The sequence below is a fragment of the Algoriphagus sediminis genome, from assembly GCF_030403435.1.
GTDB lineage: Bacteria > Bacteroidota > Bacteroidia > Cytophagales > Cyclobacteriaceae > Algoriphagus > Algoriphagus sediminis.
Genome location: NZ_JAUEPH010000008.1, coordinates 115,343 through 173,013, shown reverse-complemented (window position 1 = coordinate 173,013; position 57,671 = coordinate 115,343). Strand labels below are relative to the sequence as shown.

Here is a 57,671-nt window from a genome sequence, read left to right as displayed (position 1 = left end):
TTTTGAACTTGGCCAATCCTTCTATTTCCTTTTTGAATATAATCGGATCGAGGACAACACCATTTCCCACAATATTTAGAATATTCGATCGGAAGATTCCGGATGGAATCTGGTGCAATACATGCTTTATGCCATCAAATTCAAGCGTGTGCCCTGCATTTGGACCACCTTGAAACCTTGCTACTAATTCGTATTCAGGAGCAAGAACATCCACAATTTTTCCTTTTCCTTCATCTCCCCATTGGAGACCCAAAAGCACGTCCATCTTCATTTGCTGAGAGATCTATAATATGATACTGACTTTTTGAAGCGTGAAATTTGCGAGAAGCCCAAAGAAAACCAAGAGAAACACAGGAATTATTTATTCCTTACTAGGTTGACATTGTAATAATACATCACTTCCTCCACAGGTTGTTCTTTGGCTCTGAAAAACAATCCGTACTTCGTGTTGAAATAAGTGGTCGATAAATCCAGATTGACTTCTGACAAACTTAGCTCACTTATCTTTTTGAAATTTGAATCAAAAAGCTCCAAGAAAAGAGCCGCGTTTTCTTCTCCTTTTACAGATCGGACATAAACATTCATGTCTTTAATGAAACTAATTGACCCAAATCGAACTTGGTTGTTCCAAGCTTCTTGCCAATCCCATAATAACTCACCAGAATCAACCTCCTCTCTGTAATTCTCGGGTCTTCTTTTTTGAGATGGAAAAAACTTGGATTCGAAGGTATAGGTATTCTGTAGCCCAGAATTTAAATTATAAACCAAAATATCATTAAAACTGGGATAACTTACCACGAGATTATCACCAATTACGCTTAGCTGAGGTTCTTCTCCACCTCCTAGGATCAAGCCTTTATACCTTACTTTGAACCTGGCATTATAAAAACGAGAAGAATCTAAGGCAACTGGCAAAATGAACATGGAGTCTCTTTCCACACTATATCCAATTACCTTGATTCTATTTTCAAAATCATAATCAAAATATCCAGTATTATCTTTTTTATCCAAACCAGTGAATTCCCTGGATGCCCCTGAAATTGCTATCGACGGGTATTTCAAATCTCCAAAAACCCCATATTCTTGTAAAAATTTACGAGACACCTCCTTTGTCTGAACATTTTGCCTGAAAAACTTCTGGCTATTAATGAACATATTAATTTTTGGAGTGCTGAAATAAGTAAATACTGTTCCTACACCATACGGACCCTCGGTTTCCATGATTTCACCGTCCTTAGACCAAGCTGAATCAGCTGAAATAAAAATACTATCTAATGAATGGGCAATTTCATTATAAATCGTCCCTTTGCTTTTGGCAGAGTCTAAGAAAACTATGTAGTATCCCTCTGTGGTAAGACCACCTTGTCCTATAATAAACTCTTTTCTATCAGAAACTTCCAGCACATACTCCTGCTTTGAATAATCATTTTCAGAACATGAAAAAATTCCAATTATTAAGAATAGTGAAAAATTACATCTTCTTTTTGAACTCATCCACAGAGTCATAAACCGTAAAAATATTATTGAGTTTAGTGATAATTAGTAGTTTTTTGACATGCTCAGAAGGTGCAGTGAGATACATTTCACCACCTACATTTCTCATTTTAGTGAGCATAGTGATCAACAGTCCGATTCCGCTTGAACTAATGTAGCGAACCTCGCTCAGGTCCACCACAAAGGTACGTGCGCCTGACTCCACGGCATCACTAACCTCTTCCACTAATTTAGGTCCTAGACGATCACCGATTAAATCCCCTTTTAAAGAAAGGTAGTTAGCAAACTCATCTTTTGAGGTAGTATATGTTAAATCCATCTTTATTAATTGGAGTTAGCTAAGGCTCTATTTTCGCAATTTTCTTTTTGACAATTTCCAAATAAAATCAAAGAGTGATGCATTACCTTGAAATTGAGGATGTCGCCTACGGTATTTTGAATGTTCTGAATTCTGGGATCACAAAACTCAAGCACTTTATTGCACTCCGTGCAAATCAAATGATCATGCTGCTTGTAACCATAGGATTTTTCAAATTGAGCCAAGTTTTTACCGAACTGATGTTTGGTCACCAGGTCACACTCCTCTAATAAATCCAGCGTGTTATAAACCGTAGCTCGACTCACCCGGTAGTTTTTATTCTTCATGCTTATATACAAACCTTCCACATCAAAGTGACCAGACCTGCTATAAATCTCTTCTAGAATCGCATATCTCTCCGGAGTTTTTCTCAGCTTTTGATTTTCCAGATACGCCGTGAAGATGGTTTTGACTTCTTCGAAATTATCAGTCATCGAGGACATTAATTTTTATTTCAAATATAACTGCCGAAACGGAGAAATGATTCAACATGTTAATCAAATCTAGTTACCTGAAAGATTCCTTCGACTTTCTCAAGGTCTTGAATAAGCTTATCAAGGTGGCTTGTACTATTCACATAAAGTTTGATAGTACCTTCGAAAACACCTGCATCCGAATCAACAGTGATAGATCTCATATTTACTTTTAATTCATTTGAGATGACTTTTGTGACATCGTTTATCAAGCCTACCCGATCCGTTCCTACGATTCGCAACCCAGCTAAGAAAGCAATTTCTTTTTGACTGGTCCACCTGGCTTTGATCACCCTATTTCCATGATTGGACAATAGTTCTACAGCGTTGGGGCAAGAAGTTCGATGGATTTTTATCCCCTCATTAACTGTCACGAAACCAAATACATCATCCCCAGGGATAGGATTACAACACTTTGCAAGGATGTAATCCACAACATCCATATCCTCACCGATGAGCAGTTGATCATGATCGGGTCCCTTCACGCTTTTTATTTCCTTAGTGAAAGTTGATTCATCCTTCACTCGCTCTTGAATGGACTTCTGCTTCTTTTTTTGCTTTTCAAGAAAATCTTTAAATGAACGAATCGTGGTTGGGTCAATTATTCCTCTTCCAACTCTATAGTAAAATTCATTTGCTGTTTTCAATTCGTAGAAGGCGCGTAGTTTTTCCACCGTCTCTGAATTGAACGTCATTTTCATTTGTTTGAGTTTTCTTCGAACGATTTCCTTCCCATCCAGAATTGAGCTTTTCTTTTCTTCTCTTAGCGCATCTTTAATCTTTGCTTTAGCCCGGGAAGTCACCACTATGTTCAGCCAGTCTTCATTCGGCTTTTGCTTTCCTGATGTCAAAATTTCTACCTGGTCTCCATTTTTCAGAACATGTGAAATGGGGACGAGCTTTTGATTGACCTTTGCACCAATGCAGCTTGCGCCCACCTCCGTATGTATCTCAAAGGCAAAATCCAAAGCAGTGGCTCCATGTGGTAAAACTTTCAGGTCTCCCTTAGGGGTAAAAACAAAAACCTCCTCCCTGAAAAGATTTCCACGGAAATCATCCATGAACTCAATAGCATTGGCTTCATTGCTCTCCAAAAGTCCCCGCACCTGAGTGATCCAATCATCAAGACCTGATGGGGACTTACTTTCTTTCTCCTTGTATTTCCAATGTGCTGCGTATCCACGTTCAGCGATTTCATCCATTCTTTTAGTTCGGATCTGTACTTCCACCCACTGACCAGAATTACTCATGACGGTGGTATGAAGTGATTCGTAACCATTCGAACGAGGGGTACTGATCCAATCCCTTAGTCTATCAGGATTGGGCTGGTAGAAATCCGTCACTATGGAATAAACCTGCCAGCAATCTGCTTTTTCATTTTCGAAATCACTATTTAGAATTATCCGCACAGCAAAAAGGTCGTAAACCTCATCAAATGGAATGCCCTGCTTTTTCATCTTGCTGTAAATAGAATAGACAGATTTGGGGCGGCCCTTTATGGTATAATCGAAACCCTGACGATCTAATTCCTCATCTATAGGCTGAATAAATTTTCGAATAAATCGATTCCTCAGAGATCTGGATTGCTGGATTTTATTAACAATGTCCTGATAAGTATCTGCATCGGTATACTTTAAGTACAAATCTTCAAGCTCAGACTTAATGGCATAAAGACCTAGCCTATGTGCAAGCGGGGCGTATAGGTACATGGTTTCTGATGCGATCTTCAATTGCTTATGCCGTGGCATGCTCTGAAGAGTTCTCATATTATTTAACCTATCCGCCAGTTTGATTAGAATCACCCTCACATCATCTGAAAGCGTGAGCAACATCTTTCGGAAGTTTTCTGCCTGTTGAGAACTTCCATAATCAAATACTCCCGATATTTTAGTCAAGCCATCTATGATGGTCATCACTTTGTGCCCGAAGTCTCTTTCAATATCCTCCAGCTCCCAATCGGTATCTTCCACTACATCGTGGAGTAAGGCAGAAACGATAGATGTGGTCCCTAACCCAATTTCTTCAACACAGATCAATGCTACTTCAAGAGGGTGGTAGATGTATGGTTCACCGGACTTTCTACGCATATCCTTGTGAGCTTCCAAGGAAACGTTAAAAGCCTTTTTTATTTCCTTCGCGTCACCAGGTTTTAAAAAGGGCTTGGCTTGTCTCAAGAGCCTGCGGTAGCGCTTGAGGATCTGTTTTCTTTCCTCTTCTGTGTCCACTTGAATCATAACCTGAAATTTAAAGATTTTTCTCGCCAAAAATTATTTCCAAAACATGAATATTTTTTTTTAGACCCATTGCAAATTTATTTTTACTGTTTACCTTTGCACGCACAATTCAGCGAGGGAAAAACGTTTTTCTCTAGAATTTAATGCGGATGTGGCGAAATTGGTAGACGCACTAGACTTAGGATCTAGCGCCGCGAGGCATGGGGGTTCGAGTCCCTCCATCCGCACTGATACAGAACCCTCAATCTCTGCCTTCTTTTAGGATAGCGATTGGGGGTTTTTAGTTCAAGGTCATCTAAATAACTATTGCTTTGGAAATTACATTAGACAAAAAGTCAGCAAATCAAGGATTAGTAAGAATCAGCCTAAAGGAAGAAGATTACCAAGATAAGGTAACTGCCAAGCTTAAGGATTATGCTAAACAAGCAAACATTAAAGGGTTTCGTCCTGGCAAAGCCCCTCTAGGAATGATCAGAAACCTTTATGGCACATCCGTGATGGTGGAAGAGATCAACTCCATTTTGGGAGAAAAGCTGAATAATTACTTAAAGGAGCAAGATTTCAAAATCCTTGGAGATCCTATTCCAGACGAGTCAAAGCAACAGGACATCGACTGGAAAACTCAAAAGGAATTTGATTTTGACTATAAGATTGGTTTCGTTGAAAATATCGAAGTACCTCTTGATAGTAAGATCAAAGCCAATAATTTTAAAATAAAGGTGGACGATGCTGAGGTTAAGGAGACGGTCGAAAACCTTCTTTCTCAACAAGGAGAAAGCAGTAACCCAGAGGTCTCTGAAGAAGGTGATAATCTTTATGGTGATTTGGCCAAAGCGGATGGTACATGGTCTAAAACTTTGACTTTCCCAATTGATAAACTCACCAAAAAACTTGGAAGTAAATTCATCGGAGTTTCAAAAGATGCGGTGATTGAGTTTCCTTCTAAAGATGTCAAGAAGGCACAATGGGATGAGGCATTTGGTTTAACGGATGAGGAGAAAGAGCATGTAGATGGAGACTTAACTTTCACTGTTAAAAACATCAATCGAACAGCTAAGGCCGAACTTAATCAAACATTTTTTGATAAGATCTTTGGTCCTGACCAGGTGAAAAACGAAGAGGAGTTTATGACCAAAGTAAAAGAGACTCTTCAAGCGAATTATGATAAGGAATCTAAAGTTTACACTGAGGAGGAGCTTAAGAAGGCTTTGGTAGAAAAAGCTAAAATCGAACTGCCTGAAGAATTCCTTAAAGAATGGTTGCTCAAGGCAAACCAAGGTAAGGTTAGCGCAGAAGATGTGGAAAAAGAATATCCTGCTTATGCAAGACAGCTTACATGGTCACTTATTTCAAATCATCTGGCTACTGCTAATGATATCAAAGCTGAGCATGAAGATGTCATCGAAAAGACCAAGGCAATGGTAAGAGAACAATTCGCAGCATCAGGCTTAGGTTCTCAAATGGAAGATAGCATGGATATGTTTGTGGACAACTACCTTAAAGGTGAGGAAGGGCAAAATTACATGAACATGTTGACTTCAGTACAGAATGATAAAGTACTGGCCATGGTTATGGAAAAGCTCAAGCTAAAAGACAAGGAAATAACTGTAGAGGAGTTCAAGAAACTTTTAGAGGAGTAAGTCAGTTATAAATCATATTAAAAGTCCTTTTTTAAGGGCTTTTTTTATTTTTGTCTACCACAACATTTAAATCATGATAAATAAAGAAGAATTTAGAAAATATGCCATTCACAATCAGGGGGTGAGTGGGACTGCATTCGATCAGTATACCCAGCATATTGAAAATATGACCCGATCGGTCATTGAGGAAAGACCTCAGAATTTCAGAGAGATCGATGTATTCTCCAGGCTAATCATGGATAGAATCATTTTCCTTGGTACTGGAGTGGACGATCATATTGCAAATATCATAGTAGCTCAGCTCTTATTTTTGGAATCTGTGGATTCCAAAAAAGATGTATTGCTTTATATCAATAGCCCCGGGGGTTCTGTAACCGCTGGCTTGGGTATCTATGATACAATGCAGTATATAGGCCCAGACGTGGCTACAATCTGTACTGGAATTGCCGCTTCCATGGGAGCAGTCCTATTGGCAGGCGGAGCCAAGGACAAGCGTAGTGCACTCCAACATTCCCGTGTAATGATCCACCAGCCATCAGGCGGAATGCAAGGTAAAAGTACTGATATGGAAATTTCTCTTAAATTGATCATGTCAATGAGAGAAGAACTGTATCAAATTTTAGCGGATCATACAGGAAAAACTTTCGAACAAATAGAAAAGGACTCTGATAGAGATTACTGGCTCAAAGCCCCTGAGGCAAAAGAGTATGGTCTTATCGACGAAGTTCTGATCAGAAAATAACAGCATGGCATCTGAAATAACATGTTCCTTCTGTGGCAGGAAGAAAAGTGAAGTGGATTTAATGGTTTCCGGTATTTCTGCCCACATCTGTAATCACTGCATCGAGCAGGCCCATACCATTCTAGGTGAGGATGAGAAGACTAAAAAAGGAACCAAAAAACCTAAGTTTCGTCTTAAAAAACCCAAAGAAATCACTGAGTATCTGGGCCAGTATGTGATTGGACAGGATGAGGCTAAAAAAGTTCTCTCTGTGGCCGTATATAATCACTACAAAAGATTACTGCAAGCTGAAGGAAATGATGATGTTAAGATTGAAAAATCTAATATCATTATGGTGGGAGATACAGGTACAGGAAAAACTTACTTGGCTAAGACTCTTGCCAAAACCCTTGAGGTCCCATTCTGCATTGCTGATGCTACGGTACTCACTGAAGCTGGCTATGTGGGGGAAGATGTAGAAAGTATACTAACCCGACTTCTCCAAGCAGCAGACTATGATGTGGAGGCCGCTGAAAGGGGGATTGTATACATTGATGAGTTGGATAAAATCGCCCGTAAATCCGATAATCCATCTATCACTCGCGATGTAAGTGGTGAAGGCGTTCAGCAGGCTATGCTCAAGCTTCTAGAAGGAACCGTGGTCAATGTTCCTCCACAAGGTGGAAGGAAGCATCCAGATCAAAAAATGATTGCGGTGAATACTGAAAACATCCTTTTCATCTGCGGAGGTGCTTTTGATGGAATTGCCCGACATATTGGAAAGCGCTTGAATACCCAACCGATGGGATTCAATAATTCAGGAGGTGCAGCCATGGCAGATCGTGAAAACCTTCTTCAATACGTGACCGCCCAAGATTTGAAAGCCTTTGGTTTGATTCCTGAGTTAATTGGAAGATTACCGGTTTTGACCTATTTGGATCCATTAAGTAAGGACACCTTGAAGCAAATCCTTACCGAACCAAAAAATGCCTTGGTGAAGCAATACACGAAATTATTGGCAATGGAAAATGTGGAACTGGCATTCAAACCCAGTGGCATTGATTTCATCGTGGAAAAGGCTGTGGAGTTTAATCTTGGAGCAAGAGGCCTACGATCAATTTGTGAAGCTATTATCACAGATGCCATGTATGAGCTTCCCTCTAACGAATCCATCAAGAAACTGGTAATCGATGAGAAATACGCCAGAGAAAAATTTGATAAATCGAAGTTTAAGAGACTACAGGTAGCTTAATTTAATCCCTGGCAAATGCCGGGGATTATTTTTTTAAACTCTCAATAACTCTTTCGGCCACGGTTTCTGAAGCACTTTTAGAACCTAACTCATCCATCACCTGATCATATCCCTGTAGCATAAGTCCCTTGTACACCTGATTGGTAAGAATTTGATTAAGTTCTGCCTTCAAATTAGCTACTGAAAAGTCATCCTGAATCAATTCCTTCACGACCTCCTTATCAGCAATGAGATTTACAAGTGAGATATAATCTACCTTGATTAACCTTTTTCCGATAGCATAAGAAACTGGACTGGTGTGATAAACTACAACCTGCGGAACACGAAAAATCGCCGTTTCAAGAGTTGCCGTGCCAGAGGTCACTACAGCAGCAATCGCATGATGAAGCAAATCATAGGTTTGATCAAACACCACTTTCAGTCCTGCCTCTTTTGCATCATCATAAATGCTTGAATTCAAGGAGCTGACCCCAGCAATCACAAATTGAATATTTTGGAATTGCCTGGAAACCTCAATCATTTTATTGAGCATTTTATTTACCTCCTGTTTTCTGCTTCCTGGAAGCAAAGCGACAATAGGATCGAAATTCAGATCATTCTTCTGAAAGAAAAACTCATGAGGCGTAAAGGTTTTTATTTCGTCCAGCAAAGGATTACCCACATACTCTACCTCCATGTCGAACCGCTTAAAAAATTCACTTTCAAAGGGTAGGATAGAATAAATCCGATTTGTGGTAGCTTTTAATTTAAGAGCTCTTTTCTGATTCCATGCCCAAACTTTAGGAGGAATGTAATAGTGAACAGGAATTCCGAGATCCGTAGCAAATCGGGCAATTTTCATATTAAAACCGCCATAATCTACCAAGACTATCAAATCAGGTCTGTAGGTTTGGATATCCTCTTTAACCTTTGATAGATATCCGAGTACTTTTCGGAATCCAAAAAGTACTTCCAAAAACCCCATCACAGCTACTTCTGAGTAGTCAACATATAGATCTACTCCAGCTGAAGCGGAAAGCTCTCCACCCATTCCCCTGAATTCGGTATCTGGGGCTTTTTTCTTAATAGATTTTACCAGATTAGAGGCATGAAGGTCACCTGATCGCTCACCGCAAATAATATAGATTTTTGTTTTCTCCAAAAGAAGGCTTTCTGTAAAGATGATATTTTTTAGCTAAAAAAATCCAAAAAGATATCCTCTCCTACTCTTCGCCAAAATACTCAACAAAGTTCCTTTCAGTCTCAAAAAGTTGAAGCTTATATAGGTGACCATCAGGAACGATTTTGTCTACTTTAGGCTTTAAAATCTTCCAAAATTCCATCACAAGAATTTCACAGCTAGCCATTTTGCCCTTCATGAAATCTACATCTAAATTGAGGTTTTTGTGGTCCACCTTTTCGATAATCTCCCTTTTGATGAGATTGCTCAAGGCTTTCAAATCCACCACAAACCCAGTCTCAGCATCAGGCCTTCCCTTGACCGTCACAATCAATTCAAAGTTGTGACCATGCCAATTGACATTGGCGCAAGGTCCAAAAACCTCAAAATTCTTCTCATCCGACCATGCTGGGTTCCAAAGCTTATGTGCAGCATTGAAATGCTCTTTTCTACAAACGTATACCATCACCTTCTCAAATTCTCGGCAAATTTAGGGAAAAGTACCAAAACAGTGGAATCCCTAAAAACAAAAAAAGGCTCCTGAAAATCAGGAGCCTGTTTCAATGATTTTCATCAATTAAGCTTCATTCAGCTTCTGAAAGAAAATGACCAAATGATCCTCTCGTGAAAGATTAAGGTTGTTTTCCTTCACTATTTTTTTTGCAGTGGATTGATCCTTTTCCGCTAAAGCTTTGATAATACTTTTTGTTCTGCCCCTGACGGACTCAGGTTCATTTGAGGAACTGAGCACATAGAATTTCTCTTCAAATACGAACATCTTTCCTGGGGTAGGTGCATAACTATTTTTCGGAGGAGTTACCAATTCTGTGTCAAAAGTTCTCACCATAGAGTATTTATCTCCTTCGGCGATGACGTTAACAAAATCATCTGGCTCTACACCACTGATTTCATCAAAACCTTTCTTGAATAGTAGTTTTGTCAAGAGCCCTCCCTCACTATTTGCTATGATAATCGATGGACGCTCCAGAAGCATATATTCGACGTAATCCTTATCGAGGAAAATTTTGTTTCCTGCCTCATTGATTACCTCAAACTCGTTTTCATAAATATTAAACTTGTAGGCTACGTTTTCTTTCAACCCTCCATTTGTGGTGGAAACGTCAGCTCTAGCCCAATCATCAAATAGATAAGGCGAACCCTCTACCCCATCATAACCGGATAGTCTGGCTGGCGCTCCATTTAGAGGTATGTTTGATATCTGAGCAAATGACGCCTGCGCAAATAACAAACTGAAAATGAATATTAACTTTCTCATTTTACTGCTTAATTACTTTTTTGTGTAAGGTTAAATTGTTGGTATTAATTCTTAGTACATACAGTCCATTCTGACCAGGAAGGTTCATTTTGACATTCATTTCTTGAGAAACTTTAGATTTTTCCTCTAAAACAAGAACTCTTCCCGAAAGATCTACAAGCTGGAATGTAATCGGACCTGTATAGTTATTTGTGATATTGATATTCAGTATATCGTCAGATGGAATTGGACCTACAAATACCCCAAATCTCGCTAATTCTGGCTCGTCTTCTTCTATGGCCGAAACCACGATTGGATCAGAAACCCGGTTACATGCTCCATCAAAAATAGCTACTTGGTAAGAACCATCTCCTGGAGCTTCATAAGATCTTGAGGTAGCACCAGGGATCAGCTGACCATTCGCATACCACTGATATCCCTCTCCTGGCTGCTGTGAGGTCAATACTAGCCCATTTGCAACAATGTTTGGCTTATTGATATCACTGCTAGTAATTTGAATATCCTGCTCAAACATGGTAAAACCATCTGGGTTTGAAACTTTTAAAGAAACCGTATAAGTACCTACTTCATCGAAAACAAAGATGGGCTCTGCCAAGCTTGAGGTTCCTAAACCTCCAAAATCCCATTCATATTCATCAATTGCACCTTCACTCAGGTTTTCAAAGGTAACGGCAGCACCCACACAAGCATATTGGAATGCAAAGTTAGAGAACAGAACATCATCACAGTCCTCAGTGAGCCAGCCTTCCGCATTTGAAAGTGTAACATCAATACCCAAGTTGACTATCGCATCACCAATTAAATTCACATTAGTGATATCAATGTCCTCGAAGCAATACTTTCTATAAACGTTATGAATAATCGCACCAGCCTGCGTCGAATTAATCAAAACCCTATCGTCCGTAGCCACTGAAACAGAAATGAAACCCGTAACGGTCATTTCTCCTTCGGCTCCAAGGTTTAAGTTAGCTCCTTCTAAAAGGGTGAGATTATCTACGTCGATTTCGGGAACTCCTAACCTCACTTCTGATTCCTGGATTGATAAACTATTGATACCATCAGAATTTAAGCCTAGAGTTCCGGATGAGGCGATCAATAAATCAAAGTCAGTAGAGGCCTGATTATTCACCAATCCACTCTCACCAATAAATTCTATCGTAATATTATCATCCATACTTGCTCCGGAAGCCACATTTACGTTTCCACTGAATTCAATATGATTCACTTGTCCAGTAAGGTTTCCACCACTTCCAATAGAAAGATCTCCCATTCTAATCCGATCTACTATATCTATATCCAGTGTTGCAATCTCAATAATCACATTATCCAATTCCCCAGCTGAGATAATTTTCCAAATACCAGACTGGAATCGAAGGTCTACATCTGTAAATGAAGCATTACCTAATTCTACCAGGCTTTCTATAGAACCATCCCCACTGAAAAGGATATTTCCATTTTCGATTTCGGTTACTGCATTACTCACACGGAAACCGTTAGATACCAGTATATTATTTCCATTCAGGTCAAACCTCACCTGCTCATTTCCGAAGAAATTCACACTGAAGGCTTCTGCGTCATCAGCAAAATTCACATCCATAGTTCCTGAATCCGCACCTTCAAAAACAACACGCGTTCCATTTCCGGGAACTTTGTTTGCGGAAGAACCTCCAAGTGAGTTGGACCAGTTTTGAGGATCGTTCCAATCATCCCCATCCTCTCCAATCCAGTAAAGAGTCTCATCCGAGCCATTAACTACCCCAGCAGTAAACACGAGTCCGAATTGCTGAACATCAAACCTGAGTTCATTTTTATGAGATATAACCAATCGGTATTTCTGTGGACTTGGATTATTGATTTCAATTTTCTCCACATTATCCCGGAAATTGTCTTCAGTATTTATCCCCCTGGCCGAAGCTTGTAGTGATGGGTCCAGGGTCCAAGGGAAAAATTCAGTCCCGTCTTCTCCAATAATTCTCATGTCGAGATCATTGACCAACATTAAATCAGTGGGATCAAGGCCTGTACCCGCTGGAGAGCCTTCGGGATCAGTCCAGGCAATAGTGGCCTTTATTGGATTAACTCCATCAGAAACGAATTCAAATTCGTAGGTCTCACCATCCCCCAGAATTTCTTCACGAACAAACTGTGACACACCGTCTTGATTGATAAGGATTTTGGCCCCGGCTTCCACATCCAGCAGGCCCCATCCATACATGTAATCAGGTCCTGGAGCCGGTCCAGCCTCTTTTGTGGTATGAATAGCAAGAGCTTTCAAAGTAGATGAGAGCATAAATCTTCCGGTGTTTCTTTGGCTGTAAAGTTGCTGCAAAAGGAAAAGAGATCCGGTTACATTTGGTGCTGCCATAGAAGTACCGCTTTGGCTGGCATATGAATCCGAGCCATTACTTGCAATAGAAGCACTGAATACATTCACTCCCATAGCCACCATGTCTGGCTTTACCCTTCCATCATCCGTTGGACCCCAGGAAGAAAAGGAGCTCATAACTACAGATTGAGGGCTTTGGTAATCCAAAACACTTTCCACTGCTCCAACGGTAATCCCGTTCTTAGAAACGGCTCTTGGTCCTAAAATATCTGAAGGTCCATCTGGTGGTCGTGTACCATCTCCAGATTCACCTCGATCATTGCCTGCGGCAAAAACAGGCAAGTAGTATGGTCTTGAGAAAGCTACCTGATCGACAGCCGCTGACTGTGAAGAATAAAAACCAAACCTCCAGTCTTCTTCCTCACTTATTGAGGGATTACCCAACCAGTTTCCTGATTCCCAACCAACACCCACAGAGTACGAGTGATTTGATAACAGCATTCCATTGGGCTTACTATCTGGCTCGTAGGCGTTAGCCACCATTTTGGAAACATCAGCATCCCAGTTAAACGACCAGCCTGTAGCATCATAAGCCATACCTCTGGCGGCGGCATTAATACCCGCCCCTAAAACTGTTCCTGAGACGTGAGTCGAATGAGTACTTAGAGTTTCTGTAGAACCATCTACTTGGGTAAGTCTGCCTTCGTATTCTACATGATCTACTTTAGGCCTAGTCTGGTCAAAAATACCTACCGTTAGCCCAGCGCCTGTAAGGTCAAGTCCAAGATCACCTCCTGGTTGTAAAGAAGCTGCCCCTGTAGTAATAGCCGCATCCACGTTGTCCGTAAAATTAATAACCGGCCAACCTGTTTCATCTAAAAACTGAATTCGAGAAAAAATTCCATTTTCATCAATATATCCTCCCTGGGTATTTAAAAAGTCAAATTTGCTCTCGTCAATGGTATTCGGAGAGTAAGTAAATTTAATAAGGGAAGACCTTAAATTTCTTTCTGTTTGCTCTCTAGCATCCTCGAGCATTTTCATCTTCACCTCCTCAGATTGGCCAAAGGCCGTAAAAGAAGATAAGAGCAAAATCAGGGTGTAAATTTTTCTCATAAACAAATTCAATTATACATCAGAAACGTCACTCTCAACACAGATGTTTTTGAGAATATTATTTTTGGGTTTATAAACTGCTAAAATAATTCACCACTCAATTACTTGGAAGCGGAAATAAAAAAAGGAGGGCGAACGCCCTCCTTTTTTTGAAATATTAAGAATTAGTTCTTAACAAGGGTGGTAACAGCATCGATGTTATTACCCTCATCTCTCCAATAGAATGTAAGAGTTCCAGTTGCTTCATCCCATGAACCCTCTGTTGGAGTCGCTTCTCCAGTTGGTGGAACGATATTGAAATTAGTCTGACGTGGAGCAACATATGAAATTACGTTACAATTGTCAGCAATAATCAATTCCTGAGTAGTTGAGAAACCAAATCTTGGGTAAAGACCCGTAGACATGTCAGAAACAACATACTGACCTGCAGTCTCCAAAGGAGTTACAGTAACTGTAGCTACATCTGTTCCAAATCTACTTACAGTGGTACCAGACCAAGTATCTGCAGCCGTTGAAATCTCAGAAGGACAAACCACTCTGATTCTAAGGGTAACAGAACCATAATTAGAAGATACTTCAGCACCTGTGGCACTAGTGATATTCAATACCAAGTCAGGAGTCTCAGATGGATCAATATTTCCAGTCAGAATTGTAACTGGAAAGTTTGCAACCCAATCACCACCATTAATGGTGGTAGAAGTAGCAGAAAGATTATAGTGTACACCTTCTACTGCAGTAGATGATGGATCTACTTCTACATTTACAGTGATCGCACCGTTTCCATCAGTAGAAACCCTATTTACTTCTAGTTCAAAGACATCAGTCTGATCTTCAGATGCTCTTACACCTGTAAACTGAGTACCATTTGGTAATCTACCATCGGCCCATTCTACCAAGTTTCCTTCGAAGAATACCTCCGTTCCCGGATCATCAAAACATGCAGTGGCAGTCACAGCAAGGACTGCTAATGCGATTAAGCTATATAACTTTTTCATTTTAGTCATCTGTTTTTTAGTTGTAACCAGGATTATCGACTAGCAACTCATTCAGAATCAATTCACCTTGTGGTAGAGGTGCAAGAATTCGATAATCAGTGTAAGGAACAGTTTCAAAGTTGTTATGCTTTGTAATATCCATTCCATTTCTCTTCAGATCAAACCATCTATGTCCTTCTACCGCAAATTCAACTCTTCTTTCATTCATGATTAGATCAAATAGAGCTGACCCAGACCCTACTGCAGGTCCCAAACCTCTCTTAGATCTCAATGCGGTCAAATCTGCACGAGCTCCAGCTTCGTCACCAGTCTTATATCTGGCTTCTGCTCTAATCAAATACAATTCAGGGGCACGGATAATTGGAAGGTTTTCCAAGAAATCACCTTTAGCACCTAACCACTTGTTTGATCGGTAAACTACACCATCAGCTCCAGATCTTGTAGTCTCTGTCCATGTATCTCTTCTAACATCACCTTCTTCATAGGCATCAAGAAGCTCATCAGAAGCAGTAGCAATAAACTGAGCAGAAGCAAAAGCATCTGCCATTAAAGTACACATGGAGTTGTTCACACCATCAACTGTAGACCAGTCGACAGATCTGATTTCAATCTCAAATAATGATTCTGGATTTGGGAAAGTAGAAAATCCACTTACATAAGAACCAGCGTCAACTAGGCCAGTTCCATCATCTCCAAGACCGAAAGTAGCCATAGCTTGAGTAGCCATTGAAGCAGCTTCTGCGTTTTTACCGCCATAAAGGAAAACTCTTGCAAGTAGTGCCTCAGCAGCTCCTTTAGATGCTCTATAGACGCCAGCAGAACCAGCGTCTGCTGTAGGCAACATGCTAATCGCCATTTGAAGATCAGATTCAATCTGTGCATAAAGCTCCGTATTCGTAGCTCTTTCCCTAAAATCAGCATCAGAGAAGCCAAGAGTTGGTGTGGTTCTCAAAGGAACAGTAAGGTTCCAACCATTTACTTCCTGACCAGGCTCATACCCATAAATTCTTGCGAAATCAAAATACATGAGTGCTCTAAGAAAATGAGCTTCTCCTTTCAGACGAGTCTTCAGGTTTTCATCACCTTCTACCTCATCAATACCGGCAAGAAGAATATTGGTTTCATTTATCGCTCCCCATTGTGCGCCATTCCAGATACCCATGTGGGCCCTGTCAGCATTCACTTCCTGACCGATATATCTACCGGTGTTGGCAATAATTCTCAAATTATCTGCCATGATTTCCGGTGCCATCATCATCTGCTGACCATACAAGTTGAATTCTCTCGGCTGGCCATAAGCCGCAAATATTAGTGCTTCGTATCCAGATGCATCGGCAAAACCGCTTTCCGGTGTCAAACTTTGTCTTGGATCAGTATCCAAGAGACCATCGCAAGCTGTAAAAGACATTACAGCTCCTAAAGCCAAAACTTTTATATAATTTTTCATTCTTATTTCTAATTAGAAGTTAAGAGTTAGACCAGCAGAGAACTGTCTCGCATTTGGATAACGTCCAAATGTAGAGTTACCAATCAAGCCTACAACTTCTGGGTCAATACCGTTGAAGTTTGTGAAGGTCAACAGGTTAAGACCCTGAACAAACAGGTTTGCACTCTGCATTCCGATCTTATTGGCAGCTGCACTACCCAAGGTATAATTCAATGTTACCTGCTTCAATCTCACATAGCCTCCATCGCTCAATCGACGAGTAGAGAAGATACTGACGTTACTGGTTCCAGCTTCCTGACCACCCTCAAATGGCTTACCCACTGTGGTAATATCACCAGGCTGTCTCCAATAATCCAACTGGCTAACTTCAAGGTTACCAGTTCCAGCCCCCCAGTTTTGAAGGTTCTGGATATCAGAATTGGAAGCTATGTTTCCGAACTGATACTGGAAGAATACTTCCAATGACACAGGTCCGTAAGTAAAGCTATTAGAAAGACCACCATAGCTAGTTGGAAGACCGCTACCTCTATAGTCTAAGGTATTCTGTCCAGTGATATATGTATAGTTACCTGTTCCAGTTCCGTCATCATACATCGCCAATCCATTCGCTGGATTTACACCTAGATATTCATGGGTATACCAGAATTGGATAGGACGACCTACGATCAAATCGTTTCCAATTCTATCAAGACCATCATATAGCTCCAGAAGTTCATTCTCCAAGAAAGTAATGTTGAATGCTGTATTCCATTGGAATTTACCAGCAACCACATTCACAGTCTGAAGATCAATATCTATACCTTGATTTCTTACCAAACCGGTATTTCGGGTAATACTACCAAAGCCTGAGTCAATTGGAAGAGGGGTGGAGAACAAAAGAGCTTTAGAATCTCTTCTCCAGAAATCAACAGTACCAATGATTCGACCATTAAATAAAGTCCAGTCTACACCAAGGTTGATAGTTTCTGATTCCTCCCAAGTAAGCAAGTCATTACCAAGCTGAGATAGCGTCAATCCGCCACCACCTAAATACTGACCGGCAGATCCTACCAAAGTCCTGGATGCGAAGTTTGCAATATTTGAGTTACCTGTTACACCGTAAGAAGCACGAACTCTCAAGTTATCCAACCAGGTCACATCCTGAAGGAATGCCTCAGAAGAAAGTCTCCATGCCGCAGAAGCTGCGTAGAATGTACCCCATCTATTTTCTTCACCAAATCTAGAGTGACCATCTCTTCTGAGTGTAAAGTCAGCAGTATATCGATCATCATAATCATACTTTACCTGACCAAAGATACCAGCTCTTTTAAATTCAGTATAGGAACTACCTACAGAGAAAGGAACTGCGGCATTATTTAAGTAAATCAATTGTGGGTTAGGGAAACCTCTACCAGTAGCAGTGTTTACGTCTGAATTCTCCGCCTTGTACTCAAAACCAGCAACACCTGAGATAGTGTGTACCTCATTAAACTTCTTACTATAGCTGAAGTTATGGTTGGTGTTAAAGTTGTTAGTTCTTCTGTCAGTGAAAACAGATCCACCTCCATATGAACTAAATACTGGAATAGAAGATGGTCTGTTATTGATATCGGCATTATCTGCGAAATCAATACCAAAGTAGGAAGTCCAGCTCAACCAAGGAGTGATTTGATAGTTCAACTGTAAGTTAGAAACTGTCTGTACAGTCTTACCAGATCTTAATTCTTCAAATACACCCTGTACAATGTTGTAGCCAAATAGGTGATTTGATGGATATGGCGCAAACGAACCATCTTCATTATAGATTGGAACGTTTGGTCTTGCAGAGAAACCTGCTACGAATGGTGAGTTTACGAAGTTACCATTCGCAATAGAACCATTTGTATTCTGGAATGCCAAAGATAAATTGGCTGCCACAGTTAGATTCTTGCTAGGTCTGTGAGTTACGTTCAATCTTGCTGTAGCTCTTTCATAATCAGACATTACGATTTGACCTTCCTGCTTAGTGTAAGATCCAGACAAGTAGAAGGATGTTTTGTCATCCCCACCTGATACAGATAAGTCATAAACACTTAGACGGCCGTCTCTATACAAAGCGTCAACCCAGTCATAAGATTCTAAGCTTGGGTTTTCTGGATCTCCATATGTAGCAGCAGCACCTGCTGGATCAAGACCAGCATTGATGTAAGCTTGTCTCTTAATACCTGCAAGCTGGCTAGCGTCCATTACATCGTAAAGATTAAGTGGCTGTACAATACCCTCCTGAGCAGTCAATGTTACACGAGTACGTCCTTTAGTACCCTTCTTGGTTGTGATCAAAACCACACCATTTGCTGCCTGAGCACCGTAGATTGCTGCAGCAGCTGCATCTTTAAGAACCTCAATAGATTCGATGTCATTTGGGTTAATAGAACCCAAGGCGTTTTGAGTACCCTGACCTGAAAGACCACCGCTTCCAACTTGAACACCATCAATGATGTAAAGTGGATCGTTTCCTGCGTTGATAGAACCTACACCACGAATACGAACGTTAAGGGTACCACCTGGCTGTCCAGAAGTAGAAGTTACCTGAACACCAGCGATTCGTCCTTGCATCGCTCGGTCGAAAGATTGAACAGGAAGGTTTTCGAAAACCTCTCCTTTCACAGAAGCAATGGCTCCTGTAATTTCTCTTTTTGACTGATCACCATAAGATGTGATCACGAATTCTGATAGTGACTGAACATCTGGCTCCAAAGTCACATCAATTGTGGTTCGGTTACCGATTGTCACTTCCTGAGTGGTCAAGCCTACAAAGCTAAAGACCAACACATCGCTTCCGGCAGGAACGCTGATAGAGTACTGACCATCCAAGTCGGTGGCTGTACCCACAGTGGTTCCTTTTACCAGAACAGTTGCACCTGGTACTCCAAGATTATCTTCCGAAGAGATAACCGTACCAGTAATCACTCTATTCTGCGCGAAGGCTACTGCAGTCGCGAGGAAAAGGGTGAGTCCTAGAAGTAAAATTTTCCTCATATTGGTTAAAATTATGGTTTAATTAGGCCCAATGATATCCTGAATTATGGAATATCACAATACCATAACTGGCAAATGGACAAATCGTCTTTTTAGCGGCAGAAAGGGATTTTTTACAAAATATGTTAAATCAAAATTAAATTTTGGAAATTAAAAAAATACATTAATCAGATCCGGAAATCTGGGTGTTATCCCAAGGTTAACAAAAGTTAATTTTTTTTTATTTTTTTCATTCTTTTCATTTTTTTTGATTTTCGTCATGAATTCAGTAGGATTTAACAGATTTTTATACTTTTTCAATCTATTATTTCTTCACATCAAAATGTTCAATTATTTATTCCGAAAACTGAACTAAAATCAATTATTTATTCGGATTCTAAATTATTGAAACTAAACAAGTTAAGTAATTAACATGTAGTTATAACGAGTTAGAGCAAAATTGCCTTATTCATGAAGCTCTTAAAGAATTTCAATTGTAATCCTCCGATTGAGTGCCTGGTTTTCCTTTGAATCATTTGGCACCATAGGCTCGGAATCACCTTTTCCAACTACCATTACCCTACCAGGATGCATGCCGTTTTCTATAAGGTAGGATTGGACACTTTTTGCGCGGTTCAGACTTAGGGTTTTATTGTAGGCCTTCTGTCCTACATTATCGGTATGTCCCTGGATTTCTATGTTGACATTTGGATTTTCATCCAGAAACTTCTTCAGTCGCTTGAGCGAAGAAATGGACTCTTCTTTCAGCTCATATTTATCGAAGTCGAAAAATATATTTTCAAATACGAATTCTTCGCCTGGGGCTACAGGGGTTAGGTTCACTTCGAGGTCTTCGACGTTTTGGAGCTTATCCCTTTCTACATTATAAATCTTTGGCAAAAACCCTGGCTTTTCCACGTACAATCCAGAGAAGGCTTTATCTGGGTAGAGCATGGTGAATTCCCCAGTCTTTCCATCTGCACGAAACTGATATAGAGTACTGTCATTGGTCAATGAAACCAAAGAAAGTGTCGCATCAATAGGCTCTCCTGTTTTGGAATTATAAACCTTCCCGGCAGTTACTGTGAGGTTTTCACCTAAATATATTTCCTCCGGAAACCTGAACCTATACAGTAAGGATCTATCATTTTCACCACCATCCTCAGTCAATTCAGTAAAATAGGCATAGTCCTTTTGAGCAGTAATAAAAAGCGCTACTTGGTCCAAGTGATCGTTTATGGGTAAACCCAGGTTCTCCGGTTCCTGGAAATCACCCTCCTTCACTCTGGACAGAAATATATCCATCCCACCAAATCCTTGATGACCATCTGAAGCAAAAAAGAGAATTTCATTATTGAAAAACATGAAGGGTGAAATCTCATCTTTTGCGGTGTTCACCACCCCACCTAAGTTTTTGGCTTCAGCCCACGAGCCGTCATTCATCCTTACACTATACCAGATGTCATTTCCTCCAAATCCACCTCTCCTATTTGAAGAGAAAAACAGAATTCGACCATCCGCCGAAAGGGAAGGCTGAGAATCCCAGGATCGAGAGTTCACTTGTTTACCCATATTTCTGGGTCGCTCCCATTTGCCATTTACTTTATATGCCACGTATAAGTCACAGCTTCCTTCACTATCTGGAGCATCACAGGAGGTATAAATTAGAATATTCCCATCTGCTGTCACTGAGCAAGTGCCCTCATTGTATTGGGAATTGATTGTAGAGGCAATACTTACTGGTTGGGTCCAAGAATTTTCCCCATCGGAATATGACACATAAATATCTTCCTTGTCAAAGTTTCCAGTACCATCCCTCTTGGTGAATAGGATTTGCTTTCCATCCGCAGTAAGGACGGGAAAGTATTGAAGTTTGAACTGGTTCAGAGGGTCAGGAAGTCTCCCTTTTTCAATGGACATAGACTCACCCAATTGGGTGGACAAAAAATCCATCTGACTCTTCATATCTCTATAGTAAATGGAGTTCTTAAAGCTTTCCTCAAAAAGTGGATCTACATTTGTAAATCGCTCATAGGCTTGTTCGAATTCCCCTTTTTTCAAATGAATATTTGCAAATAGCCATCCGTATTCTGCAATATTTTTGGTCTTGGCATTTTTCCCCACGAGCCTTTTTTCTCCAGCTAGAGCTGTTTGCTCAGCTTTTTCCAAGTCGCCCATCGTAATATAAAGTTGAGATGCTTTTACATATGCTTCCAGGAAAGATGCCTCCCGATTGATCGCAGCCTCAAAACTTTCTATCGCATCATAATATCTTCTGGACAGGGTGAGCTCCTCCCCTTTCTCATACAACTTTATGGCTTTAGAATCTATGATGGAATAGCTTTGCCCCTGGGCAAAGCCAAGAGTAAAAAAGAACAGTATTCCAAAGATTAAAGGGCGCATGGACTCTAAGGGATGTCCATAAATTTATGAGTTTGGAGCGATATTTTCCATAAAGGGCGATCTTTTACATATTTTATGATCTCCGGAGTAAACTGATTTGCCTTGCTCCACTCTGGCTGAAGCCTCAATTCACACTTTTCACTGACTTTTTCTGCATGCTTTTCAGCAAAGGCAAAATCACTTTTGTGAAATACTACCACTTTTAATTCATCCGCTACTTGATAAATGGATTCATCTGGCGCCTTAAATTTCTTAGGGGAGAAACATACCCAATCAAAATCCCCTGAAAAGGGATGAGCACCGGAGGTTTCTATGTTGGTGGTGAACCCTTTTTGTTTCAACATCCGAGTCAGGGGCCCCATATCATACATTAATGGCTCGCCTCCCGTAATGACTACAAGTTTTGCCGGATGTTTTTCTGCTTCGGCTACAATTTCTTCAATGGACAAAACCGGCCATTTCCCGGCCTCCCAACTTTCTTTCACATCGCACCACACACAGCCCACATCACAGCCTCCTAATCGAATAAAGTAAGCCGGATGACCTGTAAATCTCCCTTCGCCTTGAATCGTGTAAAAGGCCTCCATCACAGGAAGTGAGAGGCCTGCAGCAATTTTTTCTTCTGTAGTCATTTGAATTTTTGGTAAAGCGGGTGATTCCACCGCTGTAAATCAGCACAAAAGTACACCTTCATTGGGGAAAAGAAAAGGAGAGCCAAAAAGGCCTCCTTAAATTATGACTCTTTAAAGGGGTTGGAAAACTTCGATTTATTAAAACAAAATTCTTCCGGTTGAAGCCTAAACCGCTCCTTACTTATACTTTTTTCATAAAATTTACTTGGCAGCTTATTTGGAAAATCGGGAAAAACTCAGATCAGAACTAAAAAAAATTAAAACCTTGCTAAGAACATTTGGGGAGGCTGTTTCAAACTTTAACTTCCAAAGCGTAATGATTTTTCTATTTTTGCAGGCGTTTAGCTAAAATCAAAGCACTCCATGGCAGATTACAATTTCAGGGAAATAGAAAATAAATGGCAGAAATACTGGGAAGACAACCAATCCTATTTGGCCAAAGTAAATCCTGAACAACCAAAGTTCTATACTCTTGATATGTTTCCCTATCCTTCAGGTGCAGGCCTTCATGTGGGCCATCCACTTGGTTACATTGCAAGTGATATAGTGGCCAGATTTAAGAGGTTGAAGGGTTTCAATGTCCTTCACCCAATGGGGTATGATAGCTTTGGTTTACCTGCGGAGCAGTATGCCATCCAGACCGGACAGCATCCAGCCATTACCACAGAGAAGAATATTGCCAGATATACCGAACAGCTAAAAAATATTGGCTTCGCATTCGACTGGTCCAAGGAAATCCGAACCTCTGATCCATCTTATTATAAATGGACCCAATGGATCTTCATGCAGCTCTTCAATAGCTACTATGATAAGGATGCTGATAAGGCGCTTTCGATTGAATCACTAATAGCGAAATTTGAAAAGAGCGGAAATCAAGGAGTGAATGCTGAATGTGATGAGGATACTCCATTTTTCTCTTCATCCGACTGGGCTGAATTTTCAGAAAAAAGAAAGCAGGAAATCCTATTAATGTACCGCCTTACCTTCCTTGCGGAGACCACTGTTAATTGGTGTCCCGCTTTGGGAACTGTCCTATCAAATGATGAAGTGAAGGACGGATTCTCCGAACGTGGAGGGCATCCGGTAGAAAGAAAAAAAATGATGCAGTGGTCGATGCGAATCACTGCTTATGCAGAACGACTGCTCCAGGGACTTGAAAAGGTGGACTGGTCAGAGCCTATTAAAGAAATGCAGCGGAATTGGATTGGTAAATCCATAGGGGCTGAAGTGATTTTTCAGGTAAAGAATTCTGAAGAAACGATTAAGGTTTTTACCACTCGCGTCGACACCATTTATGGAGTGACCTATCTAGCTCTGGCGCCAGAATCTGAACTTGCTGCCGAGTTGATCACAGAAGATCAAAGAGAAGAAGCAGAAGCTTATATCGAGGTAGCCAAAAATCGATCAGAACGAGACCGTATGACTGATGTCAAGACCATCTCGGGTGCATTCACGGGTTCTTACGCCATTAACCCTTTCAATGGTGAAGAAATCCAAATTTGGATCGCTGATTATGTACTTGCAGGATATGGAACAGGAGCAGTGATGGCAGTACCCGCCCACGATGAAAGAGATTACAACTTTGCTAAGCACTTTAACCTGGAAATCAGACAAGTGATCGAAGGGTCTATGGAAAATGGTTCATTCCCTGGAAAGGGTGGTACTATCATCAATTCAGGTTTCATATCAAATATGGAAATGAAGGATGCTATGGTAAAAGCAATTGAGTTTCTTGAGGAAAAAGGAATTGGAAAAGGTAAAATCCAATATAGAATGCGGGATGCCATATTTACCCGACAAAGATATTGGGGCGAACCGCTTCCAGTTTACTTTAAAGATGGCCTGCCATATTTAATTGATGAAAAGGATCTTCCCCTGGTACTTCCTGAGGTAGATAAATATTTACCTACTGAGGATGGAGAACCACCTCTGGGAAGAGCCAAGAACTGGACTTACTCCACTGAAGGTGAAGAGTACCCTCTTGAACTATCCACCATGCCCGGTTGGGCTGGATCAAGCTGGTATTTTTTCCGATACATGGATGCTCAAAATGATTCATCTTTCGCAGATAAAGACAAAACAGATTACTGGGGAGCGGTAGACCTTTATATCGGCGGTTCTGAACATGCTACCGGACACCTTTTGTATTCAAGGTTTTGGACGAAGTTTCTTTATGATATCGGCGCGGTTTCTATTGATGAGCCATTCAAAAAGATGATCAACCAAGGTATGATCCAGGGTAGATCGAATTTTGTGTATCGAATTAAAGGTGAAAATAAGTTTGTAAGCTTTGGTCTGAAAGACCAATATGATACTGCAGCCATGCATGTAGATGTGAATATGGTTTACAACGATCAGCTCGATCTGGCTAAATTCAAAACCTGGCGACCTGACCTGGCGGATGCAGAGTTTATCCTTGAAGACGGCAAATATATTTGTGGAGCTGAGGTCGAAAAAATGTCAAAATCCAAGTACAACGTGGTGAATCCAGATGACATTATCGAAAAGTACGGTGCAGACACACTTCGATGCTATGAGATGTTTTTGGGACCTCTGGAGCAGTTTAAGCCTTGGAATACCAACGGAATCGATGGAGTGTTCAAATTCCTAAGAAAACTGTGGAATTTGTATCATGACGGTGCTGGTAATTTCCAGGTGACTGATAGCAAGGCCAATGAAAAAGAGCTGAAGTCCCTTCACAAAACCATTAAGAAAATGGAGGAAGACATGGCTAGTCATAGCTTCAATACTTCCGTATCCAGCTTCATGATTTGCGTGAATGAATTAACCGCATTGAAATGCAATAAGCGAGAAATACTGGAACCGCTTGCCATATTGGTTTCCCCATATGCTCCACACATAGCAGAAGAACTATGGCAGCTTCTGGGTCATACCACTTCGATTACCGAGGCAGACTTCCCAGAATTCAATAAAGATTATCTGGTTGAAAGTAGCTTCGAATATCCTGTGATGATTAATGGCAAAATGAGAACCAAAATTCAGCTCTCTTTAGGCCTCACTAAGGATGAAATTCAGGAGGAGGCACTATCCAATGAGGTAGTCCAAAAATGGCTGGAAGGAAAAGACCCGAAAAAGGTAATTGTAGTACCGGGAAAGATTGTGAATCTGGTTATTTGAAACCCATTTAAGTAGAAAAAGGGAAATGCCTAATTTCCCTTTTTCGTTTAAAAGAATGATCCTCTATACTTTCCCAGTCAAAACAGCATTTATTGATCGCGATATTGAAATGCTTAGCTCTGAGTACAGGATCAAAGCTTTGGAGTTTACTCAAAATCCAAAAACCCTAATCTTCCATTTCATTAAGCAGTTTTTTCAGTTGCTCTGGTTTTTGCCAAGGACTGAGCAGTACCTCTGTTTCTTTGGGGGATATCATTCTGTTCTTCCCGTTTGGTTTGCCAGAGCCTTCGGCAAAAGATGCCTGATTCAAGCCGGAGGTACAGATTGTATGAATATGCCGGAAATAAATTATGGGAACTTTAGGAAGAAATGGTTGCGAAAGGCGACTGTCTATTCCTTTCGAAATTGTCATAAAATTCTTCCAGTGGCAAAGTCTCTAATTCAGCAGGAGTATTCATACGATCCTCGAATATCCCCCTCTCAGGGACTATTAAATTTGATCCCAGATCTTTCCACTCCCATGGAAGTGATCCCAAATGGATTTGATACTGATTTTTGGATGGACCGTGGAAATTTAAGAGAAAAACTCAGTTTCGTTAGCATCGCTGCAGGTACATCTAACCCCACCAGGGCCTTAATCAAAGGATATGATTTGATCCGGGCTTTAGCACGAATAAATCCAAATTGGACATTTACCCTCATTGGAGACCCAAATTATTCTCATGCTGAGTCTAATATTTTGGTTAAGGAAAAAATGACAAGGTCTGAATTATTAGAAGAATTGAATAATCACCAATTCTATTTACAGCTTTCAGTTTCGGAAGGCTTTCCAAACGCCTTGGCCGAAGCCATGTCCTGTGGATGTATTCCGATAGGATCCAATGTGGGGGCTATCGCTGAAATTATTGAGGATTCAGGGTTTATCAACAGGTCTAAGGCTATCGAACCGGTCATCCAATGGGTGAACGGACTCGAAGAGGAAAAAATGAATGAACTACGTTTGAAAGCCAGAAAGCAGATTATCGAAAATTACAGTTTTGAAAAAAGGCAAAAAGCCCTGATATCAGCTCTCAACCAAAGAAAAGACGGCTAAATCGACAAAAAGTGCAAAAAATTCAAAATCACGTCGGCTTTCCTAATTGAACCAATAAATGGGTCTTTCACATTTTTTAGAACACTTTGGGGCGATTATTAACCCTTCCTACTCCTAAAAATCAAAAAAACTTAAAAAACAAGGCCAATAAAAAAGGGGCTTTCCGAAGAAGCCCCTTTTAATCGGGTTTATTATCAATCAATCAAAACCATATAAAATTTGGCAATTAAGTATTCTAATACTCATTTTGATTGCTAAATTCATTTAAACTTAAATTTTAACCTGTAAAAAACAAAGAAAGCGGTTAATTTATTTCTCTATTCCTGGCAAATGAACGCGGGGTTTTGCCATACTTACGTTTGAAGGCTCGGATGAAGTAGTTATCACTATTAAAGCCAGACATCGTCGCAACCTCCTGAACTTGAAATCCTCCCATGGTCAAGTATTGGCGGGCAAGTCTCAGGCGCTCATTTAAAACGAAATCCATTGGTGTCATACCAAGTTCAAGTTTAAATGTACGTACGAAGTGAGCTTTACTCATGCAGGCCTTACTGGCAAGCTGTTCCAGTGTAAAGTTCTCACGAATATTACTCTTGATGAAGTCTACAACATTTGCTAACTGGTTTTTTGAAGAAAGCTCTTTATATGTTTTTTCCAACATGTTTCTAGCCTGTGTCTGGGTCAGACGAATCAGGAGTTCTTTCAAGGCAAATGAAGCTATTAAATCCTTTTCCCTTGATCTCTCCTTCACTCCTATTTTTATAAAGCGATTAATGATCTCAGAAAGATCCTGTGTATTGATTAGATGAAAATAGCTTAAGTCCAAGCCCCACTTTTCAGTGAGTACCTTATCCTGAAACCTATCATTTAAAAGATTGAATGTGTTTTCTATCATTTCCTTAGAAATAGAAAGTGCTACACATTGAGTGGGATTATTCAGATTAGCTTCAGGAAAATCAATTCTCATCACCTCATCGGGAGGAACAATTACAGATTCTCCGGGGAGATAGTCGAATCCCGGTTTATCAAAAAGATGCATCACTTTTTTGCCTCTCAGCATGGTGGTCAATACAAGGTCGCCAAACCTTAAATTCACATCAGCTGCCTTTTGGTGGGTTTCAAAAATGTTTAGCTCACAGCTATCTAGAGTGTAAGTGGTCCTATTTTCAACGAGTGTACGTAAATCACTTGCACTCCTCCATGGAACACTTTTAAATTTATTCTGGGTCATTCCGTAAATTACTGAGAGTAAGGTTCAGAAAACCTGACAAAAGTCAGAATTAAGTTTGACAACAGACCTTTTCACCCTTTTTTGAGCAATTCAGGTACATAAGTTGAGCATTTAGTGCAATTTTTTTTGGAATTCATTTGGGACATTTGAAGAATACCAAAATAATCTATTGCACTATGGACACTTTAACTTTATCCCAAGCACCACCTGTAGAGAGACCTGAATTAAAGGATCGCTATGACCATTTCATTGGTGGTAAATTCGTAAAACCTAGCTCCGGAGAATATTTTGACAATATCTCCCCCATCGATGGAAAGCCTTTTGCCCAAGCAGCAAGAGGGAATGCTCAGGACATAGAGCTAGCGCTAGATGCAGCTCATGAAGCCTTCGCAACCTGGTCAAGGACCTCTCCAACTGAAAGAAGTAGAATTCTTAACAAAATCGCAGATGTAATCGAGGAAAACCTTGAGTTGCTAGCACGGGTAGAAACAATCGACAATGGAAAAGCAATCCGCGAAACAAGAGCTGCTGACCTTCCACTATGCGTGGATCATTTCAGATATTTTGCAGGAGTAATCAGAGCTGACGAAAGCACCATTTCAGAGCATGATGCCAATACGGTAAGTATTGCTTTACATGAGCCGCTTGGAGTAGTGGGCCAGATCATCCCTTGGAATTTCCCTTTGCTTATGGCTACTTGGAAAATAGCCCCAGCTTTAGCTGCAGGTTGCTGCTGCGTCGTAAAACCAGCTGAACAAACACCAACCAGCATCATGGTATTGATGGAGCTCATTGGAGATATCCTACCTGCCGGTGTAGTAAATGTGGTTACAGGTTTCGGAGTCGAAGCCGGTAAGCCATTGGCTACGTCCAAAAGAGTGGCAAAGGTGGCTTTCACGGGAGAAACTACCACGGGTAAACTTATCATGCAGTATGCCTCTCAAAATCTTATTCCGGTGACCATGGAGCTAGGAGGTAAGTCACCAAACATCTTCATGAAATCAGTAGCTGATGCTGACGATGAATTTTTCGATAAAGCTGTGGAAGGAGCTGTGATGTTTGCCTTGAATCAGGGGGAAGTTTGTACCTGTCCCTCTCGAATTTTGGTTCACGAGGATATTTATGAGGTATTCATAGAAAAGGTTGTTGAAAGAACAAAGGCAATTAAGATGGGACATCCTCTCTCACCGGACACCATGATGGGAGCTCAAGCTTCGAATGACCAATATGAAAAGATACTTTCTTACATGAAGATCGGTGAAGAAGAAGGAGCTATTGCACTTACAGGCGGTACATCTGCTGGCCTAAATAGTGGTCTTGAAAATGGGTATTACATCAAGCCCACAATTTTCAAGGGCAATAATAAAATGAGAATATTCCAAGAAGAGATTTTCGGCCCTGTGACTTGTGTAACTACCTTCAAAACTACTGAGGAGGCGATCCAAATCGCCAATGACACCATGTATGGTCTTGGAGCAGGGCTTTGGTCAAGAGATGCACATGAGCTGTATCAGGTTCCCAGAGAGATCAAGGCCGGCCGTGTTTGGGTGAATTGCTACCATGCTTATCCTGCTCATGCTCCATTCGGTGGTTATAAACAGTCAGGATTTGGACGGGAAAACCATCTTATGATGCTTGATCACTACAGGCAAACTAAAAACATGCTTATCTCTTACGATAAGAATAAGCTAGGATTCTTTTAGAAGTAAAGTGATCCATCGATTAAGGCAGGGGAAGGTTCTCCTGCCTTTTTTGTCATAAATTCAATACAATGAAGTATCAAAAAAGAGTACTCGTAACTAGCGAAGCTGAAGTAATTATTAAAAAATTAAAGGCACAGATCGGGGGAGAATTAATGTTCCATCAAAGTGGAGGCTGCTGTGATGGGTCCGCACCTATGTGCTTTGAAAAGGGAGACTTCCTACTAAGTAATTCAGATGTTTTTCTTGGGGAAATAGCCGGCTGTGGTTTTTTTATGAGTGCATCTCAATTTGAATATTGGAAGCATTGCGAACTGACAATTGATGTAGTTCAAGGAAGGGGAAGTAGTTTTTCTTTAGAAATTCCTCTAGGAGTCAGATTTCACACCCGGTCCAGAATTTTCAGAGAAGAAGAACTAAAAAACTTATGTCCCGTCGTGAATGGAGAAGAATATTTAACTGGTTTTCAGGATTAATTGCAGGTTTCAAAAATTCTTTATCTTGAGCCAAAGATAGAGAATGAAGAAACTACTAATCACCTTAGGAGTAATCACGGCCATCTATTTTTTGGCAACCTTAATTCTTCCACCTGTAGTAGAAGATATTCGGAATCCTGTAAAAGATACTGGGCCTTACTTGGTCTCCGAAGAAGCCCAAAAGCTCTATGATGATCTTGATTTTATTGCAGATCTTCACTGTGATGCATTGCTATGGGGAAGGGATATCACAGAAAAAGGTACTCGTGGCCACGTCGATTTCCCGAGAATGCGTGAAGCCAATGCGAGTTTACAAATGTTCACAATTGTGACTAAAACTCCCACCGCTCAAAACATGGTGCACAATACTGCTGACGCCTATGATAACATTACTTCACTTATGATCGCAAAAGGAGAATCACCATCTAATTGGTTTAGCCTAATGAATCGTGCCCTTTCTCAATCTGAAGATTTGAAGGATTTCATTGATCAAGAAGAAGAGGAGGCATTTTTAGTAAAATCCAGAGATGATTTGCAAAAATTAATCGAAGCTAAAAAATCAAATCCAGCTGTAATCGGGGCTATGCTTGGAATAGAAGGTGGTCATGCTCTGGAAGGAGAAATAGAAAACCTTAAAAAGGTTTATGACGCTGGAGTGAGGATGATGGGGCTTACCCATTTTTTCGATAATGAACTTGGAGGGTCGGCACATGGAGAAAGTCTTGAAGGTTTGACTGAGTTTGGAAGGCAGGTAGTTGGGGAAATGAATAAGCTTGGGATGTTTATTGATCTTGCGCATTGCTCTCCAGCCATGGTAGATGATGTTCTGGATATGACCACACAACCTGTCATAGTTTCCCATACAGGTGTCAGAGCTGTCCTTGATTCCCAAAGGAACCTTAGTGATGATCAAATTCGCAAAATAGCTAGCAAGGGTGGAATCATAGGAATCGCATTTTTCGATCAGGCTGTGGGTGTACCGGAACTCCCAAATATTATCGCATCCATGAAGCATGTCCGAGATTTGGTAGGAATAGAGCATGTGGCCCTCGGCTCCGATTTTGATGGGTCAGTGGCGGTTCCTTTTGATATTACCGGATTTCCTTTAATCGTAGAAGCCCTAATCGAAGAAGGCTTTTCTGAAGCGGAAATCCGGGCAATTATGGGAGAAAACGTTAAAAACTTTTTCTTGAGAAACCTTAAATAAATTGCACGAAGAAAGCCTCCATAACACCTCATCCATATTCGGGAGATTCCAAACCTATCTCCCTGAATTTGTGTACGGAGGTATAGATGGCGCCGTGACCACCTTCGCGGTTGTTGCTGGTGGATTTGGCGCAAATCTAGACACGGGAGTGATTATTATTCTAGGCTTTGCTAACCTATTGGCAGACGGATTCTCCATGTCTGTGGGTGCTTACCTTTCGGCAAAAAGTGAACGAGAAAACTTCAAAAAAAATCAGGCAATAGAATATTGGGAAGTAGAAAATATCCCGGATGCTGAAAGAAAAGAGATTGAGGATATTTACCGGGCCAAAGGATTCGAAGGGAAGTTACTGGATCGTGTAGTGGATCAAATCACAACCGATAAAGATATCTGGGTAGCAGAAATGATGAAGGATGAGCTTAATTTGCTTCTTGATGATAAAAGCCCATTAAATATCGGTTTAGCCACCTTAATCTCCTTTATCCTTGTTGGACTTATTCCCCTTCTGATTTACATCTGGGATTTCTTTGGGGATATTTCCGGCGAGGTGTTCCTACTCACCAGTATTTTAACAGCGATTGCCTTCGCGATTGTCGGATTCCTAAAGAGCTATGTAAATAAAACCTCCATTTTAAAAAGTATTCTGGAAACCCTCGCACTCGGGCTCCTGGCAGCTATGGTCGCCTACTTCGTGGGTGATCTTCTTGAACAATTTTTCCTATCCTAAAATGGAAACAATCGACGATGTTCTAGCCAAGCTGGACGACATTATTGAAGAGTGTTATCAAAAAGAGAGTCGGCTGGGGTTCTTTGCTATTCTATATAGGATGGTCACCCAAAGAGTAAAAAACGGAATCATTGCAAAGGAATTTGAAGACAATGAACGAATGGAGGTTCTGGATATCCTTTTTGCAAAAAGATTTACCGATGCCTATGATTCCTGGATGACAACTGGCACCTCTACCAAAAGTTGGGCTATAGCATTTCAATCAAGCCAAAAAACAGAGTACTTGACTCTACAGCATTTATTCCTCGGAATCAACGCTCACATCAATCTAGATCTCGGAATAGCTGCTTCTGAAACCATGGCAGGTCAAAACCTCGAACCCATCCAAGGGGATTTCAATAAAATAAATGAAGTGCTCTCTGAGTTGGTCGATGGGGTAAAATCAAAATTGAGCACCATATCACCACTTTTCGGATGGTTAATTCCTTTGGCTAAAGGGAGAGACGAAATGCTCCTGAATTTCTCAATTCAAATTGCTAGAGATGGGGCCTGGGAATTTGCTGAACGGTATCATGTATCTTTGGACCAAAACAATGAAATAACAGATCGCGATCAAAAAATCGAAAACCTAGCAGATAAACTCCTGAATCCGGGAAAGTTCCTTTTGTTCCTTATCAAAATCGTCAAATGGTTTGAATGGAAATCCGTTAAGAAGGTGATGGATGAATTGAAATCTTAATAAGCCCCTCTCCATAAGACTTCAAAAAATCTGCATAATTTAAAACTGCTTCCTACCCCATTTTTCTTCGATTTCATCAATCTCGGAATATGTTTTGGCTTTATTTTTCCGGTTAGTTTTTTCTTTGTCTAGGTCAGTAGCATAAAAATGAGTGTCCTGAAAATACCCTACTCTCGCTTCTGACTCACCCTTCGCTTTGGTCCATCGCTCATCCTTAAATAGTTTCACCTTGTCTTCTCTAAGCTCCAGCAGCTCATCATATGGACCTCTCGAAGAAATCAGCTTCACAAAAATGGGAGATGTCTCAATGGCTATAAAAAGTAGGATGATAAAGATATTGGCTAAAGCCATGGCAGAACTTTCCTCAGTCAATTTGGATAGGGCATCTATTCGAGCTGCCAATCCATCAAAGCCATCAATCCCCGGTTGTTGTTTTTCGAATTCCAGCTGACGCAAAGCAATGAAATCGCGAATCTGCTTCTCAAGAGTGTCCACCCTGGCCTGATTTCGCACTTTAAGATCATCTAAGGCTTTTTGGGCAGCATCGAGTTGTTCTTCCTTCTTTTTAGCATTCGTGCCAAGCCCCACTATTCCACTGGTCTCGGTAGTTTTTTCTCCGAATCGTTCGGCGTCGTACTCTCTTTGGAGTTTATCCCGGAAAGCCTCGGCCTCATCGACTTCAGCATTTAATGCCAAAATATCTTCTTCCAGCTCCTGTATCTCCGGGAACCCCTGAGCGAGATTGGCTTTGGATTCAGCAATAAATTCGGTTTTTTTCCTGTCCAATTCCCGATTGATTTCTTTCTCAAACATCTTTAATTCGAGAGGCTTTGAAATCACAAAGGCCAAAAGAACGGCCAGCACCAATCTAGGAATCGCCAATTTCCATTCAGCCCAGGCGTTCTCCTTTTTCCTCATGGAAGACACTATAAACCGGTCCAGATTAAATATGACCAGACCCCAAAGTAACCCGAAGATGATGGCTGGGAATAACTGATCGAAAATAGTGTAAAGTGCATAGCCTGCGGCCAAAGCTGCCAGGACACCAGTGAAAAAAACAGTGGCTCCTATTCCTACATATTTATTTGACTCCGTAGGAGTTCTTCTTAAAATACCCGCATTGGCTCCACTGCAAAACCAAAAAAACTCTGTAACCTTTTGCATAAAGATTTGGTGATTGAATGTCTGGATTATTTAACGCACAAACTGACCCAAACTGATTTAGAGCTGAAAATTTCTTAAGACATAAAAGGGGAAATGTGACCAAAAGGCACTTTTATGGGACGAATGATGAGATTTTTATAGTTCAGTTTTACTCGATGTACTTCTCCGTGCAAAATTGCTTTTTGGACGATCTGTTCGAAAATGTCCATCTGATGAACGGTTTTGCACATCTATCCCAGATCGGTTAGCTTGCACCATGGAGCATATCAAACGTTTTTTCATTCTGACCTTAGCCTTTTTCTTGAGCTTTGTCTTTCAGGCAAAGGCCCAGGAAAAACCCTTTCAAAAAGAGGTAGACGAACTCATAAAAAAAATATCAGATTCTGGCTGGGAACCGGGTGGATTGGTATTTACAGGAAGTTCAAGCATTCGGTTCTGGATGAGTCTGCAAAAGGATTTTCCCGGAGAGAATATCATTAACACTGGTTTTGGGGGATCAAAGGCGTCTGATTTAATGGCTCATTTACCGGAATTAGTTTTGAACTATAGGCCCTCAAAAGTCTTCATATATGAGGGTGACAATGATATTTGGGCAGATGTGAAAGTCTCAGATATCATGACTGAACTCGATGAAATAGTCAGCTGGATTCAATTGGAAAATAAGAATGCTGAAATCTATCTAATAAGCGCAAAACCAAGTCCCTCCCGCTGGGAAAAGATGTCATCTTATAAAATCTTAAATCAGTTAATGAAGGAGTATTGCTTGGCTCATGAGGGAGTTACTTTTATCGACATTTGGGACAGTATGCTAGGGGAAAATGGAAGGCCTATTCCGGAAATATTTATCACAGATAGTCTCCATATGAATCCAAAGGGCTATGAGATTTGGAAGGAAGTTTTCACTCCCTATGTTAAAGACTAAAAATGAAAAGCATCAATCTGGGAATTCAAATTGTTCCAAAAAGCAAAGACAAAGACAGCTATTGGCTGGTAGATCAGGCTATAGAGGTGATTAAAAACTCAGGAGTCAAATACGAAGTCACTCCATTTGAAACGGTTATGGAAGGGCCAGAAGAAGAGCTGATGAAAATCGCTAAAGAAGCCCAAGAGGCGGTTTTAACTGCTGGAGCTGAGGAGATTTTGGTCTATTACCGAATGCAAATACGGAAATCCAAAGACGTGACTATGGGTGAAAAAACTGATAGTTGGAAGCAATAATCAGAACTGGAAGGAAAGCCCCAGAATAACCTGCTCGGATTTAAAATCATTAGTGCCCCTGAAAATCCGATCAAAGTTAATCCGCTGGTCGTTAAACTCTTTCTCGTAACGCAAATCCAATCCGACGGGTCCAATATTCAGACCTAGACCAAATTGATAGCCAAAGCGAAGCGGATTATTATCGATTCCCTCTATCTTGGAGCTATAATTATCGCTTAAAGTGTAGTGAAAGGAAGGGCCTCCAAAGACAGAAAAAATTTCAAACATGTGTAAGCCTACCATCACCGGTGCATCTAATCTGGAAATCTTTGCAATGTCATTCCCTGTGTCAAACTTCGTATTAGTAAAAAGTAATTCAGGCCTGAGGAAAAGGTCATAATTCCCGAATTTGTAAAATCCTCCAAAATGATAGCCTGAAGAGGCTCCCGGATCATCCCAAATATTTCCTGCATCCTTAAAATACTTCCCAGAAGTATTATAATTCATCCCGGCTTTGACCCCAAATCCGGCTCCCTTTTTTTGCGCCATTAGAGGATTAAAGGCCGCTACCGTTAAAAGCAAAAGAAAAACAGAGAGGATTTTTTTCATTATATCGGTTTATCATTTTGAGATTAAGCAAAAAAGAAACCAAACAGATTAGAGAAGATTATTTCATTTAAAATTATACCTAACTTTCTTATGTATATAGAAAAGTGATATATTTGACCCTGATGTAAAAAAGATCGGTTTCATGTCAAACAACAATCTAATTAAGGGAAGCCTTCAAACCATTATTCTAAAACTCCTGGAGGAGAAGGATAGAATGTATGGTTATGAAATCACCCAAAAAGTAAAAGAGCTGACTGCCGGGGAGATAAAAATCACCGAAGGTGCCCTCTACCCTGCTTTGCATAAAATGGAAGCTGAAGGATTACTTACCACGGAGATTCAGCAAGTGGATAACCGGGTTAGGAAATACTACAGCCTCACCAAGTCTGGTAAGGCAGAAATGAGCAGCAAAATGAATGAGCTTCATGCGTTCATTGATAACCTTCATCGAATTCTTAATCCTGCAATAGATCCAAAACTCAACCTCTAATACCATTTTTCTGAAATGAGAACACTTTCATTAGAAGAAATTGATCTGATTAAAAAGTCTATTATTAGAAAGAATATCACATCTGCAGAGATCCTTTCAGAAGTCTATGACCACTACTTGACTCATTTAGAAAATCTTCCTGAAGATGATTTTAAATATGGGCTCAATGAGCTAGATGAAAAATTCACCTATAATTTCTGTAAAAAACTACAGAGAGATCAAAAAAACTCTAATCGTCGCGAAATTAAAACGCTTCAAAAGGAGGTTTTTAAATCTTACTTCACCTGGCCGAGATTTGCCTTTACACTTTTCTTCATTGCTTCCATCTCTTACCTCGGCACTTTAATTCCTTTCAAAACACAGGTCATTCTATTCATTATGATCCCTTTGATTTTTATAGTGGGATTAAATTTTGTGGTGATGTTCCGCACTAGAATTAAACTGAAGCCCCTGAAAAATGACTTTTCAGGCCAATCATATAAAATAAACTCCTTGACTAGCGAGTATCTAACTTTACAACTTCATTGGCCAATTACCCTCACGAACATTTTCTTACACGTTCCAAGGATTCTTGGCCTAACTGATTTTATTCCCGAGTATTTATATTCTTTTCTCAGTGTGGCCACCTGCATCTTCTTGGTTTTCTATGGCCTTATCCTCTTCGAAGTTTTCAAAATAAAATCCAAAACAGCCTTTTTATGAAATTATCAGAAAATCAGTTAGAACAAATTAAGGCAGTGGCTCAAGATAACTCGATCTTTTACCAAGACATCCGAAATGAGCTCATCGATCATCTGGCTTCTAAAGTGGAAGAATTGATGGGGTCTGGGCTGAATTTTGAAGAGGCATTTTTACTTTCAAAAAAAGAAGTTAATCCTAATGAGTTTCAGCGGAAAATTTTGATGGCCTCGCACCTGGGCTATTTCAAAAGCATTTTTAAAAACCTTCTGAATTGGAGAATTTTACTCAAAAGCATTCCGCTCTTTACATTCATGGTTCTGATTTTTTTTATTCGGAATCTAGATCCCTTTGCAGCAGAAAAGGGCTTGAAAGTGATAGTTATAAGTTGTACTGTGGCAATGGCGCTGATGGGACTTTGGGGTGGCTTGTTGAAAAACTCACAGGTTGTCTCCGCTGGAAACACGCTTTGGCTTACCATATGTATTTCCCAACTATTATTGGATCTTGACACATTTGTTTGGATAGGCATTTCCCCTCATGCCTCCATATATTTGATCACTTTCTCTTTATGCTTGCTGTTAATTTCCGGACTTTCTGAAGTAGTCACACAAACGAAAAGATCGAAGCTTATATGAACCTCTCACCTGGCCAAATCGATTCTCTTAAAAAACTGATCTCTTACAAGGGTTATCCTGAAATCGATGTTCAGTATGAAATTTTGGATCATGTCGCATGCCGAGTTGAGGAGTTGATGAATCAAAATCCAAAGCTCTCATTGAATGAAGCATTTGCAAAAGCCCATGGGGAGTTTGGTGTATTTGGGTTTAGTGAGCTAGAGGAATCCTACAAAAAAGTCATCCAGAAAAGGGTGATAAAAAACTTCTCGGTTGAGCTCAAAGATTTATTCACTTCCCTTCGTATCATTTATCCCTTAGGATTGGGATTCATTTTTCATCAAAGTTCGGTTCTTCTGGGTAATAGTAATCTCTGGCTAATTTTGATGGTTGGTTTCGTCCTGATTGCCTCGATCGGTATCATCAGTAAGTATTGGAGTAAATCCAAAGCCTACAGAAAATATGCTTCCTTCCAGGTCACAGCACTTTGGTTCCAATTACTGAACCTTGGAATTATCTGTGCTTTTAATGCCTATCAGTTTGTGTTAAAAAGTCCGCAGTCCCTATTTGAAAAAGTGTTTTCTGGAATAATTTTGCTTGTTCTTGGAGTGATGTTTGTCAGCATATTCATCATTCCAAAAGTCGTAAATCAATCGATTAGAGAAACAGAAAAGCTAAAAGCGATCTATGAAACTTGAATTAAAAGGGGATTTGATTAAACTCCTTTTTTTCAGTTAATTTTAAGATAACTCTACTACCAAATATTCTTCGTATTTTTGCGGCTTCAAACCCGTAGACCATGCAGAATATTCGGAATATCGCCATTATCGCACACGTTGATCATGGCAAAACCACACTAGTGGATAAAATTATCCACGCCTCAAAAATTTTTAGGGAAAATCAGCAATTCGAGGATCTAATCCTCGATAACAATGATCTGGAAAGAGAGAGGGGAATCACCATTCTTTCTAAAAATGTATCCATCCGATACAAGGACACTAAAATCAACATCATTGACACTCCTGGTCACGCCGATTTCGGTGGTGAAGTGGAACGGGTTCTAAAAATGGCCGATGGTGTTATTCTGCTCGTTGATGCATTCGAGGGACCGATGCCTCAAACCAGATTCGTGCTTGGTAAAGCCATCTCCCTGGGACTTACTCCTATCGTGGTGGTAAATAAAGTAGATAAAGAAAATTGTCGCCCTGACGAAGTTCACGAGGCTGTTTTCGAACTGATGTTCAATCTAGATGCAACAGAAGAGCAGCTAGATTTCCATACTCTTTATGGTTCGGCAAAGCAAAACTGGATGGGTCCGGATTGGAAAAACCCAACAGATTCTATTCTTCCGCTTTTGGATGCAATTTTGGAGTACATCCCAGAACCTAAAATCGACGAAGGTACGCTTCAAATGCAAATCACTTCATTGGATTACTCCAACTTCGTGGGACGTATCGCTATTGGAAGAGTAAGAAGAGGTTCAGTTTCAGAAAATCAGCAAATCGCACTTTGCAAGGCGGATGGAAGTATCAAAAAAATGCGGGTTAAGGAATTGCACACCTTTGAAGGTCTAGGAAAAAATAAAGTCCAAAAGGTAGTAGCAGGTGACATTTGTGCCATTACAGGTCTTGAAGATTTTGAAATCGGAGATACTGTGGCCGATGCCGAGAACCCTGAACCACTTCCAAGAATTGCGATCGATGAGCCAACCATGAACATGCTCTTCACGATCAACAATTCTCCATTCTTTGGTAAAGAAGGAAAATTCGTGACCTCACGACATTTAAGGGATCGATTGATCAAGGAGACTGAGAAGAACCTCGCCCTTCGCGTGGAACCGACAGATTCTGAGGATCGATTTATCGTGTATGGAAGAGGAATCCTTCATCTTTCTGTTTTAATTGAAACAATGAGAAGGGAAGGTTATGAGCTTCAGGTAGGACAACCACAGGTAATTTTAAAGACAATTGATGGAGTCCAGCATGAGCCGATTGAATCTCTTGTAGTAGATGTTCCAGAAAGTGTTGCTGGAAAGGTAATCGAATTAGCTACGCAAAGGAAAGGCGAGCTTTTAGTGATGGAGCCAAAGGGTGATTTACAGCATTTGGAATTCAATATTCCTTCCAGAGGACTGATTGGTCTTAGAAATAATGTTTTGACCGCTACTCAAGGTGAAGCTATCATGAATCACCGTTTCGTAGCATATGAGCCATTTAAGGGCCCTATCCCGGGACGAATCAATGGTTCTTTGATTTCCATGGAAGCGGGTCAGTGTACTCCTTATGCCATTGATAAGCTTCAGGACCGAGGTGTATTCTTTGTAGAACCTGGAGAAGAGCTTTACACCGGTCAGGTGATCGGAGAGCATTCCAGAGACAATGACATTGTGGTGAATGTTCAGAAAGGAAAGAAGCTTACCAACATGAGGGCTTCAGGTTCCGACGATAATACTAGAATTGCTCCGCCAAAGAGATTCTCGCTTGAAGAGGCCATGGAGTATATCCAGAAAGATGAGTACCTAGAAATCACTCCGAAAAATATCCGAATGAGGAAAATCTATTTGGATGAAAACGAGCGAAACAAAATGGCCAAAATGGAAGCTTAATTAATCAATTCAGAATCCCTCAAAATAAAATTTGAGGGATTTTTTTTAGCTTTAGATTCAAGCTCAAGCTTATGAAATCAAGAAGAAGTTTTATTAAAACCCTGGGAGTGGCTGGTGCAGCCGTCACTTTGCCTTATCAAACATTTTCCAAAACCATGCAAAATCAAGCAATGATCCATCAAGTCTATTTTTGGCTTCATGACGAAAAAAATATCAATGAGTTTTTAAATGATGCAGTACCGATGCTTGGCAGATGCCCCACGGTGGGTAGATTCATCGCCGGAACTCCAGCCGACACAGAAAAAAGAGACGTAGTAGATCATAGCTGGCATGTCTCCTGCACGATATTTTTCGATAGTCTTGAGGATCAACTGGCTTACCAAAAAGAGCCTCTACACCTCGAATTCATCGAAAAGTATTCCTCGATGTGGAAATCCGTCAAAGTTTACGATATCGCGATCTAACAAAATCCTTCCATCGGCGTAAAATAACCACACCCTTTAATCGACCAGATGAAATTTAAATTTTGGCAAGGACTGATCGTACTCCTTTTGGTAGCAGCATGTAATGATCCAGAGGAACCGGTTAACTCAACTCCCCAATCAGATCAAGTAAAAGATGCTATCTATGATGTAATGGCGGAGTGGTATTATTGGAATCAGGAGCTACCTGCAAAGCCAAATACTGCTAGCTTCACCTCTAATGAGGAATTTCTTGATGCTCTGACATTTAAACCCCTAGACAGGTTTTCCTACATCACGACAAGTCAGGCATTCAGTGATGCCTTTGTAGGTAGAAATGCAGGGCATGGTTTTGGGTGGGCTTTTAATTCTGAGGGAAAGCTCTACCTGACCTACGTTTTTTCTGAAGCTCCGGCTGGACTGGACGGCTTTCAGAGAGGATGGGAAGTTATAGAAATTAATGGTCGCCCAATCGCTGATTATCAAACCTCTACTGGAGGATATGACTTTGATCTAGGCCCAAGAGATCCGGGAATTACGAACTCATTCACTTTCCGTTTACCAGATGGATCCATTACTACTCGTTCAAACACCAAAGCCGAATACCAATCCAACTCGGTGCTTCATGAGGAGGTAATTGATGTGGATGGCAAGAAAGTAGGCTATTGGGTTTACCAAAGTTTTAAAGCGACTGCCGATATCTCTCCTACCAAAAGCCTGGAAGTGGATGAATCCATGGAGTTTTTTCAATCTCAAGGTATAGATGAGCTGATAATTGATCTGAGATATAATGGAGGTGGATCAGTAGCTGTTGCTGAGCAAATTTTAAATTATCTCATCCAGGCATCTAACTCAGGTGATCTGATGTACACATTCAAGCTGAATGATGACAAAGCAGACTCAAACAGTAACACTAATTATGAAAAGCTCGGAAATCTGGACCTAAACAGGGTTATTTTCATTACCTCACGTGGATCTGCCTCTGCTTCTGAACTTGTGATAAATAGCCTCACTCCTTTTATGGACCTGGTTTTGATCGGTGACAATACTTTTGGCAAACCTGTTGGATCCTTCCCACTTTCGAGGTACAACAGGGTATTGGAAGAAAATGATGTGGAGGTGGTTCCGATTACTTTTGCGACTTTAAACGCAGATGGAACAGCAGATTATTTTGATGGTTTTCCAGCAGATGCAGAGGTTGGTGATTCACCTGAATTTGACTGGGGAAACCAAAATGATTTCAGACTTCAGGCTGCTTTAGGCTATATCCGAAATGGAGGAGTAAGCTCGAGAATGGTAAACACCTTCTATCGTCCCAAATGGGAGATGATTGATCAATTCAAAGGACTTGAACAAGAATTTCCTGCATATTAAAAAAGCCCTTCGGGGCTTTTTCTATTTCTTGTTATGACGTTCAATCAAAACCTGCATCACTTCATCCAATTCGTAACCTTTAGCTTCGAGTAAAACCAAATAATGAAAAAGTAAATCCGCAGCTTCACCAAGGAATAGCTCCTTGTTGTCATCCTTCGCTTCAATAACTATTTCCACAGCCTCCTCCCCGACTTTCTGAGCCACTTTATTGATTCCTTTTTCGAATAACGATGCCGTGTAAGATTTATCAGAAGGATTATTTTTCCTTTCCTTTATTATTGCCCTGAGCTGATCGATAAACCCTGTCTTTGAATTGTTTTCTTCAAAGAAACAGGTATCCGCTCCCGTATGACAAACCGGACCCTTTGGATTAGCTTTCACCAGAATCGAATCTCCATCGCAATCCACTTTCATACTGACCAATTCTAGAAAATTACCAGAAGTTTCACCCTTAGTCCAAAGCCTATTTTTACTCCGACTGAAAAAAGTAACCATCCCAGTCTGCTCCGTTTTTGCTAAAGCCTCCTCATTCATATAGCCTTGCATAAGCACAATTCCACTAATGGAGTCCTGAACAATGGCAGGCACAAGGCCATTCATTTTCTCAAAATCGATTTTCATAGTTGACATACTTTTTCTAAAATCTAATACTGACCCCTCGATCTACAAGATAGCTTTTCAATTCTGGAACAGGAATCTCTTTAAAATGGAAAATACTCGCTGCCAAAGCTGCATCTGCTTTACCAAAGGAAAACACCTCTTCAAAGTGATGCATTTTTCCAGCCCCTCCAGAAGCAATAACAGGAATAGTGAGCATAGAGGATATTTCTGCCGTAATTTCATTTGCAAAGCCGGCCTTAGTTCCATCGTGATCCATGGAGGTCAAAAGGATCTCTCCTGCACCTCGATCTGCTACTTCTTTTGCCCACGATTGGGTCTGTAGAAGGGTGGGCTTCCTCCCTCCGTGGGTATGCACATAATCCGTCCCATCCACATCCCGGGTATCTATGGCAACGACAATGCACTGTGAACCAAATTCGGCAGCCATTTCATCAATCACCCCCGGGTTTTTTACCGCTGCAGAATTGATAGAAATCTTATCTGCTCCCGCACCTAAAAGCACTTTCACATCCTCAACAGTAGAGATCCCACCGCCTACCGTAAATGGAATATTAATAGCCTTAGCCACCTTTGTCACCAATTCAGCGAGGGTTTTCCTTTTATCTACTGTGGCTGTGATGTCCAAAAAGACAAGCTCATCGGCACCTTCATCTGAATAAATCTTGGCTAGTTCTACTGGATCTCCAGCATCTCTGAGCTGAACAAAGTTCACCCCTTTGACCGTACGGCCATCTTTGATGTCAAGACAGGGAATTATTCGTTTGGTTAACATGAGAGGCTAAAGATTAGAAAATTGGGGTTAGACAAAAAGATTCTTAAGAATTAAATGTAGACAACTGATTTAAGGTTACTCTTCCCTCGTAATAGGCTTTCCCAACTATGGCTCCATAAACCCCGATTTTTTCAAGTTCTTCCAAATCGGTCATGGATGAAACACCTCCGCTAGCTATTAAATTAATCCCAGGTATTTGCTCCATTATTTCTTGGTAAAGGTCGACAGAAGGTCCCTGTAATAGCCCGTCTTTTGCCACGTCTGTACAAATCACATATTTGATTCCTTTTGCAGCAAAGTCCTTTATGAATGGAATAAGGTCCACTTCAGTAGTTTCTTCCCAGCCACCAACCGCGATTTTTCGGTTTTTGGCATCTGCACCCAGAATGATTTTTTCAGGCCCAAAATTCTCTATCCAGCTTTCGAAAAGTGGCCTGTTTTTGATGGCCACACTTCCACCTGTAACCTGAGAAGCACCAAACTCAAAAGCCTTTTGGATTTCACTGTCTGACTGAATTCCTCCACCAAAATCAACCTTCAAATTGGTTTGTCCACTTATCTTCCGCAGAACCTCTCCATTTATGATTTTTTTTGCTTTGGCACCATCTAGATCTACCAAATGCAATCTGGAAATCCCCGCATCTTCAAACCTTTTGGCCATTTCTACGGGGTCATCATGATATTCCTTTTTACTTGAATAATCACCCTGACTGAGACGTACACATTTTCCTCCTATGAGGTCAATCGCTGGAATAATTTCCATCTTCTGGGACTAATTTCTGAGGTTAAGAAAATTTTTCAATAGGTGCTCTCCAACTTCACCGCTCTTTTCAGGGTGAGCCTGAATAGCAAAAAAGTTATCCTTGTGAAGCATAGCAGAGAAGTCATGGATATAATGTGATTGGGCGATGGTAAACTCGCTCAATTCAGCATAGAAGCTATGTACATAATAGACAAAAGGATGTGGCTTAATCCCTCTAAAAAGAGGATTATCCATTATTTTTTCCAATTCGTTCCAGCCAATCTGAGGAACCTTAAATTCCTGACTATTTTCTGGAATAAACTTCTTTACCTTCACTGGAAAGATACCAAGGCATTCTGTATTATTTTCCTCTGAATGATCACAGAGTAATTGCAACCCAAGGCATATTCCCAGAAACGGCTGAGTGGTTTCCTTAATTACCTGATCCAGATTTTTTGATTTAAGATATCGCATAGCCGAACTGGCTTCTCCCTGACCAGGAAAAATGACTCGATCTGCCGACTTTATTTTTTCAATATCATCGGTCAATTCAGCCTTGGCTCCGAGCCTTTCTAGGGCATACAGTACGGATTGGACATTTCCAGAATTGTACTTAATGACAGCAACTTTCATAGACTAGGGCGAAGATGGGTGCACCGAAGTTAATTCATCTTCGGTGTTTTGCCCTCTTCTATTTTACTTTTCAACTTTTTCTGCAAGCATTTCTTCTAATACTTCTTCGATCTCGGGAAGTGAAGTGTAGAGTTGCTCCAGACTGTCGATCACAAAATATTTATCCTGGAAGTGATCTTTCCAGTATTCCTGATTCATTATGCGACGCACATCATACTCATAATGCGCCGGCTCATCTGATAGGCTGTACTTTGTCTCACCCTTTGAGCTCAAAATCCCTGCTCCGTATATTCTCAGCTCTCCATTTTCTCTGATTAATCCAAACTCGATGGTAAACCAATAAATACGACTCAAAAGTTGTATAGCCCAAGGGTCATCAATATGCTTCAAGGCAATACCAGAAAGGTCCTCCAGAAAACCGGTGTAATGCTTATCAGTCAACATGGGCATATGAGCAAAAGCATCATGAAACATGTCAGGCTCTTCCAAATAATCAAGCTGCTCCATTTTCCTCAACCAGGTGGAAGAAGGAAAACGCTTATTATTCAATAATCCAAAGAACAAATCGTCATCAATCAACCCAGGAACTACCTGCACTGCCCATCCTGTGGTCTCCTTCAGAATTTTACTGAGTTCTTCGAAATTGGCAATTCTATCTGAGGTGAAATTCACTTCCTTCACCCCCTTCAAGTAAGATTCACATGCCGCACCAGGAAGATTTGGCATCTGTCTTTCATACAATATTTTCCATACCTCAAAATCCTCAGCAGTATATTTATCATACTCCTGCTTCAAGTCCTTCAATCGAGGGTCGCTAAAGACCCAGTTTTTTGGCTTATCTGTCATCACTTTTATTGGGTTTATATTATTTCAAACTCAAAAATCCAACTAGAGTTTCCATACTGACCATTAAATAAAAAAAGCCTATTCCAGAAGAAATAGGCTGCTTATTTACAAATGTCCATAGTCATTCCTATTCCTTCATTGGAGGAAGCAGTAAGAATGATGTACGTAAGTTCTTGGTGTTGGACTCATGGTGCTAAAATACAAAGGGAATGAAACCCAAGCAATTCTATTTTATAAAAGGTCAAATTCTTTTCTCATCGAGAAACTCTCTCGAATCCAAGAAGCTAACCTTGCACTTTGCTCAAAATCTAAAGTTTGCTGTCCATCAGAAAAGGCTTTTTCAGGAGTCGCATGAGATTCATAAATCACCCCATCTGCACCTGCCATCACACCAGCCAAAGCCATCTGCGGAACAAATGCTCGTAAACCTATTCCATGAGAAGGATCCACAATAACCGGTAAATGGGACTTCTCTTTCAAAATCGGAACCGCGTTTAGGTCCAGTGTATTTCTTGAGGCTTTTTCATAGGTTCTGATTCCACGCTCACATAAGATTAATTTCTCATTCCCGCCAGAAAATACATATTCAGCGGATTGTAAAAGCTCTTCAATAGTCCCTGAAATACCTCTTTTGATCATCACTGCTTTATCCACTGTACCTAATCCATCTAGAAGATTGAAGTTCTGAGAATTCCTTGCTCCGACTTGATAAACATCCACATAAGGATACATTTCCTCAATCTGAGAAGTCTGCATTACCTCAGTCACTATCTTAATTCCGGCTTCATGTGCGATTTCGTACCATAGTTTTAATCCCTCAAGACCTAAACCACGGAAAGCATATGGACTGCTCCGAGGCTTAAATACCCCTCCACGCATCATCTTGATGCCATTTTCCACGCAGTGATCTACCACTGCGCGTATTTGCTCTTCAGATTCGATCGAACAGGGACCGGTAATGATGGCCATCTCTCCATCCTTAATTGCTACATTATCTCCCAGGTCAATTGCTGTGGGCTTGGCTTTCCACTTCTTCGAAACCAGTTTATACTCATCTGATACGATATGAATATCTCGGATTCCGTCAAGATGTCCCACCTTTCGGATATCAAACTCTCTTTTACCGATTCCGATGATATACTCCCCAAGTTGGGTTTTCACCGAGGTGGTTTTATACCCTATGTTGTTGACCTGATCCAGAAGCTTTCCTCTTTGTGCTTCAGAAATATCAGATTGTAATTGAATGATCATAATTAGTTTATCACTGATTGAATGTACTTGACTATATCCTCTTTCAGGCTTTGAGCCAATTTCACTTTTTTAATGAAAGCTGAGCCGATTATAGCTCCATTGCTGTATTCTGATGCTTTTGAGAAGGTTTCGGCATTAGAAATGCCAAAGCCAATAAGTCTTGGATTCTTAAGATTCATTTGCTGAACCCGTTCAAAATAACTGATCTGCTCAGAACTGATTCCAGATTTTGCTCCTGTGATGCTATGGGATGAAACCACATAAATGAACCCATCAGAATTTTCATCGATTTCACGAATTCTTGCCTCTGAGGTCTGTGGGGAAATCAAAAAAGTGTTTGCCAAACCGTATTGCTCAAAAAGCTCCTTGTACTCCTCCAGGTACTGAGACATGGGAAGGTCGGGTAAAATCAAACCATCAATCCCAACCTCCTGGCATTTTTTACAAAACTCCTCAATTCCATATTGAATGATAGGGTTCAAATACCCCATCATCACCACCGGAATGTTGATCTTTTCTCTGAAGTTCTCGAGTTGATTGAAAATTTTCTTCAGAGTAATTCCATTTTCCAGGGCAACCAAATTACTTTCCTGAATGGTTGGTCCATCGGCAATGGGATCAGAATATGGTACACCGATCTCGATGATATCAGCCCCTCCCTCTTGGATGGACTCCATCACTTCCAAAGTATCCTCTAAATGTGGAAACCCAGCAGTGAAGTAGATAGAGAGAACTCTCTCCCTTTTATTCTCAAATAATTGATGAATTCGGTTCATTTTAACTAATCAAAAAATTAATAATTACCCCACTTAATGTAGGTATCCAAGTCTTTATCCCCTCTTCCTGAAAGATTGATCACGATTACATCATCTTTTTTATACTCGATCATATTTAGTGCATGAATGGCATGTGCAGTTTCGATGGCAGGGATGATTCCCTCCAGTCGACTAAGCTCTATCCCAGCCTTCATGGCGTCTTCATCCTCCACTCCTACGAATTCGGCTCTTCCCACATCAAAAAGATGTGCATGCACCGGACCAATTCCAGGATAATCCAAACCTGCAGAAATTGAGTGTGGCTCTACTACTTGCCCATCTTCTGTTTGCATCAGCAAAGTCTTTGAGCCATGCAAAATTCCCGGAGTGCCCAAGGCAGTTGTCGCGGCAGATTTTCCAGAGCTGATTCCCAATCCAGCTGCTTCAGCCGCAATGAGCCTAACCTCTGGGGTATTGTAATAATGGAAAAATGCTCCAGCCGCATTTGAACCTCCTCCTACACAGGCGATGACTAAGTCTGGGTTTTCTCTACCCTCTTTCTCCTTAAGCTGCCACTTGATCTCTTCAGAAATTACTGACTGAAACCTAGCCACCATTTCAGGATATGGATGTGGACCTACCACCGACCCAATGATATAATGTGTGTCTACTGGATTATTAATCCATTGCCGCATTGCTTCATTTGTCGCGTCCTTGAGTGTTTGAGAACCGGATGTAGCAGGAACTACTTTGGCCCCTAGAATTTTCATTCTCTCCACATTTGGCTTTTGCCTCTGAATGTCCAAAGCTCCCATATAAACCGTACAGTCCATGCCCATCAGTGCACAAACTGTGGCTGTTGCAACTCCATGTTGCCCAGCTCCGGTTTCAGCAATAATCCTTTTCTTGCCAAGCTTTTTGGCCAAAATAATCTGACCGATCGTATTATTTACCTTATGGGCACCGGTATGACAAAGATCTTCTCTCTTAAAGTAGATTTTAGCCCCATATTTATCGGAGAATCTTTTTGCGAAGTAAAGAGGCGTGGGTCGCCCTACAAAGTCCTTCAATAAACTCTGAAATTCTTCCTTAAACTCTATTGAAGCTGTAATGGCTTCATAATTTTCTTTTAGCTCCTCAATATTTGGGTGCAGCATTTCAGGAATGTAAGCTCCACCGAATTTGCCATAAAACCCTTTTTCATCTACTCGTATCATCTCTTATCCTTTTTGAGCCAGAAGCTCATTTAATTCCTTTTTAAACTTTAGCAGCTTATCCACATCCTTCAAAGCAGGAGATTTTTCAAAATTCGAATTCAAATCTACTCCCACTAATTTGGGACAATGTCCTACCAGGCTAGCCAAATCCCTTACGCTTGTTGAATCAAGGCCTCCACTCAGCATAAATGGGGTTTCAAAAGGATATTCCTTAATCAAATCCCAATTAAACTTTCGGCCTGTTCCACCATGTTTTTTGCTTGCTGTATCAAATAGAAACCTACTAACCAAACCTTCATATTTGATCATCAATTCCCAATCCACATGATCACTTACTGGGAAAACTTTCCAAACCTTTACATCACTTTTCTCTAAAAGTTGCTCCAAATATTCAACAGTTTCCGAACCATGAAGCTGGACCACATCAAGTCTAAATTTTTCAATCTTTTCAAGAATATGATCCAAATTCTCATTCACAAAAACACCAACTTTTTTAGACTCGATAGGTTCGATAAAGTCTGCTTTTGAATCCTCAACAAACCTTAGGGATTTCTGAAAGAAAATTAAGCCGACCCAATCAGGATTTACCCTTGATAGTAAATCCTTCAGATTATTCGACTCCCTCATTCCGCAGACCTTGATTTCCATCTCAGCTATTCACTTTTTCTTTGGCCAAAGCCTCTCGAAAATCCTTGATGAAGGTATAAGCCGCTTGTTCGGGTCTACTCGTTTTCATAAAGTTTTCCCCGATCAAGTAACCTTCAAACCCAGCATTTTTCAAGGTAATTAAGCTATCCACTTTAGATAATCCACTTTCTGACACTTTCACAAATGAATCTGGAATGGAGGAAGCCAGGTCGATTGATGTCTGTATATCAACCTCAAAAGTCTTGAGGTTGCGATTATTCACACCCACTAAATCCACCCCGTCACAAAGACAAGAATCTAACTCATCTGCATCATGAACTTCCATGAGCACCTCTAAACCCAGGCTTTTTGCGAAATAAGCTAGTGATTTCAATTTCTGTGGTTCTAGAGCAGCAGCGATCAATAAAATAGCATCTGCTCCGATGGATTTAGCTTCTATGATCTGGTATTCCTCCAGAACAAAATCCTTTCTCAGAATAGGACAGAAATTAAAGCGTCTGGCCGTTTTGAGGTCATCATTTGACCCACCAAAAAACTCTTGATCTGTTAAAATCGAAAGTGCTGAAGCCCCAGCTTGCATATAGCCAATACTCACTTTCTCAGGTTTAGCACTTCCGTTTATCAGACCTTTAGAAGGTGACTTTCTTTTAAATTCCGCGATAATACCTGACTTCTCAGGATCTGTGACATACTGTCTCAAACTCACCACTTCACTATCGAAGAATATGCTTCTTTCCAGTAATTTGGTTGGAACCAAACTACTTTTTTCAGCCACTTCTCTGGCTTTGAATTCAATAATTTTATCTAGAATATTCATGCTTATGCTAAAGACACTGATGTCTTCGGGTTTACCAGTTTTTTAAATACTTCTTTGGCCTTGCCAGAGTAGAGAGATTCCTTTGCCGTTTCTACGGCATCCAGAAAGGTTAAATCAGAATCTGCTGTAAACAATGCAGCAGCCGAGTTTGCAATAACTACCTCGTTTTGACTTTGAGTTCCTTTTCCATCAAGAATTGACTGGAAAATTTTTGCTGATTCTTCTATAGTTTTTCCACCGGCTATTGATTCCGGATCAAGCTTAGAAAGCCCAATATTCTCAGGGGTATATACCTTTTCCCCTGTATTGGAAATCATTTTGAAGGCACCAGTCAAGGATATTTCGTCATATCCATCCAGAGCATGTAGAATAGAAAAATTTCCATTCATCCCCTGATATAAATATCCATAGAGTCTGGCCAGCTCAAGGCTGAACACTCCAACCAGTTGCTTTTTAGGAAAGCTTGGATTCACCATTGGGCCGAGCATATTGAAAAAAGTTTTTACTCCGAGGTCTTTTCGAATGGGAGCTACATTTTTCATAGCAGGATGAAAGAGGGGTGCATGTAGAAAACAAATCCCAGCTTCATCCAGGCTTCTTCTTATTTCATCCATATTGTTTGTAAACTCATAGCCAAAGTAGGCTAACAAGTTTGAGGACCCACAAATGGACGAAACCCCATTATTACCATGCTTCGCTACGTTTTGTCCTGCACCTGCTACAATAAAAGATGAGAGAGTCGAAATATTAAAGGTGTCTTTTCCATCACCCCCAGTCCCACAGAGGTCCATGGCATCATACTCAGGGATATCCACCTTCACACATAGATCAAGCATTGCCTCTCGAAAACCACTCAATTCTTCCACAGTAATGCTTCTCATCAGGTATATAGTCATAAAGGCGGCTATCTGGCTTTGATTATATTGGCCAGTAGCAATATTCCTAAGGACTTCTCTCGCCTGATTTTTATCCAGGGTGCTATGTGATATAAGTAGATTTAAAATGTCTTTCATGCTAGATTATTATTGGGTGATCCAGTTTTTGATGATTTGGACTCCATGTTCGGTGAGAATACTTTCCGGGTGAAACTGTAAACCTTTCACATCAAAATTGTTATGCGAAACGCCCATTATCTGTCCGTCTGGACTTCTGGCAATTACTTTTAATTCATTACCGAGGCTTTTTTCATCTATGACCCAGGAGTGATATCTGCCAATTTGAAAACTTTTTGGTATGCCTTTAAACAAATCATCATCTTCTACTGTAACTGAGGTCCCCACCCCATGGAGAACCTCGGTTAAATTTAGAAGTTTACTTTCGAAAGCCTCTCCTATGGCCTGATTTCCCAGGCATATTCCCAAAATCGATTTTTCGGACCCATATCTTTTGATCAATTCAGGCATGATTCCGGCTTCAGAAGGAACTCCAGGGCCAGGAGAAAGAAGAATTTTATCATAGACCTTCACACCATCAATTGAGATTTTATCGTTTCGATAAATATCCATTTGCTCATCAAAACCAAGCTGACGAAGGATATACACCAAGTTATAGGTGAAGGAATCGTAATTATCTAAAACTAGCAGCCTCATGGTTAAATTTTTTCAGCCATTCTCAATGCCACGCGAAGGGCTTCGAGTTTATTTGACACCTCCTGGAGTTCCGATGGAATGTTTGACTTAGCCACCACTCCTGCTCCTGCCTGAAAGCGAAGTTTATTTTCTTTGGACACAAACGATCGAATCAAAATGGCATGATTGAAATCTCCTTTGAACCCTAAAAATCCTATGGCTCCACCATAGAACTCTCTAGAAATATTTTCCAATTCATCGATTAATTGCATGGCCTTGTACTTTGGCGCTCCGGAAAGGGTTCCTGCTGGAAATGTATCCGCCACCAGTTGTAACGGATTCGCTTCCATTGGTAGCTGACCAGTCACTTTGGACACCAAGTGTATAACGTGAGAGTAATATTGGATTTCTTTGAAAACATCCACATTGACCTCCACGGAAGATCTGGAAAGATCATTCCTGGCTAAATCCACCAGCATCACATGCTCTGAATTTTCTTTAGGGTCATCATAAAGCTTTCTTGCCAATTCGGCATCTTCGGCATCATTTCCTGTCCTTCTGAAGGTCCCAGCGATGGGGTAAATTGTCGCCTTTTTATTATTCACTACAATCTGAGCTTCTGGAGAACTCCCGAAAACTTTGAACGATCCGTAATCAAAATAAAATAAGTAAGGAGAAGGGTTTACAGATCGAAGGGCTCTATAGACATTGAATTCGTCTCCTTTAAAAGCTGTTTCAAATCTTCTCGAAAGAACAATCTGGAAAACATCGCCTTTGAAACAGTGATCTCTTCCCTGATCCAGAATTTTCAAAAACTCTTCATCTGTGTAATTGGAAGTTTCCTCTCCTGAGACAGAAAAGGAGTAGGCAGGAATATTTTTTTTATTCAGTAATACTTCAATTTCATCCAGGTTTCCCTCTCTCTCCTGACCTTCCACCTGATGTTCAAAGAGGTGACATTCATTCTTGTAATGGTCCACTACGATGATATTTTGATACATGGAATAATGCATCATTGGAATTTCACTGGCCTGTGTATTTTCCAATTTTATATCCTCGAAAAAGGAAACCGTATCATACTGTATATACCCAAAGAGACCATTTGATGAGAATTTCAGATTATCCTCAGGAACTGAAAACTTGTTACCAAAAGTCCTCAGATGGTCTACGAGTTTAATTTCAGGAGTAACCCCGTATTCATTAGTTGCATTTGGAAAAGTCTCTTTTATTATTCCATTTGAAAAGCTGAAAGTAGCGAGTGGATTGAAACAGATAAAAGAATAACTATTCTCCTGCCCATGATAGTCCGAACTCTCCAAAAGAATTGGATTTGCAAAGCGATCACGGATCTGCAAGTAAATACTTACCGGCGTAATGGTGTCAGCTAGTCTTTTGCGATAGCTGGTATTAATCTGATATTGATTCTTCGTCATGATCGAGGTTTTGGACAAAAAAAAGGCTTACCGGGAATCCAGTAAGCCATTGTATATGTTTTGCGAAAATTAGATATAAGCTTCCCTGTTCTCCCTTTGGAAAAGTTCTGAATGCCACCACCAATATATCGCTGTGTTATTCTTCATTGCTGAGGCAAATTTATAGATGGAATTTTAACAACAAAGCAAAGTCAGCAATTTTTATTTTTGGAATTCTATCTTTAAAATTCGTATAACATTTAAATCCTTTATGGCTAAGCCTATATTTCAATACTTCAAAAGAAAACTCAAAACCTATGAAATCCTTGTTCAGGTAAACCCAGAGGATTTTACAGGGACAGAACTCATCGTGCACCCTGACGGAAAAATAGAGAAAACCGAAATGGAATTCGATGAGGAGATTTTTGAAGATCTGGCCGAAGATGATTTCATTCATGCCTCAGCCCTTGAGTTTCAGATGCTTTTGAGCAAAGCTGAATCTTAATAATTTGAACCATAGGCAAACTTCCTGAAAAACTTCAGAATTCATCCCAAATTTCAGTCTTCTTGATTGGAATGAGCAATAATTGAATTATCTTTGCACCCTAGCGGCACGACCAGCTCCTGCTGAATCCCCCAGGTCCGGAAGGAAGCAAGGGTAGGCGGTTGTAGCGGTGCGATGCCGCTTCTTTTTTTGCCTAAAATCTCGTCGACTTGGTTGATTCTTGTAACTTTGAAGAAACCAATAAACCTTTTAACAAAATGAAATTTTTCATCGATACGGCAAACCTTGCCGAAATACAAGAAGCATACGATTTAGGAGTATTAGATGGAGTGACCACAAATCCCTCTTTAATGGCCAAAGAAGGCATCACAGGAGATGATAATGTGCGAGCGCATTACAAAGCCATTTGCGATATCGTAGATGACAAAGTGAGCGCAGAGGTAATCTCCACCAATTTTGAGGGAATGGTTAAAGAAGGAGAATCCCTTGCAGCCATCGATGACAAAATTGTGGTAAAAGTCCCAATGATTAAGGACGGGGTGAAAGCAATAAAATATTTCAGCCAAAACGGAATCCGTACTAACTGTACTCTGGTTTTTTCTCCGGGTCAGGCGATTTTAGCTGCCAAAGCTGGTGCAACATACCTTTCTCCATTTATTGGAAGATTAGACGACATCTCTATAGACGGTCTGGAATTAATCCAGCAAATCGTCCACATTTACAATGTTTATGGATTTGAAACCGAAGTTTTAGCAGCATCCGTACGGCATACCATGCACCTAATCAAGTGTGCTGAAATAGGGGCAGATGTAGTTACCTGTCCACTTAACGTAATCACGGGCTTATTAAACCATCCATTAACCGATTCAGGTCTTGCCAAGTTTTTGGCCGATCATGCCAAAGCTTCTGGCAAATAAATAATATGAGGCCGGCTTTTGTCGGTCTTTTTTTATCTTACCGCATGTATATAATCAAAGTCAAAGGGAAAGCAAAAATCCCTGATTACATCCAGATTCGTGATGAAAATTTCGTGTTGGTGGCTTACTTTAGAGCTGATCGACCGCTGAAGAATATTGAAAAATTTGGCCTCCAGGGTAAGGAACAAGAGCTGTCTGCGTTAATTCAGGAGTTACCGTTTGGCAAGCTTCAAAAATTAGATATCTAAATGGACTTTAATACTGAACCAGTTTTAGAAATAAAGCAGGCCACTATTTTTCAGGGTCTGGATCCTATTCTTTCGGATGTGGATTTTTCTGTTGAGCAACATGAATTTGTGTTCCTTATAGGTCGTACTGGTAGTGGAAAGAGCTCACTTTTAAAAACTTTATATGCAGATCTCCCGCTGCAAAGTGGAAATATCGAAATCTCCGGTTTTGACCTGACCAAAATCACAACTAAAGAAGTTCCATTCCTTAGGAGAAAAATAGGAATCATATTCCAAGACTTTCAGCTTTTCCCAGATCGCACAGTAGCAGAGAATCTATCCTTTGTCATGAAGGCTACGGGATGGAAGGATAAAGCCAAAATCAAAGCGAGAATGGCTGAGGTGTTGGTTTTAGTAGGATTAAATAATGCCGCTTCAAAAATGCCTCATCAGCTTTCAGGTGGAGAACAGCAACGCGTGGTGATCGCCAGAGCTTTGCTTAATGAACCCTCTATCCTACTAGCAGATGAGCCTACAGGAAACCTGGACCCGGATGTAGCTGACGGGATTTTCAAGCTTTTCCAGGAAATCAATAAAAAAGGAACGGCTATTCTGATGGCAACTCACAATCATGACTTGCTGAAAAAATATCCATATAGAGTATTAAAATGTGAAAACGGCAAACTACTGGATAGTAAAGTGCACGACGTTTCTTTCGGTTCTTCCTTTTAATTTGAGAGATTGAAACAAGTAGCTATTTAAAGTCGTTTTTTTAGAAAAATAATTATGCGTATCAAACGAATCTTCTCCCTTTTCTTACTCATAATAAGCTTTGGGTTTTTCATCAGTTGTGATAGTGATAATGATAATCCCCCTCAGGTAGATCCAGAATCAAATGACGCGGTTAATCGATGGACTTCCGACATCATGAATCAGGTGTATTTTTGGCTTGCTGAAATAGGTACCCCTATAGATGAATCAAGTGATCCCGAGGATTACTTTGAATCGCTTTTAAACAGACCGACAGATCGATTTTCTGAAATATTCCCTGATTACGATGAATTAATAGGTGGGCTTACGGGAGTAACCTTAGAAGCAGGCTATGAATTCAATTTATTCAGAGCAGCACCAGGCAGCAATGATGTATTTGCAGAAATTACCTACGTAAAAAAGAATAGTCCAGCTTCTGAAGCAGGTCTGATCCGTGGAGACAGAATCACCGCCATCAATGGCACATCCATGACCGTCGATAATTTTCAGGATCTTTTGGGTCAAATTGACGATCCACATACCATTAATTATTTCGGGTTTGAGGAAGACCCTGGAGAATATGTAGATCGTGGTCAGATTGATTTAACTCCTATTAGACTCACCGAAAACCCTAATTTCCTTGATTCTATTTACACCATAAATGATCAAAAAATAGGTTATGTAATCTATCATTTCTTCTCGCCTGGACCGGATGTAAATTCAAACTTTTATGACGAGGAAATGGATCAGATTTTTGCAAGGTTCAGAGCCGAAGGAATCAATCATTTAATCATTGATTTGCGGTATAACGGAGGAGGTTTTGTAGGCTCAGCGGTGAATTTAGCTAGCCTCATTGCACCGAATGTTACGGATCAGGATGTTTTTTCGAAAACGAAGTATAATAGTTTTCTTGAGCAGTTTGAAGATTTTCAAAATGTACAAACGGAGTTTCGAACCAAAGAGGAGAACCTTGGAAGTATCTTAACTGGAAATCGGGTTTACGTTTTGACTTCTGCTAGGACGGCTTCAGCTTCTGAATTACTAATTAATGGCTTAAGGCCTTACATGGATGTCAAAATTATTGGGGACCTTACCGTTGGGAAAAATGTCGGATCCATACCCTTCCAGGATGAACAAAACTCCTCTAATAAGTATGGCCTTCTTCCAATCGTAACCCAATCTTCTAACAGCCTTGATCAGTCTGATTACGGAACTGGGTTTGTTCCAGATATTCAGGCCTTGGAAAGAACTGAGAGACTATTACCCCTTGGCGATATAAATGAGCTTTTACTAAGAACAGCCATCGAAGATATTACAGGGATGCCATCTTCTGGACGCTTTGAAAAGCTTAACCGAGAAGATGTGGGAAGTACTCTAGAGAGAAAATTACGATTTGGAAGGCTGATCGAAGATCCGATCAAAACCTCTTACTTTAAATAAAGAACAAATGCTCGAGACTGTAACCTCCTTCATTTTAGTTTTCTCCATTTATCTTTTGGGGAGCTTAGCCATTACCCAAGATTACATCAAACCGGAAAAATCGAAAGATTTGAAACCTTTTTATGCGAAAATTCTGGCACTCAGTATAGTCTTTGCTCTCCTTCCAACCATCCTGTTCTACGTCACATTGATATCATAAAAAAAGCCGGCTAAGCCGGCTTTTAATTTTTGCCTCCAATTATTATTGATTGGCATTCTTTAAATTCTCTTTAGCAGTTTCAAACTCCGCATCTAGCTGAATGGCTTCCTGAAAAGCTACTTTTGCTTCTTCTTTGGAACCTTGATCCATGTAAATCATTCCTTTGAGATTCAGTGCGGCAGCCTTCATGCTGACTTCCTGAGTTTCGGTGGCACTCTTTGGGAAACCGATCTTTTCATCTGGCTTTGCATTCTTAATCAGCATATTCGTCGAATTCAAAGCCTCTGCATATCGCTTCAGAGAATATTGAAGGAAAGCTGTTTTGTAAAGCGGGAAATTATCC

General features: G+C 40.5%; 56 protein-coding genes, 1 tRNA gene and 1 other RNA gene (2 of these 58 running past the window's edge). 27 read left to right on the top strand and 31 right to left on the bottom strand.

Going from position 1 to position 57,671, the window contains the following annotated elements:
* From QVH07_RS16815 to QVH07_RS16795, 5 genes are all read right to left on the bottom strand, one after another.
* Positions 1-271, bottom strand: the 5' end (the start) of a protein-coding gene (locus tag QVH07_RS16815; protein WP_290002763.1) for an adenylosuccinate synthase. Its footprint begins 1,001 nt before the window's first position; only the first 271 of its 1,272 coding nucleotides appear in the window; the start codon lies at positions 269-271; the stop codon falls past the left edge of the window.
* Positions 272-357: 86 nt separating this feature from the next.
* Positions 358-1,494 carry a hypothetical protein gene (locus tag QVH07_RS16810; protein WP_290002761.1) on the bottom strand — a complete coding sequence of 379 codons (1,137 nt, stop codon included), beginning with the start codon at positions 1,492-1,494 and terminating at the stop codon, positions 358-360.
* A complete protein-coding gene (locus QVH07_RS16805) occupies positions 1,472-1,813 on the bottom strand; it encodes an STAS domain-containing protein (protein WP_290002760.1) in 342 nt (113 codons plus the stop codon). The genes QVH07_RS16810 and QVH07_RS16805 overlap by 23 nt, the downstream gene beginning before the upstream one ends.
* Before the next feature lie 5 nt (positions 1,814-1,818).
* Positions 1,819-2,286, bottom strand: coding sequence for a Fur family transcriptional regulator (locus QVH07_RS16800; RefSeq protein WP_435367067.1), 468 nt, complete (start codon positions 2,284-2,286; stop codon positions 1,819-1,821).
* A 59-nt stretch (positions 2,287-2,345) separates the two neighbouring features.
* Positions 2,346-4,559, bottom strand: coding sequence for a RelA/SpoT family protein (locus tag QVH07_RS16795; RefSeq protein WP_290002757.1), 2,214 nt, complete (start codon positions 4,557-4,559; stop codon positions 2,346-2,348).
* 145 nt (positions 4,560-4,704) lie between these two features.
* On the opposite strand from QVH07_RS16795, the gene QVH07_RS16790 reads away from it, so the two are divergent.
* The 4 genes from QVH07_RS16790 to clpX all read left to right on the top strand — a co-directional run bounded on the left by QVH07_RS16790 (position 4,705) and on the right by clpX (position 8,172).
* Positions 4,705-4,786 (top strand) — tRNA-Leu (locus QVH07_RS16790).
* 84 nt (positions 4,787-4,870) lie between these two features.
* On the top strand, positions 4,871-6,199 hold the full coding sequence (locus QVH07_RS16785; protein ID WP_290002754.1) for a trigger factor: 1,329 nt from the start codon (positions 4,871-4,873) through the stop codon (positions 6,197-6,199).
* A 73-nt stretch (positions 6,200-6,272) separates the two neighbouring features.
* Entirely contained in the window at positions 6,273-6,941 is a 669-nt protein-coding gene (locus tag QVH07_RS16780; protein ID WP_290002751.1) for a ClpP family protease, read from the top strand.
* Positions 6,942-6,945: 4 nt separating this feature from the next.
* Positions 6,946-8,172, top strand: coding sequence for an ATP-dependent Clp protease ATP-binding subunit ClpX (gene clpX, locus QVH07_RS16775; protein ID WP_290002746.1), 1,227 nt, complete (start codon positions 6,946-6,948; stop codon positions 8,170-8,172).
* A 25-nt stretch (positions 8,173-8,197) separates the two neighbouring features.
* Here clpX and lpxB read toward each other — a convergent pair whose 3' ends face one another.
* The 9 genes from lpxB to QVH07_RS16730 form a co-directional block, all read right to left on the bottom strand.
* On the bottom strand, positions 8,198-9,313 hold the full coding sequence (lpxB, locus tag QVH07_RS16770; RefSeq protein ID WP_290002744.1) for a lipid-A-disaccharide synthase: 1,116 nt from the start codon (positions 9,311-9,313) through the stop codon (positions 8,198-8,200).
* 61 nt (positions 9,314-9,374) lie between these two features.
* Positions 9,375-9,797 (bottom strand): 6-pyruvoyl trahydropterin synthase family protein, encoded by a 423-nt coding sequence (locus QVH07_RS16765; protein WP_290002743.1) that lies wholly within the window; start codon positions 9,795-9,797, stop codon positions 9,375-9,377.
* Between the two features lie 111 nt (positions 9,798-9,908).
* Positions 9,909-10,607, bottom strand: coding sequence for a hypothetical protein (locus QVH07_RS16760; RefSeq protein WP_290002741.1), 699 nt, complete (start codon positions 10,605-10,607; stop codon positions 9,909-9,911).
* 1 nt (position 10,608) lies between these two features.
* Positions 10,609-14,049 carry a S8 family serine peptidase gene (locus QVH07_RS16755; RefSeq protein WP_290002739.1) on the bottom strand — a complete coding sequence of 1,147 codons (3,441 nt, stop codon included), beginning with the start codon at positions 14,047-14,049 and terminating at the stop codon, positions 10,609-10,611.
* A gap of 164 nt (positions 14,050-14,213) precedes the next feature.
* Positions 14,214-15,044 (bottom strand): hypothetical protein, encoded by an 831-nt coding sequence (locus QVH07_RS16750; RefSeq protein WP_290002737.1) that lies wholly within the window; start codon positions 15,042-15,044, stop codon positions 14,214-14,216.
* A gap of 16 nt (positions 15,045-15,060) precedes the next feature.
* Positions 15,061-16,491 carry a RagB/SusD family nutrient uptake outer membrane protein gene (locus QVH07_RS16745; protein ID WP_290002735.1) on the bottom strand — a complete coding sequence of 477 codons (1,431 nt, stop codon included), beginning with the start codon at positions 16,489-16,491 and terminating at the stop codon, positions 15,061-15,063.
* A 12-nt stretch (positions 16,492-16,503) separates the two neighbouring features.
* Entirely contained in the window at positions 16,504-19,488 is a 2,985-nt protein-coding gene (locus tag QVH07_RS16740) for a SusC/RagA family TonB-linked outer membrane protein (protein WP_290002734.1), read from the bottom strand.
* A 459-nt stretch (positions 19,489-19,947) separates the two neighbouring features.
* Entirely contained in the window at positions 19,948-21,870 is a 1,923-nt protein-coding gene (locus QVH07_RS16735) for an OmpA family protein (protein ID WP_290002731.1), read from the bottom strand.
* A gap of 5 nt (positions 21,871-21,875) precedes the next feature.
* Complete coding sequence (locus tag QVH07_RS16730) at positions 21,876-22,502, bottom strand: 7-carboxy-7-deazaguanine synthase QueE (RefSeq protein ID WP_290002728.1); 627 nt, start codon at positions 22,500-22,502, stop codon at positions 21,876-21,878.
* A gap of 363 nt (positions 22,503-22,865) precedes the next feature.
* On the opposite strand from QVH07_RS16730, the gene leuS reads away from it, so the two are divergent.
* Positions 22,866-25,640 carry a leucine--tRNA ligase gene (leuS, locus tag QVH07_RS16725; RefSeq protein WP_290002724.1) on the top strand — a complete coding sequence of 925 codons (2,775 nt, stop codon included), beginning with the start codon at positions 22,866-22,868 and terminating at the stop codon, positions 25,638-25,640.
* A 55-nt stretch (positions 25,641-25,695) separates the two neighbouring features.
* A complete protein-coding gene (locus QVH07_RS16720) occupies positions 25,696-26,733 on the top strand; it encodes a glycosyltransferase family 4 protein (RefSeq protein ID WP_290002722.1) in 1,038 nt (345 codons plus the stop codon).
* 304 nt (positions 26,734-27,037) lie between these two features.
* Here QVH07_RS16720 and QVH07_RS16715 read toward each other — a convergent pair whose 3' ends face one another.
* On the bottom strand, positions 27,038-27,964 hold the full coding sequence (locus tag QVH07_RS16715; RefSeq protein ID WP_290002719.1) for an AraC family transcriptional regulator: 927 nt from the start codon (positions 27,962-27,964) through the stop codon (positions 27,038-27,040).
* Positions 27,965-28,140: 176 nt separating this feature from the next.
* Here QVH07_RS16715 and QVH07_RS16710 point away from each other — a divergent pair, with 176 nt between their 5' ends.
* The 5 genes from QVH07_RS16710 to QVH07_RS16690 all read left to right on the top strand — a co-directional run bounded on the left by QVH07_RS16710 (position 28,141) and on the right by QVH07_RS16690 (position 32,813).
* Positions 28,141-29,667: an aldehyde dehydrogenase family protein gene (locus tag QVH07_RS16710; protein WP_290002717.1), complete on the top strand. Its 1,527-nt coding sequence runs from the start codon at positions 28,141-28,143 to the stop codon at positions 29,665-29,667.
* 68 nt (positions 29,668-29,735) lie between these two features.
* Positions 29,736-30,140: a DUF779 domain-containing protein gene (locus QVH07_RS16705; RefSeq protein ID WP_290002716.1), complete on the top strand. Its 405-nt coding sequence runs from the start codon at positions 29,736-29,738 to the stop codon at positions 30,138-30,140.
* Between the two features lie 43 nt (positions 30,141-30,183).
* Entirely contained in the window at positions 30,184-31,347 is a 1,164-nt protein-coding gene (locus QVH07_RS16700) for a dipeptidase (protein WP_290002713.1), read from the top strand.
* A gap of 1 nt (position 31,348) precedes the next feature.
* Entirely contained in the window at positions 31,349-32,074 is a 726-nt protein-coding gene (locus tag QVH07_RS16695; RefSeq protein WP_290002710.1) for a VIT1/CCC1 transporter family protein, read from the top strand.
* Between the two features lies 1 nt (position 32,075).
* Positions 32,076-32,813: a DUF5995 family protein gene (locus QVH07_RS16690; RefSeq protein ID WP_290002708.1), complete on the top strand. Its 738-nt coding sequence runs from the start codon at positions 32,076-32,078 to the stop codon at positions 32,811-32,813.
* Between the two features lie 39 nt (positions 32,814-32,852).
* On the opposite strand, the gene QVH07_RS16685 is transcribed toward QVH07_RS16690, so the two are convergent.
* Complete coding sequence (locus QVH07_RS16685) at positions 32,853-33,977, bottom strand: DUF4407 domain-containing protein (protein ID WP_290002706.1); 1,125 nt, start codon at positions 33,975-33,977, stop codon at positions 32,853-32,855.
* A 256-nt stretch (positions 33,978-34,233) separates the two neighbouring features.
* Between QVH07_RS16685 and QVH07_RS16680 the strand changes: the two genes are divergently transcribed.
* Positions 34,234-34,899 (top strand): GDSL-type esterase/lipase family protein, encoded by a 666-nt coding sequence (locus QVH07_RS16680; protein WP_290002703.1) that lies wholly within the window; start codon positions 34,234-34,236, stop codon positions 34,897-34,899.
* Between the two features lie 2 nt (positions 34,900-34,901).
* Positions 34,902-35,195 carry a thiamine-binding protein gene (locus QVH07_RS16675; RefSeq protein ID WP_290002701.1) on the top strand — a complete coding sequence of 98 codons (294 nt, stop codon included), beginning with the start codon at positions 34,902-34,904 and terminating at the stop codon, positions 35,193-35,195.
* Here the strand turns inward: QVH07_RS16675 and QVH07_RS16670 are convergent, their stop codons facing one another.
* On the bottom strand, positions 35,196-35,783 hold the full coding sequence (locus tag QVH07_RS16670) for an outer membrane beta-barrel protein (protein WP_290002696.1): 588 nt from the start codon (positions 35,781-35,783) through the stop codon (positions 35,196-35,198).
* Positions 35,784-35,925: 142 nt separating this feature from the next.
* Here QVH07_RS16670 and QVH07_RS16665 point away from each other — a divergent pair, with 142 nt between their 5' ends.
* The 7 genes from QVH07_RS16665 (at position 35,926) to QVH07_RS16635 (ending at position 42,008) form a co-directional block, all read left to right on the top strand.
* Positions 35,926-36,273, top strand: a complete 348-nt coding sequence (locus QVH07_RS16665) for a PadR family transcriptional regulator (RefSeq protein WP_290002692.1) — start codon at positions 35,926-35,928, stop codon at positions 36,271-36,273.
* A gap of 15 nt (positions 36,274-36,288) precedes the next feature.
* Positions 36,289-36,975 carry a hypothetical protein gene (locus tag QVH07_RS16660; RefSeq protein ID WP_290002689.1) on the top strand — a complete coding sequence of 229 codons (687 nt, stop codon included), beginning with the start codon at positions 36,289-36,291 and terminating at the stop codon, positions 36,973-36,975.
* Positions 36,972-37,589: a hypothetical protein gene (locus QVH07_RS16655; protein WP_290002686.1), complete on the top strand. Its 618-nt coding sequence runs from the start codon at positions 36,972-36,974 to the stop codon at positions 37,587-37,589. Before QVH07_RS16660 ends, QVH07_RS16655 begins: the two co-directional genes overlap by 4 nt.
* Positions 37,586-38,266 carry a hypothetical protein gene (locus QVH07_RS16650; RefSeq protein ID WP_290002683.1) on the top strand — a complete coding sequence of 227 codons (681 nt, stop codon included), beginning with the start codon at positions 37,586-37,588 and terminating at the stop codon, positions 38,264-38,266. The genes QVH07_RS16655 and QVH07_RS16650 overlap by 4 nt, the downstream gene beginning before the upstream one ends.
* A gap of 101 nt (positions 38,267-38,367) precedes the next feature.
* Complete coding sequence (gene typA, locus QVH07_RS16645; protein ID WP_290002682.1) at positions 38,368-40,173, top strand: translational GTPase TypA; 1,806 nt, start codon at positions 38,368-38,370, stop codon at positions 40,171-40,173.
* Between the two features lie 71 nt (positions 40,174-40,244).
* A complete protein-coding gene (locus QVH07_RS16640) occupies positions 40,245-40,637 on the top strand; it encodes a Dabb family protein (RefSeq protein ID WP_290002681.1) in 393 nt (130 codons plus the stop codon).
* Between the two features lie 48 nt (positions 40,638-40,685).
* Positions 40,686-42,008 (top strand): S41 family peptidase, encoded by a 1,323-nt coding sequence (locus QVH07_RS16635; protein ID WP_290002680.1) that lies wholly within the window; start codon positions 40,686-40,688, stop codon positions 42,006-42,008.
* 21 nt (positions 42,009-42,029) lie between these two features.
* On the opposite strand, the gene hisIE is transcribed toward QVH07_RS16635, so the two are convergent.
* From hisIE to QVH07_RS16570, 13 genes are all read right to left on the bottom strand, one after another.
* Positions 42,030-42,638 (bottom strand): bifunctional phosphoribosyl-AMP cyclohydrolase/phosphoribosyl-ATP diphosphatase HisIE, encoded by a 609-nt coding sequence (gene hisIE / locus QVH07_RS16630; RefSeq protein WP_290002679.1) that lies wholly within the window; start codon positions 42,636-42,638, stop codon positions 42,030-42,032.
* A 7-nt stretch (positions 42,639-42,645) separates the two neighbouring features.
* A complete protein-coding gene (hisF, locus tag QVH07_RS16625) occupies positions 42,646-43,401 on the bottom strand; it encodes an imidazole glycerol phosphate synthase subunit HisF (protein WP_290002678.1) in 756 nt (251 codons plus the stop codon).
* 43 nt (positions 43,402-43,444) lie between these two features.
* Positions 43,445-44,164: a 1-(5-phosphoribosyl)-5-[(5-phosphoribosylamino)methylideneamino]imidazole-4-carboxamide isomerase gene (gene hisA, locus QVH07_RS16620; RefSeq protein WP_290002677.1), complete on the bottom strand. Its 720-nt coding sequence runs from the start codon at positions 44,162-44,164 to the stop codon at positions 43,445-43,447.
* Between the two features lie 9 nt (positions 44,165-44,173).
* A complete protein-coding gene (gene hisH, locus QVH07_RS16615) occupies positions 44,174-44,776 on the bottom strand; it encodes an imidazole glycerol phosphate synthase subunit HisH (RefSeq protein WP_290002674.1) in 603 nt (200 codons plus the stop codon).
* 63 nt (positions 44,777-44,839) lie between these two features.
* A complete protein-coding gene (locus QVH07_RS16610; RefSeq protein WP_290002673.1) occupies positions 44,840-45,622 on the bottom strand; it encodes a phenylalanine 4-monooxygenase in 783 nt (260 codons plus the stop codon).
* A gap of 231 nt (positions 45,623-45,853) precedes the next feature.
* Positions 45,854-46,873 (bottom strand): bifunctional 3-deoxy-7-phosphoheptulonate synthase/chorismate mutase, encoded by a 1,020-nt coding sequence (locus QVH07_RS16605; RefSeq protein WP_290002671.1) that lies wholly within the window; start codon positions 46,871-46,873, stop codon positions 45,854-45,856.
* 2 nt (positions 46,874-46,875) lie between these two features.
* Positions 46,876-47,649, bottom strand: a complete 774-nt coding sequence (trpA, locus tag QVH07_RS16600) for a tryptophan synthase subunit alpha (RefSeq protein WP_290002670.1) — start codon at positions 47,647-47,649, stop codon at positions 46,876-46,878.
* A 17-nt stretch (positions 47,650-47,666) separates the two neighbouring features.
* On the bottom strand, positions 47,667-48,845 hold the full coding sequence (trpB, locus tag QVH07_RS16595) for a tryptophan synthase subunit beta (RefSeq protein WP_290002667.1): 1,179 nt from the start codon (positions 48,843-48,845) through the stop codon (positions 47,667-47,669).
* A gap of 3 nt (positions 48,846-48,848) precedes the next feature.
* On the bottom strand, positions 48,849-49,493 hold the full coding sequence (locus QVH07_RS16590) for a phosphoribosylanthranilate isomerase (RefSeq protein WP_290002665.1): 645 nt from the start codon (positions 49,491-49,493) through the stop codon (positions 48,849-48,851).
* Between the two features lies 1 nt (position 49,494).
* Entirely contained in the window at positions 49,495-50,310 is an 816-nt protein-coding gene (trpC, locus tag QVH07_RS16585) for an indole-3-glycerol phosphate synthase TrpC (protein WP_290002662.1), read from the bottom strand.
* A gap of 2 nt (positions 50,311-50,312) precedes the next feature.
* Positions 50,313-51,323, bottom strand: coding sequence for an anthranilate phosphoribosyltransferase (trpD, locus tag QVH07_RS16580; protein WP_290002659.1), 1,011 nt, complete (start codon positions 51,321-51,323; stop codon positions 50,313-50,315).
* Positions 51,324-51,332: 9 nt separating this feature from the next.
* Positions 51,333-51,899: an anthranilate synthase component II gene (locus QVH07_RS16575; protein ID WP_290002656.1), complete on the bottom strand. Its 567-nt coding sequence runs from the start codon at positions 51,897-51,899 to the stop codon at positions 51,333-51,335.
* A 2-nt stretch (positions 51,900-51,901) separates the two neighbouring features.
* Positions 51,902-53,311 carry an anthranilate synthase component I family protein gene (locus tag QVH07_RS16570; protein ID WP_290002654.1) on the bottom strand — a complete coding sequence of 470 codons (1,410 nt, stop codon included), beginning with the start codon at positions 53,309-53,311 and terminating at the stop codon, positions 51,902-51,904.
* A 250-nt stretch (positions 53,312-53,561) separates the two neighbouring features.
* Here QVH07_RS16570 and QVH07_RS16565 point away from each other — a divergent pair, with 250 nt between their 5' ends.
* The 7 genes from QVH07_RS16565 (at position 53,562) to QVH07_RS16535 (ending at position 57,328) form a co-directional block, all read left to right on the top strand.
* Positions 53,562-53,795 (top strand): hypothetical protein, encoded by a 234-nt coding sequence (locus tag QVH07_RS16565; protein WP_290002652.1) that lies wholly within the window; start codon positions 53,562-53,564, stop codon positions 53,793-53,795.
* A gap of 100 nt (positions 53,796-53,895) precedes the next feature.
* An RNA gene (gene ffs / locus QVH07_RS16560) (signal recognition particle sRNA small type) lies at positions 53,896-53,982 on the top strand.
* Between the two features lie 70 nt (positions 53,983-54,052).
* Positions 54,053-54,712, top strand: coding sequence for a fructose-6-phosphate aldolase (gene fsa, locus QVH07_RS16555; RefSeq protein WP_290002649.1), 660 nt, complete (start codon positions 54,053-54,055; stop codon positions 54,710-54,712).
* Between the two features lie 44 nt (positions 54,713-54,756).
* Positions 54,757-54,960, top strand: a complete 204-nt coding sequence (locus tag QVH07_RS16550) for a fructose-6-phosphate aldolase (protein WP_290002646.1) — start codon at positions 54,757-54,759, stop codon at positions 54,958-54,960.
* On the top strand, positions 54,961-55,671 hold the full coding sequence (locus QVH07_RS16545; RefSeq protein ID WP_290002643.1) for a cell division ATP-binding protein FtsE: 711 nt from the start codon (positions 54,961-54,963) through the stop codon (positions 55,669-55,671).
* A 54-nt stretch (positions 55,672-55,725) separates the two neighbouring features.
* Entirely contained in the window at positions 55,726-57,129 is a 1,404-nt protein-coding gene (locus tag QVH07_RS16540) for a S41 family peptidase (protein WP_290002642.1), read from the top strand.
* A gap of 7 nt (positions 57,130-57,136) precedes the next feature.
* Entirely contained in the window at positions 57,137-57,328 is a 192-nt protein-coding gene (locus tag QVH07_RS16535; protein WP_290002638.1) for a hypothetical protein, read from the top strand.
* 42 nt (positions 57,329-57,370) lie between these two features.
* Here the strand turns inward: QVH07_RS16535 and QVH07_RS16530 are convergent, their stop codons facing one another.
* Positions 57,371-57,671 carry the final stretch of a tetratricopeptide repeat protein gene (locus QVH07_RS16530; RefSeq protein ID WP_290002635.1) on the bottom strand. Its footprint extends 416 nt past the window's final position, so 301 of the gene's 717 nt are visible here — the last part of the coding sequence; its start codon lies off the right edge, out of view — the gene reads right to left on this strand; it ends in the stop codon at positions 57,371-57,373.

Excerpts from the sequence above, each read along its gene's own strand:
- QVH07_RS16730 (WP_290002728.1), bottom strand. The coding sequence starts at position 22,502 with ATGACTACAGAAGAAAAAATTGCTGCAGGCCTCTCACTTCCTGTGATG.
- QVH07_RS16795 (WP_290002757.1), bottom strand. The coding sequence starts at position 4,559 with ATGATTCAAGTGGACACAGAAGAGGAAAGAAAACAGATCCTCAAGCGC.
- hisA (WP_290002677.1), bottom strand. The coding sequence starts at position 44,164 with ATGGAAATTATTCCAGCGATTGACCTCATAGGAGGAAAATGTGTACGT.
- QVH07_RS16740 (WP_290002734.1), bottom strand. The coding sequence starts at position 19,488 with ATGAGGAAAATTTTACTTCTAGGACTCACCCTTTTCCTCGCGACTGCA.
- QVH07_RS16715 (WP_290002719.1), bottom strand. The coding sequence starts at position 27,964 with ATGACCCAGAATAAATTTAAAAGTGTTCCATGGAGGAGTGCAAGTGAT.
- QVH07_RS16735 (WP_290002731.1), bottom strand. The coding sequence starts at position 21,870 with ATGCGCCCTTTAATCTTTGGAATACTGTTCTTTTTTACTCTTGGCTTT.
- QVH07_RS16640 (WP_290002681.1), top strand. The coding sequence starts at position 40,245 with ATGAAATCAAGAAGAAGTTTTATTAAAACCCTGGGAGTGGCTGGTGCA.
- QVH07_RS16755 (WP_290002739.1), bottom strand. The coding sequence starts at position 14,049 with ATGAGAAAAATTTACACCCTGATTTTGCTCTTATCTTCTTTTACGGCC.
- QVH07_RS16720 (WP_290002722.1), top strand. The coding sequence starts at position 25,696 with ATGATCCTCTATACTTTCCCAGTCAAAACAGCATTTATTGATCGCGAT.
- trpB (WP_290002667.1), bottom strand. The coding sequence starts at position 48,845 with ATGATACGAGTAGATGAAAAAGGGTTTTATGGCAAATTCGGTGGAGCT.
- QVH07_RS16605 (WP_290002671.1), bottom strand. The coding sequence starts at position 46,873 with ATGATCATTCAATTACAATCTGATATTTCTGAAGCACAAAGAGGAAAG.
- QVH07_RS16800 (WP_435367067.1), bottom strand. The coding sequence starts at position 2,286 with ATGACTGATAATTTCGAAGAAGTCAAAACCATCTTCACGGCGTATCTG.
- QVH07_RS16590 (WP_290002665.1), bottom strand. The coding sequence starts at position 49,493 with ATGGAAATCAAGGTCTGCGGAATGAGGGAGTCGAATAATCTGAAGGAT.
- QVH07_RS16635 (WP_290002680.1), top strand. The coding sequence starts at position 40,686 with ATGAAATTTAAATTTTGGCAAGGACTGATCGTACTCCTTTTGGTAGCA.
- QVH07_RS16545 (WP_290002643.1), top strand. The coding sequence starts at position 54,961 with ATGGACTTTAATACTGAACCAGTTTTAGAAATAAAGCAGGCCACTATT.
- QVH07_RS16760 (WP_290002741.1), bottom strand. The coding sequence starts at position 10,607 with ATGAGAAAGTTAATATTCATTTTCAGTTTGTTATTTGCGCAGGCGTCA.
- QVH07_RS16780 (WP_290002751.1), top strand. The coding sequence starts at position 6,273 with ATGATAAATAAAGAAGAATTTAGAAAATATGCCATTCACAATCAGGGG.
- QVH07_RS16650 (WP_290002683.1), top strand. The coding sequence starts at position 37,586 with ATGAACCTCTCACCTGGCCAAATCGATTCTCTTAAAAAACTGATCTCT.
- QVH07_RS16690 (WP_290002708.1), top strand. The coding sequence starts at position 32,076 with ATGGAAACAATCGACGATGTTCTAGCCAAGCTGGACGACATTATTGAA.
- QVH07_RS16570 (WP_290002654.1), bottom strand. The coding sequence starts at position 53,311 with ATGACGAAGAATCAATATCAGATTAATACCAGCTATCGCAAAAGACTA.
- QVH07_RS16705 (WP_290002716.1), top strand. The coding sequence starts at position 29,736 with ATGAAGTATCAAAAAAGAGTACTCGTAACTAGCGAAGCTGAAGTAATT.
- QVH07_RS16765 (WP_290002743.1), bottom strand. The coding sequence starts at position 9,797 with ATGGTATACGTTTGTAGAAAAGAGCATTTCAATGCTGCACATAAGCTT.
- QVH07_RS16655 (WP_290002686.1), top strand. The coding sequence starts at position 36,972 with ATGAAATTATCAGAAAATCAGTTAGAACAAATTAAGGCAGTGGCTCAA.
- QVH07_RS16700 (WP_290002713.1), top strand. The coding sequence starts at position 30,184 with ATGAAGAAACTACTAATCACCTTAGGAGTAATCACGGCCATCTATTTT.
- QVH07_RS16535 (WP_290002638.1), top strand. The coding sequence starts at position 57,137 with ATGCTCGAGACTGTAACCTCCTTCATTTTAGTTTTCTCCATTTATCTT.
- QVH07_RS16805 (WP_290002760.1), bottom strand. The coding sequence starts at position 1,813 with ATGGATTTAACATATACTACCTCAAAAGATGAGTTTGCTAACTACCTT.
- hisIE (WP_290002679.1), bottom strand. The coding sequence starts at position 42,638 with ATGTCAACTATGAAAATCGATTTTGAGAAAATGAATGGCCTTGTGCCT.
- QVH07_RS16610 (WP_290002673.1), bottom strand. The coding sequence starts at position 45,622 with ATGACAGATAAGCCAAAAAACTGGGTCTTTAGCGACCCTCGATTGAAG.
- QVH07_RS16810 (WP_290002761.1), bottom strand. The coding sequence starts at position 1,494 with ATGAGTTCAAAAAGAAGATGTAATTTTTCACTATTCTTAATAATTGGA.
- QVH07_RS16710 (WP_290002717.1), top strand. The coding sequence starts at position 28,141 with ATGGACACTTTAACTTTATCCCAAGCACCACCTGTAGAGAGACCTGAA.
- QVH07_RS16550 (WP_290002646.1), top strand. The coding sequence starts at position 54,757 with ATGTATATAATCAAAGTCAAAGGGAAAGCAAAAATCCCTGATTACATC.
- leuS (WP_290002724.1), top strand. The coding sequence starts at position 22,866 with ATGGCAGATTACAATTTCAGGGAAATAGAAAATAAATGGCAGAAATAC.
- clpX (WP_290002746.1), top strand. The coding sequence starts at position 6,946 with ATGGCATCTGAAATAACATGTTCCTTCTGTGGCAGGAAGAAAAGTGAA.
- QVH07_RS16745 (WP_290002735.1), bottom strand. The coding sequence starts at position 16,491 with ATGAAAAATTATATAAAAGTTTTGGCTTTAGGAGCTGTAATGTCTTTT.
- QVH07_RS16685 (WP_290002706.1), bottom strand. The coding sequence starts at position 33,977 with ATGCAAAAGGTTACAGAGTTTTTTTGGTTTTGCAGTGGAGCCAATGCG.
- QVH07_RS16665 (WP_290002692.1), top strand. The coding sequence starts at position 35,926 with ATGTCAAACAACAATCTAATTAAGGGAAGCCTTCAAACCATTATTCTA.
- hisF (WP_290002678.1), bottom strand. The coding sequence starts at position 43,401 with ATGTTAACCAAACGAATAATTCCCTGTCTTGACATCAAAGATGGCCGT.
- trpC (WP_290002662.1), bottom strand. The coding sequence starts at position 50,310 with ATGAATATTCTAGATAAAATTATTGAATTCAAAGCCAGAGAAGTGGCT.
- QVH07_RS16575 (WP_290002656.1), bottom strand. The coding sequence starts at position 51,899 with ATGAGGCTGCTAGTTTTAGATAATTACGATTCCTTCACCTATAACTTG.
- QVH07_RS16540 (WP_290002642.1), top strand. The coding sequence starts at position 55,726 with ATGCGTATCAAACGAATCTTCTCCCTTTTCTTACTCATAATAAGCTTT.
- QVH07_RS16680 (WP_290002703.1), top strand. The coding sequence starts at position 34,234 with ATGGAGCATATCAAACGTTTTTTCATTCTGACCTTAGCCTTTTTCTTG.
- QVH07_RS16660 (WP_290002689.1), top strand. The coding sequence starts at position 36,289 with ATGAGAACACTTTCATTAGAAGAAATTGATCTGATTAAAAAGTCTATT.
- QVH07_RS16565 (WP_290002652.1), top strand. The coding sequence starts at position 53,562 with ATGGCTAAGCCTATATTTCAATACTTCAAAAGAAAACTCAAAACCTAT.
- hisH (WP_290002674.1), bottom strand. The coding sequence starts at position 44,776 with ATGAAAGTTGCTGTCATTAAGTACAATTCTGGAAATGTCCAATCCGTA.
- QVH07_RS16675 (WP_290002701.1), top strand. The coding sequence starts at position 34,902 with ATGAAAAGCATCAATCTGGGAATTCAAATTGTTCCAAAAAGCAAAGAC.
- QVH07_RS16670 (WP_290002696.1), bottom strand. The coding sequence starts at position 35,783 with ATGAAAAAAATCCTCTCTGTTTTTCTTTTGCTTTTAACGGTAGCGGCC.
- typA (WP_290002682.1), top strand. The coding sequence starts at position 38,368 with ATGCAGAATATTCGGAATATCGCCATTATCGCACACGTTGATCATGGC.
- QVH07_RS16750 (WP_290002737.1), bottom strand. The coding sequence starts at position 15,044 with ATGAAAAAGTTATATAGCTTAATCGCATTAGCAGTCCTTGCTGTGACT.
- trpD (WP_290002659.1), bottom strand. The coding sequence starts at position 51,323 with ATGAAAGACATTTTAAATCTACTTATATCACATAGCACCCTGGATAAA.
- trpA (WP_290002670.1), bottom strand. The coding sequence starts at position 47,649 with ATGAACCGAATTCATCAATTATTTGAGAATAAAAGGGAGAGAGTTCTC.
- fsa (WP_290002649.1), top strand. The coding sequence starts at position 54,053 with ATGAAATTTTTCATCGATACGGCAAACCTTGCCGAAATACAAGAAGCA.